The organism is Massilia arenae (genome assembly GCF_008014745.1).
Lineage (GTDB): Bacteria > Pseudomonadota > Gammaproteobacteria > Burkholderiales > Burkholderiaceae_D > Telluria > Telluria arenae.
Map to the genome: position 1 here is coordinate 1 of NZ_VPFD01000031.1, position 56922 is coordinate 56922.

52 protein-coding genes (1 of these 52 only partly in view) are annotated in these 56922 nt (G+C 63.6%); 20 read left to right on the forward strand and 32 right to left on the reverse strand.

All coding sequences use genetic code 11. From position 1 onward, the window contains the following. Positions 1 to 114 precede the first annotated feature (114 nt). Positions 115 to 648: an FKBP-type peptidyl-prolyl cis-trans isomerase gene (locus FVD38_RS22525; RefSeq protein ID WP_123069922.1), complete on the reverse strand. Its 534-nt coding sequence runs from the start codon at positions 646 to 648 to the stop codon at positions 115 to 117. 77 nt (positions 649 to 725) lie between these two features. Here FVD38_RS22525 and FVD38_RS22530 point away from each other — a divergent pair, with 77 nt between their 5' ends. The 3 genes from FVD38_RS22530 (at position 726) to FVD38_RS22540 (ending at position 2912) form a co-directional block, all read left to right on the forward strand. Then, positions 726 to 1847, forward strand: coding sequence for a cupin domain-containing protein (locus tag FVD38_RS22530; RefSeq protein WP_147936856.1), 1122 nt, complete (start codon positions 726 to 728; stop codon positions 1845 to 1847). A 14-nt stretch (positions 1848 to 1861) separates the two neighbouring features. Next, a complete protein-coding gene (locus FVD38_RS22535; RefSeq protein WP_147936857.1) occupies positions 1862 to 2341 on the forward strand; it encodes a DUF7931 domain-containing protein in 480 nt (159 codons plus the stop codon). Positions 2342 to 2633: 292 nt separating this feature from the next. Continuing rightward, positions 2634 to 2912: a hypothetical protein gene (locus FVD38_RS22540; RefSeq protein WP_123069919.1), complete on the forward strand. Its 279-nt coding sequence runs from the start codon at positions 2634 to 2636 to the stop codon at positions 2910 to 2912. Positions 2913 to 3135: 223 nt separating this feature from the next. Here FVD38_RS22540 and bamC read toward each other — a convergent pair whose 3' ends face one another. The 8 genes from bamC to FVD38_RS22580 form a co-directional block, all read right to left on the reverse strand. Then, positions 3136 to 4341: an NlpB/DapX family lipoprotein gene (gene bamC / locus FVD38_RS22545; protein ID WP_147936858.1), complete on the reverse strand. Its 1206-nt coding sequence runs from the start codon at positions 4339 to 4341 to the stop codon at positions 3136 to 3138. A 46-nt stretch (positions 4342 to 4387) separates the two neighbouring features. Beyond that, entirely contained in the window at positions 4388 to 5266 is an 879-nt protein-coding gene (dapA, locus tag FVD38_RS22550; protein ID WP_123069923.1) for a 4-hydroxy-tetrahydrodipicolinate synthase, read from the reverse strand. Positions 5267 to 5319: 53 nt separating this feature from the next. Beyond that, entirely contained in the window at positions 5320 to 5889 is a 570-nt protein-coding gene (locus tag FVD38_RS22555) for a class I SAM-dependent methyltransferase (protein WP_370660655.1), read from the reverse strand. A 28-nt stretch (positions 5890 to 5917) separates the two neighbouring features. After that, positions 5918 to 6571: a site-2 protease family protein gene (locus tag FVD38_RS22560; protein ID WP_147936860.1), complete on the reverse strand. Its 654-nt coding sequence runs from the start codon at positions 6569 to 6571 to the stop codon at positions 5918 to 5920. Positions 6572 to 6629: 58 nt separating this feature from the next. After that, on the reverse strand, positions 6630 to 7253 hold the full coding sequence (locus FVD38_RS22565) for an L-threonylcarbamoyladenylate synthase (RefSeq protein ID WP_147936861.1): 624 nt from the start codon (positions 7251 to 7253) through the stop codon (positions 6630 to 6632). Positions 7254 to 7271: 18 nt separating this feature from the next. Next, positions 7272 to 8147 carry a protease HtpX gene (gene htpX, locus FVD38_RS22570; protein WP_147936862.1) on the reverse strand — a complete coding sequence of 292 codons (876 nt, stop codon included), beginning with the start codon at positions 8145 to 8147 and terminating at the stop codon, positions 7272 to 7274. Positions 8148 to 8244: 97 nt separating this feature from the next. Then, a complete protein-coding gene (locus FVD38_RS22575) occupies positions 8245 to 9357 on the reverse strand; it encodes an extracellular catalytic domain type 1 short-chain-length polyhydroxyalkanoate depolymerase (protein ID WP_147936863.1) in 1113 nt (370 codons plus the stop codon). Between the two features lies 1 nt (position 9358). Next, a complete protein-coding gene (locus FVD38_RS22580) occupies positions 9359 to 9790 on the reverse strand; it encodes a ribbon-helix-helix domain-containing protein (protein ID WP_123069912.1) in 432 nt (143 codons plus the stop codon). A gap of 227 nt (positions 9791 to 10017) precedes the next feature. Between FVD38_RS22580 and FVD38_RS22585 the strand changes: the two genes are divergently transcribed. Both FVD38_RS22585 and FVD38_RS22590 read left to right on the forward strand, forming a co-directional pair. Beyond that, on the forward strand, positions 10018 to 10476 hold the full coding sequence (locus FVD38_RS22585) for a hypothetical protein (protein WP_147936864.1): 459 nt from the start codon (positions 10018 to 10020) through the stop codon (positions 10474 to 10476). 3 nt (positions 10477 to 10479) lie between these two features. Further along, positions 10480 to 12411 (forward strand): RiPP maturation radical SAM C-methyltransferase, encoded by a 1932-nt coding sequence (locus tag FVD38_RS22590; RefSeq protein WP_147936865.1) that lies wholly within the window; start codon positions 10480 to 10482, stop codon positions 12409 to 12411. A 58-nt stretch (positions 12412 to 12469) separates the two neighbouring features. Here FVD38_RS22590 and FVD38_RS22595 read toward each other — a convergent pair whose 3' ends face one another. The 5 genes from FVD38_RS22595 to FVD38_RS22615 form a co-directional block, all read right to left on the reverse strand. Further along, a complete protein-coding gene (locus FVD38_RS22595; protein WP_147936866.1) occupies positions 12470 to 14215 on the reverse strand; it encodes a serine hydrolase domain-containing protein in 1746 nt (581 codons plus the stop codon). A gap of 76 nt (positions 14216 to 14291) precedes the next feature. Continuing rightward, the gene (locus FVD38_RS22600) at positions 14292 to 15230 is read right to left on the reverse strand and encodes a type 1 glutamine amidotransferase domain-containing protein (RefSeq protein ID WP_147936867.1); all 939 of its coding nucleotides are present in this window, start codon (positions 15228 to 15230) and stop codon (positions 14292 to 14294) included. A gap of 63 nt (positions 15231 to 15293) precedes the next feature. Further along, positions 15294 to 16472, reverse strand: a complete 1179-nt coding sequence (locus FVD38_RS22605; protein ID WP_229493923.1) for a helix-turn-helix domain-containing protein — start codon at positions 16470 to 16472, stop codon at positions 15294 to 15296. A 40-nt stretch (positions 16473 to 16512) separates the two neighbouring features. After that, entirely contained in the window at positions 16513 to 17346 is an 834-nt protein-coding gene (locus tag FVD38_RS22610; RefSeq protein ID WP_147936869.1) for a 3',5'-nucleoside bisphosphate phosphatase, read from the reverse strand. A gap of 52 nt (positions 17347 to 17398) precedes the next feature. Continuing rightward, on the reverse strand, positions 17399 to 18271 hold the full coding sequence (locus tag FVD38_RS22615; RefSeq protein ID WP_187271679.1) for a LysR substrate-binding domain-containing protein: 873 nt from the start codon (positions 18269 to 18271) through the stop codon (positions 17399 to 17401). A 77-nt stretch (positions 18272 to 18348) separates the two neighbouring features. Between FVD38_RS22615 and FVD38_RS22620 the strand changes: the two genes are divergently transcribed. Next, the gene (locus tag FVD38_RS22620) at positions 18349 to 19416 is read left to right on the forward strand and encodes an NAD(P)H-dependent flavin oxidoreductase (RefSeq protein ID WP_147936871.1); all 1068 of its coding nucleotides are present in this window, start codon (positions 18349 to 18351) and stop codon (positions 19414 to 19416) included. Continuing rightward, positions 19385 to 19762, forward strand: coding sequence for a hypothetical protein (locus FVD38_RS22625; protein WP_147936872.1), 378 nt, complete (start codon positions 19385 to 19387; stop codon positions 19760 to 19762). The genes FVD38_RS22620 and FVD38_RS22625 overlap by 32 nt, the downstream gene beginning before the upstream one ends. Here the strand turns inward: FVD38_RS22625 and FVD38_RS22630 are convergent. The 4 genes from FVD38_RS22630 to FVD38_RS22645 all read right to left on the reverse strand — a co-directional run bounded on the left by FVD38_RS22630 (position 19665) and on the right by FVD38_RS22645 (position 22546). Then, the gene (locus FVD38_RS22630) at positions 19665 to 20207 is read right to left on the reverse strand and encodes a FlgO family outer membrane protein (RefSeq protein WP_123069906.1); all 543 of its coding nucleotides are present in this window, start codon (positions 20205 to 20207) and stop codon (positions 19665 to 19667) included. The genes FVD38_RS22625 and FVD38_RS22630 overlap by 98 nt on opposite strands. A 7-nt stretch (positions 20208 to 20214) precedes the next feature. Further along, positions 20215 to 20898: a hypothetical protein gene (locus FVD38_RS22635; RefSeq protein WP_147936873.1), complete on the reverse strand. Its 684-nt coding sequence runs from the start codon at positions 20896 to 20898 to the stop codon at positions 20215 to 20217. Positions 20899 to 21062: 164 nt separating this feature from the next. Further along, on the reverse strand, positions 21063 to 21629 hold the full coding sequence (locus tag FVD38_RS22640) for a hypothetical protein (RefSeq protein ID WP_147936874.1): 567 nt from the start codon (positions 21627 to 21629) through the stop codon (positions 21063 to 21065). A gap of 35 nt (positions 21630 to 21664) precedes the next feature. Beyond that, the gene (locus FVD38_RS22645) at positions 21665 to 22546 is read right to left on the reverse strand and encodes an alpha/beta fold hydrolase (RefSeq protein WP_147936875.1); all 882 of its coding nucleotides are present in this window, start codon (positions 22544 to 22546) and stop codon (positions 21665 to 21667) included. A 150-nt stretch (positions 22547 to 22696) separates the two neighbouring features. Here FVD38_RS22645 and FVD38_RS22650 point away from each other — a divergent pair, with 150 nt between their 5' ends. Continuing rightward, a complete protein-coding gene (locus FVD38_RS22650) occupies positions 22697 to 23221 on the forward strand; it encodes a gamma carbonic anhydrase family protein (protein WP_147936876.1) in 525 nt (174 codons plus the stop codon). Positions 23222 to 23224: 3 nt separating this feature from the next. Further along, positions 23225 to 24193, forward strand: coding sequence for an Hsp33 family molecular chaperone HslO (gene hslO / locus FVD38_RS22655; RefSeq protein WP_147936877.1), 969 nt, complete (start codon positions 23225 to 23227; stop codon positions 24191 to 24193). Between the two features lie 197 nt (positions 24194 to 24390). Here the strand turns inward: hslO and FVD38_RS22660 are convergent, their stop codons facing one another. Then, positions 24391 to 25521 carry an epoxide hydrolase family protein gene (locus tag FVD38_RS22660; RefSeq protein WP_147936878.1) on the reverse strand — a complete coding sequence of 377 codons (1131 nt, stop codon included), beginning with the start codon at positions 25519 to 25521 and terminating at the stop codon, positions 24391 to 24393. Next, positions 25518 to 26684, reverse strand: a complete 1167-nt coding sequence (locus FVD38_RS22665; RefSeq protein WP_308617203.1) for an ankyrin repeat domain-containing protein — start codon at positions 26682 to 26684, stop codon at positions 25518 to 25520. The genes FVD38_RS22660 and FVD38_RS22665 overlap by 4 nt, the downstream gene beginning before the upstream one ends. 99 nt (positions 26685 to 26783) lie before the next feature. Here FVD38_RS22665 and FVD38_RS22670 point away from each other — a divergent pair, with 99 nt between their 5' ends. Next, positions 26784 to 27299 (forward strand): Dps family protein, encoded by a 516-nt coding sequence (locus FVD38_RS22670; RefSeq protein ID WP_147936880.1) that lies wholly within the window; start codon positions 26784 to 26786, stop codon positions 27297 to 27299. Positions 27300 to 27460: 161 nt separating this feature from the next. On the opposite strand, the gene FVD38_RS22675 is transcribed toward FVD38_RS22670, so the two are convergent. From FVD38_RS22675 to pyrG, 5 genes are all read right to left on the reverse strand, one after another. After that, positions 27461 to 27745 carry a helix-turn-helix domain-containing protein gene (locus tag FVD38_RS22675; RefSeq protein WP_147936881.1) on the reverse strand — a complete coding sequence of 95 codons (285 nt, stop codon included), beginning with the start codon at positions 27743 to 27745 and terminating at the stop codon, positions 27461 to 27463. Positions 27746 to 27754: 9 nt separating this feature from the next. Beyond that, positions 27755 to 28108: a cell division protein FtsB gene (ftsB, locus tag FVD38_RS22680; protein ID WP_147936882.1), complete on the reverse strand. Its 354-nt coding sequence runs from the start codon at positions 28106 to 28108 to the stop codon at positions 27755 to 27757. 81 nt (positions 28109 to 28189) lie between these two features. Next, positions 28190 to 29476 (reverse strand): phosphopyruvate hydratase, encoded by a 1287-nt coding sequence (gene eno / locus FVD38_RS22685; RefSeq protein ID WP_147936883.1) that lies wholly within the window; start codon positions 29474 to 29476, stop codon positions 28190 to 28192. 70 nt (positions 29477 to 29546) lie between these two features. Next, positions 29547 to 30401: a 3-deoxy-8-phosphooctulonate synthase gene (kdsA, locus tag FVD38_RS22690; protein WP_123068324.1), complete on the reverse strand. Its 855-nt coding sequence runs from the start codon at positions 30399 to 30401 to the stop codon at positions 29547 to 29549. After that, complete coding sequence (pyrG, locus tag FVD38_RS22695; RefSeq protein WP_123068336.1) at positions 30398 to 32086, reverse strand: CTP synthase; 1689 nt, start codon at positions 32084 to 32086, stop codon at positions 30398 to 30400. Before pyrG ends, kdsA begins: the two co-directional genes overlap by 4 nt. Before the next feature lie 290 nt (positions 32087 to 32376). On the opposite strand from pyrG, the gene FVD38_RS22700 reads away from it, so the two are divergent. Further along, a complete protein-coding gene (locus tag FVD38_RS22700; RefSeq protein WP_147936884.1) occupies positions 32377 to 34110 on the forward strand; it encodes a methyl-accepting chemotaxis protein in 1734 nt (577 codons plus the stop codon). Positions 34111 to 34174: 64 nt separating this feature from the next. On the opposite strand, the gene FVD38_RS22705 is transcribed toward FVD38_RS22700, so the two are convergent. Then, positions 34175 to 34642, reverse strand: coding sequence for a hypothetical protein (locus FVD38_RS22705; protein ID WP_147936885.1), 468 nt, complete (start codon positions 34640 to 34642; stop codon positions 34175 to 34177). 108 nt (positions 34643 to 34750) lie between these two features. Here FVD38_RS22705 and FVD38_RS22710 point away from each other — a divergent pair, with 108 nt between their 5' ends. Both FVD38_RS22710 and FVD38_RS22715 read left to right on the forward strand, forming a co-directional pair. Next, on the forward strand, positions 34751 to 36127 hold the full coding sequence (locus FVD38_RS22710; RefSeq protein WP_147936886.1) for an MFS transporter: 1377 nt from the start codon (positions 34751 to 34753) through the stop codon (positions 36125 to 36127). Beyond that, positions 36124 to 38493 (forward strand): GH36-type glycosyl hydrolase domain-containing protein, encoded by a 2370-nt coding sequence (locus FVD38_RS22715; protein ID WP_229493921.1) that lies wholly within the window; start codon positions 36124 to 36126, stop codon positions 38491 to 38493. The genes FVD38_RS22710 and FVD38_RS22715 overlap by 4 nt, the downstream gene beginning before the upstream one ends. 2 nt (positions 38494 to 38495) lie before the next feature. Here FVD38_RS22715 and FVD38_RS22720 read toward each other — a convergent pair whose 3' ends face one another. Beyond that, on the reverse strand, positions 38496 to 40283 hold the full coding sequence (locus tag FVD38_RS22720) for a glycoside hydrolase family 16 protein (protein ID WP_147936887.1): 1788 nt from the start codon (positions 40281 to 40283) through the stop codon (positions 38496 to 38498). Between the two features lie 243 nt (positions 40284 to 40526). Further along, complete coding sequence (locus FVD38_RS22725) at positions 40527 to 41039, reverse strand: gluconokinase (protein WP_147936888.1); 513 nt, start codon at positions 41037 to 41039, stop codon at positions 40527 to 40529. Positions 41040 to 41329: 290 nt separating this feature from the next. Here FVD38_RS22725 and FVD38_RS22730 point away from each other — a divergent pair, with 290 nt between their 5' ends. Genes FVD38_RS22730 through cynS form a run of 4 tightly spaced genes read left to right on the forward strand, consistent with a single transcriptional unit; the run spans position 41330 to position 44983 of the window. After that, complete coding sequence (locus FVD38_RS22730) at positions 41330 to 42724, forward strand: CmpA/NrtA family ABC transporter substrate-binding protein (RefSeq protein WP_147936889.1); 1395 nt, start codon at positions 41330 to 41332, stop codon at positions 42722 to 42724. 14 nt (positions 42725 to 42738) lie between these two features. Further along, positions 42739 to 43617, forward strand: a complete 879-nt coding sequence (ntrB, locus tag FVD38_RS22735) for a nitrate ABC transporter permease (RefSeq protein WP_147936890.1) — start codon at positions 42739 to 42741, stop codon at positions 43615 to 43617. After that, entirely contained in the window at positions 43607 to 44494 is an 888-nt protein-coding gene (locus FVD38_RS22740; protein ID WP_147936891.1) for an ABC transporter ATP-binding protein, read from the forward strand. Before ntrB ends, FVD38_RS22740 begins: the two co-directional genes overlap by 11 nt. A 39-nt stretch (positions 44495 to 44533) precedes the next feature. Beyond that, complete coding sequence (gene cynS, locus FVD38_RS22745; protein ID WP_123068334.1) at positions 44534 to 44983, forward strand: cyanase; 450 nt, start codon at positions 44534 to 44536, stop codon at positions 44981 to 44983. Positions 44984 to 44994: 11 nt separating this feature from the next. On the opposite strand, the gene gntR is transcribed toward cynS, so the two are convergent. After that, positions 44995 to 46023 carry an HTH-type transcriptional regulator GntR gene (gene gntR / locus FVD38_RS22750; RefSeq protein WP_147936892.1) on the reverse strand — a complete coding sequence of 343 codons (1029 nt, stop codon included), beginning with the start codon at positions 46021 to 46023 and terminating at the stop codon, positions 44995 to 44997. Between the two features lie 224 nt (positions 46024 to 46247). Here gntR and FVD38_RS22755 point away from each other — a divergent pair, with 224 nt between their 5' ends. Beyond that, on the forward strand, positions 46248 to 47870 hold the full coding sequence (locus FVD38_RS22755) for a methyl-accepting chemotaxis protein (protein ID WP_147936893.1): 1623 nt from the start codon (positions 46248 to 46250) through the stop codon (positions 47868 to 47870). On the opposite strand, the gene FVD38_RS22760 is transcribed toward FVD38_RS22755, so the two are convergent. Together FVD38_RS22760 and FVD38_RS22765 are read right to left on the reverse strand one after the other, a co-directional pair. Then, positions 47871 to 51071, reverse strand: coding sequence for an error-prone DNA polymerase (locus tag FVD38_RS22760; protein WP_147936894.1), 3201 nt, complete (start codon positions 51069 to 51071; stop codon positions 47871 to 47873). A 127-nt stretch (positions 51072 to 51198) separates the two neighbouring features. Further along, complete coding sequence (locus tag FVD38_RS22765; RefSeq protein ID WP_147936895.1) at positions 51199 to 53340, reverse strand: hypothetical protein; 2142 nt, start codon at positions 53338 to 53340, stop codon at positions 51199 to 51201. A 317-nt stretch (positions 53341 to 53657) separates the two neighbouring features. Here FVD38_RS22765 and FVD38_RS22770 point away from each other — a divergent pair, with 317 nt between their 5' ends. Both FVD38_RS22770 and FVD38_RS22775 read left to right on the forward strand, forming a co-directional pair. Then, a complete protein-coding gene (locus FVD38_RS22770) occupies positions 53658 to 55829 on the forward strand; it encodes a serine/threonine-protein kinase (protein WP_147936896.1) in 2172 nt (723 codons plus the stop codon). After that, positions 55826 to 56416, forward strand: a complete 591-nt coding sequence (locus tag FVD38_RS22775; protein WP_147936897.1) for a hypothetical protein — start codon at positions 55826 to 55828, stop codon at positions 56414 to 56416. Before FVD38_RS22770 ends, FVD38_RS22775 begins: the two co-directional genes overlap by 4 nt. Here the strand turns inward: FVD38_RS22775 and FVD38_RS22780 are convergent. Beyond that, positions 56413 to 56922 carry the final stretch of a sigma 54-interacting transcriptional regulator gene (locus FVD38_RS22780; protein WP_187271680.1) on the reverse strand. It continues 1056 nt past the right edge of the window, so 510 of the gene's 1566 nt are visible here — the last part of the coding sequence; the start codon falls outside the window, past its right edge — the gene reads right to left on this strand; it ends in the stop codon at positions 56413 to 56415. The genes FVD38_RS22775 and FVD38_RS22780 overlap by 4 nt on opposite strands.

The window sequence follows — 56922 nt, forward strand, 5'->3', positions numbered from 1 at the left end:
GGCACGGACTCGAACGCTTCGGAAGCATAACGCAAGGCTGGAAGCTTGCACAGATGTGGGCTTAGCCTAGCGCGAAGGCGGGAACCCAAGTCACTCAGCCCACCACCAACCCAATTACTGCAGCGGCTGGCTACGGAAGTGGTCGCCTTCGTCGCTGTCGTCCATCTCATGATGATGACCGCCAGCGCCATGCACGTGGCCGTGCTGGATTTCCTCGGCGGTGGCCGCGCGCACGTCGATCACCGACAGATCGAAGCGCAGCGCCATGCCGGCCAGCGGGTGGTTGCCGTCCAGGACCACCTTGTCTTCGGCGATCTCGGTCACGGTGAAGATCACTGGCTCGTCGTCGCCGCCTTCAGCCACGCCTTCGAACTGCATGCCGACTTCGATCGGCTCAGGCAGGCGGGCGCGCTCTTCGACCTTGACCAGCTCTGGCTCGTAGTCGCCAAACGCGTCGTCCGGTTCTACCTGGATCGTTGACGAATAGCCGACTTCCTTGCCGTCGAGCTCTTCTTCGATCTTCGGCAGGGTATTTTCGTAGCCGCCGTGCAGGTAAACCATTGGCTGCACGCCTTCTTCGATGAGGTTGTTCTGGGCATCCGACAGCTTGTAGTTAACCGTCACGACTGTGTCTTTGGCAATCTTCATCGCACATCCTTTCGTAGTAAGGCTCGGATTATACCCCCGATGGGTTCCGTCACTTGTCCGGCTGGTTATAATGACGCATGAAAAAATTACCGCTTCTCGGGAATATCACTCCCGCCGAGTTTCTGCGCGATTATTGGCACAAGAAACCGCTCCTGATCCGTGGCGCGATCCCCGGCTTCAAACCCCTGCTCAAATTCGAGAAACTGGCCGAGATGGCGCGCCAGAATCACGTCGAAGCGCGCCTGGTCACCCAGAAGGACGGCAACTGGGACATGCAGCACGGCCCCCTGGCCGAACTCCCGGCCCGCACCGAACCTAACTGGACGATGCTGGTGCAGGGCGTGAACCTGTACGACGAGCGCGCCGACGAGCTGCTGCGCCAGTTCCGCTTCGTGCCCGATGCCCGCCTGGACGACTTGATGATCAGCTTCGCCACCGATGGCGCCGGCGTCGGTCCCCACTACGATTCCTATGACGTGTTCCTGTTGCAGGCCCACGGCAAGCGCCGCTGGAAGATCGGTTCGCAGCAAGACCTGACCCTGGTCGAAGGCTTGCCGCTCAAAATCCTGGCCAATTTCAAGCCCGAAGAAGAATTCGTGCTCGAACCGGGCGATATGCTGTACCTGCCGCCGCATTATGCCCACGACGGCATTGCCGAAGGCGAATGCATGACCTATTCGATCGGCTTCCGCTCCCCTTCGTTCCAGGAATTAGGAGAAGCCTTCCTGCAATTCATGGCCGACTCCATCGATTTGCCTGGCCGTTATGGCGATCCGGAACTGAAGCCGGCCAAGAACCCGGCCGAGATTCCACGCGATATGCTCGACACCGTCACCGAAGAATTGAACAAGGTGCGTTGGGACGAGGAAGACGTGACCGTGTTTCTGGGCGAGCATATGTCCGAGCCGAAGCACAATGTGTTCTTCACCGGTCCGGCGAAACCATTGACCGTGGGCCGCTTCATGGAGACCGCGGCCAAGCGCGGCATCAAGCTGTCGAGCAAGACCCTGATGCTGTACCGCGGCAAGCACGTCTTCATCAACGGCGAATCGTTCGCCGTCGGCCGCGCCGACAAGGCGGTGCTGGACGTGCTGGCCAACGAGCGCCGCATCGCTGGCGCCGTGCTCGACAAAGCCACCGACGACGTGCTCGAAGCCCTGTACACCTGGTACCAGGACGGCTGGGTCGAGCTGGGCTGAGGGACGGGGTGTCGATGAGCGAACCACGCACGATTGCCTTCGACACCCGCCTCGACTGCGAGGCGCACTTTCACGCGTGCATCGAAGCGGCGCAAAGCACCCTGGCCGTCTTCGATCCGGATGTCGCGGTCTTTCCACTCGGCAGCACCAGCATCGACACCGCGCTGCGGGCATTTCTTGCCCGTGACGGCCGGCTGCGCCTGGCGCTGCACGATCCGTCCCACGTCGAGCGCCACTATCCGCGCTTCCTGCGCCTGCTGCGCGACTACGGCCACCTGTGCGAATGCCGGCAAACCCCACGCAGCCTGCGCCAGCTTACCGATTCCTTCTGTATCGGCGACGACCGGCACATCGTGCGCCGCTTCCACAGCGACCACATGCGCGGTGAGGCGAGCTTCGACAATCCAGCCGCCTGCGAACTGTCGCAGCACCGTTTCGATGCAGTTTGGCAAGAGTCACATCTCGCATTGCAAATGTCCAGGACGGGTTTATGAGCGGGCGCAATAATTGCCTGAAAAACGCCAGATAGTTACATAGCGTGATGTTTCTTAGCCACGTTGCATCTTGTAACAATATGAAGCTTATTCATCCGCAAATTTCTTTCGTTACGGCATGTGTTCGCTATTGCGAAACTGTAAAATTGTCTATAATATCAATCAGGAAGGTTCCGTTGCGTCTATGGCGTTAACGCTATTTGTGAAAGCACGAGAATTCCACAGAGAAATAATTACCGGTAATTATTAATCGCAACAAGTGTTCGACTCTTGTAAATACTAAGGAAAAATCATGAAAAAAACCCTGCTGATCGCCTCCCTGTTCGCTGTTACCCTGGCTGCTTGCGCTAAGAAAGAAGAAGCTCCAGTCGCACCAGCTGCTACCGAAACCCCAGCAGCTGTCGCACCAGCTGACGCAACCGCTACCCCAGCTGCTGACGCAACCGCACCAGCTGCTGCTGACGCTGCTGCCGCTGACGCTGCTGCTGCTGCTACCACCGCAACCGACGCAGCTGCTGCTGCTCAAGGTTCGGCTGAGCAAGCTGCTGACGCTGCTGCTACCACCAAGTAATTCCTTACTTCGGTAAGAAAGACCGGCCTGCGGGCCGGTTTTTTTACGTCTGTACCTTTTATGGCGCGCGCAAACAGCTAGCTAATGCGCTACCGCTAGCCCAAAAAAAGTCGTCCCCGCGCAGGCGGGGACCCAAGTACTACCGGCGCTATCGAAACGCTGGCAAACTTAGGTCCCCGCCTGCGCGGGGACGACGTGTTGAAGCCGGTGGCCGGCTCCAGGATTACTTCAGCTCGGTATGCAGCAGGCTCAGGATCTTGCCCGCGGTCGGCGAGGTGTCCGCCTGGCCTTCGTTGTTCTGCACCGTGACCTTGCTGACGTTGGCTCCCTGCTCGGTCTTGACCAGCACGCGGTAGCGCTGGGCTTCCTTGAGCTCGTCTTCCGACTTGCCGCCCCACGAGAACAGGCGCTTGAAGAAGCCTTCCTTCTGGTCGGCCGCGTCCGGATCGACGTAGCGCACGAAGTAGACGCCCTGCACGCGGTCGCGGTCCTCGACGGTGAAGCCGACGCGGTCCAGCGCCAGGCCGACACGGCGCCAGGCGCGGTCGAAGCCTTCGTCGACCTCGACCGTGTCGCCCACCAGCTTGGCGTGCTGCGGCGCCACCGGTGCATTGGCGACCGTCGCTTCGGCCGTCGCCACTTCCTTGGTGCCGGTCAGCATCGCGACCATGCGGCCCAGGAATTGCGATTCCAGGCCAGGATCGTTGGGACGCGAGGTCCAGGTGGTGGTTTCGCTCTGCGGGCCGGTCAGGACTTCCTCGGCGCCGCGGTGGCTGACCCAGATCTCGGTCGAGCCGTCCGGCAGGCGCTCGAGGCGGGTGCGGAACTTGTCGCGCTCGCCGGTCGAGTAGGCGCGGTCGAACACGCGGCCAATCGCGTTGCGGATGAAGTCTTGCGGGATCTTCGAACGGTTCTCGACCCAGGCGGTTTCCATGGTGCCGGTCGTGGCCGACTCGGTCTCGACGGCGAAGCCCTGCTCTTCCCAGAACTGGCGCAGCTGCGGCCACAGTTGTTCCGGGGTCTGCTTGACCACCAGCCAGCGCTGGTCGCCGTTGCGCTGCACGCTGATCGCGTCGCTCGAGATCGGTCCGATCTGCTGGTTGCTCGCCGCGACGCCCGGGACGAAGCCGCCGCCCGTGCCGGCGGCAGCGGCCGCCGCCTGGCCCGACGCGGTGGCGACGCCACGGCCGTCAGGGATGGCGTAGCGATTGTCGCGCTGCAGCTTGGTCAGATCGGGCGGCACGTCCAGCGGCGCGGCTTTCTTGGCGCCCTTGTAATCGACCTTGTCGCCTTCAAAGATGGTGGTGCAGGCCGCCAGGCTGAAAGCGAGCGCGGTCAGCGTCAGCACGCGTGCGGCAGCAGGAGCAGAAGCCAGTGGCGAGAAATTGGAACGCGCGGAGTTGAATGCCGAGTACTTGCTTTTAGTCATGTCGTTCGATATCAGGTCAGGAACCCGAACCCTTGCGGGTCCGGGATTAGGAATGAACGCCGGCTTCCACCAGGGCGGCGCGCACGGTCTCGTGGTACTGGGCGGACAGCGGCGCGAGCGGAAGGCGCAGGCCGGCGGGCATCTTGCCCATTTCGGCCAGCGCCCACTTCACCGGCACCGGGTTCGGTTCGACGAACAGCTTGCCATGCAGGCCGAGCACGCGGTTGTTGATCTCGACCGCACGGGCGACGTCGCCTGCCATCGCGGCCACGCACAGTTCGTGCATCGCGCGCGGGGCGACGTTGGCCGTCACCGAGATATTGCCGGCGCCGCCGCAGAACATCAGGGTCATCGCGCTCGGATCGTCGCCCGAATAGACGGCGAACGATTTATCGACCATCTTGAGCAGTTCGATGCCGCGGCCGATATTGCCGGTGGCGTCCTTGATGCCCACGATATTCTCGATCGGCGCCAGGCGCGCGACGGTCTCGTTGGCCATGTCGGCCACGGTACGGCCCGGCACGTTATACAGGATGATCGGCAGGTCCACGCTTTCCGCGATGGTGCGGAAATGGCGGTACATGCCCTCTTGCGTCGGACGGTTGTAATAAGGAACAACCTGCAGCGAGGCGTCGGCGCCGCATTCCTTCGCGTGGCGGGTCAGCGCGATCGCTTCCGCGGTCGAGTTGCCGCCGGTGCCGGCGATGACCGGGATGCGGCCGGCGACGTGATCGACGGCCAGCTTGACGAGTTCGCAATGCTCTTCCGGCGACACGGTGGCGGATTCGCCCGTCGTGCCCACGATGACGATCGCGTCGGTGCCTTCCGCGACGTGCCAGTCGATCAGCTTGCGCAAGGAATCGCGGTCAAGGCTGCCGTCTTCGAACATCGGAGTGACGAGTGCTACGATACTGCCCTTAATCATAATCTTGGCCGTGCCATTCATTAAAAAATCTGATTGTAGCGGATAGCCCGCCGCTATGGTTCATTCCTGACCACAATATGGTCGAGCCGGGCCTCGGTTTTGGCAAATGCCGGACCGGCCGCGCACAGGCGCTGCACCTGGGCCGGATGCGGACGTTCCACATGGCCGTCCTCGTAGGCCAGCACCTGCAAGCCACCGTCTTGCGCCAGCCCCAGCAGTTCGCCAGGCGCCAGCAGGAAGGCAGGATTGGATGGTTTGCCGTAGATCTGGTTCCCCTGCGCGAAAGTTTCGTAGATCAGGATGCCGTCCGGCCGCAGGCTGGCCGCAAGAAAGGCGAACAGGGGCCGGTGCAGGTAATTGGTGACCACGATCGCCGAAAAACGCCCCGCCTCGAAGGGCCAGGGCGAACCGTCGGCCTCGAGGTCGTAAGCCATCGTCGTGACGTTCTCGCCCGCGCTGGCGGCCAGCGCCTCGGGTTTAAGGTCCAGCGCCAGCACCTGCAGGCCGCGCGCCGCCAGCAGGCGCGTGTGGCGGCCGTTGCCGCAAGCCAAGTCGAGCGCCTCGCCCGGCGGCGCCAGGGAAACGAAGCGTTCCACCCATGGCGACGGCGGCAGAGTCTGCATATTCACACGCGGCGCGTCTGGCATGGCGTCAGAACAGCACGGAGGTGAACGGCAGGACCATCAGGTCCACGATCCAGCGGCCCAGCTGCATTACCGGCACCACCCAGTAGCCCACCAGTTGCAGGAACACCAGGCCCAGCACGACGAAGAAGCCGTAGGGCTCGATGCGGGCGAATTTCCAGGCCAGGCTGTTGGGCAGCATGCTGGTCAAGACCCGGCCACCGTCCAGCGGCGGGATCGGCAGCAGGTTGAAGGCCATGATCAACAGGTTCGTCAGGATGCCGGCCTCGGCCATGCGGCGTGGGAAGGCCTCGTTGACGCCGAAGAACACCAGCAGCGCCGCGAACAGCAGCCAAAACGCAGCCATGATCAGGTTGGCGATGGGACCGGCCAGCGCGACCCAGGCCATGTCGCGTTTCGGATTGCGCAGGCGGCCGAAGTCGACCGGCACCGGCTTGGCGTAGCCGAACACGAAGGGCGTGAACAGATACATCATGATCGGAATCACGATGGTGCCCCAGATGTCGACGTGCACCAGCGGGTTCAGGCTCATGCGGCCCTGGGAATAAGCGGTGTTGTCACCGAAAAATTTGGCGGCGTGGGCGTGGGCGGCTTCGTGCAGGGTAATCGCAAAAAGGACGGGCAGCGCGTAGACGGCGATGTTGCGTATCGTTTCATCCATAAGAGGGATTCTATCAGAGGCCGGTACGCACTTGTCCTGTGGAATTCTTAAGGCGGCATCAGAGGCCGAAGGCTGCCGGATCGCCCCTGCCCTCGCGCACCAGTTCCGGTTCGGGGCCGGTGAGGTCGATGATGGTGGTCGCCTCCAGCAAGCCGGCGCCGCCGTCGATGATCAGCTCGATCTGTTTTTCCAGGCGCTCGCGCACTTCTTCCGGGTCGGACAGCATGTGGTCATCCCCCGGCAGTTGCAGGGTGGTGCCGATCAGCGGCTCGCCCAGTTCTTCGAGCAGCGCCAGCGTGATGCGGTTCTCGGGCACGCGCAGGCCGATCGTCTTGCGCGACGGGTGCGACAGGCGGCGCGGCAGTTCGCGCGTCGCCTCCAGGATCACCGTGTACGGGCCCGGCATCGTGGCCTTGAGCAGGCGATACTGCGTGTTATCGACGCGCGCGTATTGCGCGACCTCGGACAGGTCGCGCACGAGCAGCGTCAGGTGGTGCTTGTCGTCGATGCCGCGGATCCGGCGCAGCTTGTCGACCGCCGCCTTGTCGTCCAGGCGGCATACCAGCGCATACGCGGAATCGGTCGGCAAGGCGACGATGCCGCCGCTGCTGACGATCTGCGCCGCCTGCTTGATCAGGCGGGCCTGGGGATTCTCGGGGTGGATCTGGAAATATTGGCCCATCTAAACGTCCTTGATTGATTAACGCAGTTGCTGGAGCGCGGCGATGCGCTGTTCCATCGGCGGGTGGGTCGAGAACAGCGCGCCCCAGCCGCCGCCGCTACCGGAAATGCCCGACGCCGACATCGTCTTGGGCAGCGCGCCCGGCGCCAAACCGCCCAGGCGGGCCAGCGCATGCTGCATCGGTACCGGACTGCCCATCAGTTTCGCGGCGCCGGCGTCGGCGCGGAATTCGCGCTGGCGCGAGAACCAGGCAACGATGATCGAGGCCAGCAGGCCGAACAAAATTTCGAGCACAATCACGCTGGCAAAGTAGCCGATGCCGGGGCCCTCGCCCTCCTTACGGAACAATACCTTGTCGACGAAGAAACCGACCACACGCGCCAGGAACACGACGAAGGTATTCACCACGCCCTGGATCAGGGTCAGGGTGACCATGTCGCCATTGGCGATGTGCGCCACCTCATGGCCGAGGACGGCTTCGACCTCGTCCTGGTTCATGCTCTGCAGCAGGCCAGTCGAGACGGCGACCAGCGCCGAGTTCTTGAACGCGCCCGTAGCGAACGCGTTCGGCTCGCCCTCATACACGGCGACTTCGGGCATGCCGATGCCGGCGCGCTCGGACAGGCGGCGCACGGTCTGCACCAGCCATTGCTCGGTAGAGTTGGCCGGCTGCTCGATGACGCGCGCACCGGTCGACCACTTGGCCATCGGTTTACTCATCAGGAGCGAGATGATGGCGCCGGTGAAACCGATCACCACTGACAACACGGCCAGTTCGCCGACATTGATGCCCTGTGCCGAGACACCCCGGCCCAGGCCGAACAGATTCATCACCAGCGTCAGTACCAGCACGACGGCAAGGTTGGTGGCAAGGAACAGAACGACACGCTTCATGGCAGACATCTCCGCTAAGTTGATGGCAAGATGCCAAGATTGGGCTGGACCGCGCGAAATTCAAGGCCCAGCCATTATCGAACCGGGCCTTGACGCCTTACCTCTGCAGGAAAAAGCGCAGCATCTCGCGCGAGGCGTTGGGGCCGAGCGCATCGGTATGCGAACCGGCCGCATCACCGCCCGCCCAGGTGTGGCCCGCGCCGTGCACGATCCAGTGCTCCGCCATCGCCCGCCCTTCTTCGTCGCGCCAGGTGCGGTGAGTAGCGCGGCGCCCGCCCTGGGTGGATTCGGTCTCGCTCGCATGCAGCGGCGTGGCGCGCAAGCCGGCGTGGGCGCCGACAAATTGCTTCAGCACTGCCTCGCCATTGCCCTGATTGACCACGTGGTCGGCATCGCCATGGAAGACGATCACCGGCACCGCCTCGCGCAGGCTGCGCCCGCGGCCGGGCTTTTTCATGGCTTGCAGGCCCGTGATCATGTCGCGCGCGCTGCCCGCCGGCAAGCCGGAATGGACGCCGATCGCGGCGAACAGTTCCGGATACTCGGCGCCGAGCACCGCCGCCATCGCGCCGCCGGCCGACATGCCGGCCACGAACACCTGCGACGGCTCGGCATCGTATTCCCGCATCACCTCGCGTGTCATGCCCGCCAGGATTCCGGGTTCGCCCGCATCGCGCGCCTGGTGGCCCGGCTCGAACCAGTTCCAGCAATGTGAATGGTTGGCGCGGCCGTCCTGCTCGGGGTACAGCACCAGGAAGCCGAATTCTTCGGCCAGCGCGTTCATGCCGGTGCCGACCGCGAAATCGTCCGGGTTCTGGGTGCAGCCGTGCAGCATCACGACCAGCGGACGGCGGCCCTCGGCCGGTTTTGCGGGAATGTACAGCTTGTAGCGGCGGCTGCCCGCTTCGCCCGCGTGGCTACCGGCGATGAAGCGGCCGGGCGCTGCCTTCGCGGACGCCGATGGGCGCGCCGCAGGCCGGGGCGGGACGAAGCGCTTTCCCGCACTCCGGCTCCAGTCGGGCGCCGGGTTCAGGTCGACGAATTCCGGCTGGCGCGCAAACGCGCTGGCTGCGGGATGCGCCTGGGGAGTGGCCAGGCCGGCCTGCGCCAGTGCCTGCTGGATCACGGCGGTCGCGCCAGACATGTCCTTGCCGCGCACCATGCGCGCCGATTCCAGCATCTGGCCGATAAAACGATCGAGGTTTTTCATATCAATTCCCATAACGGGTGTAAATGCGGTCTGCCAGCGCCTGCCGGACCGCCGGGGCGGCAACGAAGGCGCCAAGCACATGGATCGAGGCGATCGCCTGCACGGCAAGCTCTACCGGCACGTCGTCTTCGATCACGGCCAGACCGAGCACATTAATTTCAAGCTGTTCCCCCTGAGCCACTACCTGCTCGAGTTCGCGCAGCGAATAACGGTGCAGGCCCATGACGTAGCGCTTGCGCACGACGGCCTGGCGGATCACGTCGGCATGCTGCTGCAACAGATTGCGAATCGCCGCACGGACGAGGTCGGTGCGATTGGAATAAAAGCCTTCGTCGACCAGAAGATCGACCTGGGCCAGGTCGACCAGGCCGACATTGACGGTGACCTTGTCGCTATCAGGCAGCCTTGCTTGGGACAATGCTCGCTTTACCATCTACTCATACTCCTATAATACTCCAATTGGAGTATATTATGCCGATAAGTGGTAACGCACAAGCTTTTCCAGCGGGATTGGAACCTATGGTCCATTTAGCAAAAGTTCCCGGAGCCGGCTGGCGCAGTGAGAGGTATCAAGCTCGCACCGTCTGCGCGCACGCGTGTATTGAAGTGCCTTGAACGCTCCATTAGGCTCTCCTTACCACGTCATTCCGGGGGCTCATCATGGACTGCAAGTCGACTGATCGCATTGCCTTCAAACAGCAGCTTTTTGCCCGTGAAGAACTCTCCCGGCGCTGGCCGGCACTGAACAAATACATCAGTTCCACGACCACGCTCGAAGCGGCCTATATCAATACGGAACAGCTGATTGGCAACCGCCTCGAGATCTCGCGTGGCACGGCCCAGGAGGCGCTCGACTTCTACAACAAGGTGGTGCAGGACGGCCGCTACATCGATCGCCTGCTGGAAGCGCCACAAGAAGTGGCGGAGAAACTGAAATTGCCGCTTTCCGAGGACGCCATCAAGCGGCTTGTCACGGTCAACGAATTACTTCCCCCTGGAGGCACGGTAATGAATATCGCCGTGGTGGCCATCGCAGTGGCCGTGACCGTCGTGATCGTCAAGGGCATCGATCCGCTGGAAGAACTCGTCATTGACCAGCGCGGCTTCGTGAGACTGTAGCGCATGGAGACATCGGCGCCGAACGTCGTGCTGGCCAGCCTGCCGTGGGCAACCTACGCCGAGCCCTCGCTGGGTCTGGCGACATTGAAGGCGGAACTGGACCGAGCGGGTATCGCTTGCCGGGTGCGCCACTTGAACCTGCGATTGCTGCGCTATGTCAGTGCGCAATCGTGTTCGATGCTGGCCACGTTCTGGGGCATCAATGAATTCCTGTTTACGGGACTACTCGACGGCGAACTGGACGACGAGCAAGCCGCATGTCTTGCCGAGCGCTGCGCCGTGCATGCGGCGACGGTCCAGCAAGACCGCTACCGCTCGACCGAAGCGCTGCTGCATCTTTGCCTCCACCTGCGCGACGACGTCATGCCGCGCTACCTGGCCGAGTGCGCCGACGACATCCTGGCCTTGCACCCCACGCTGGTGGGATTCACTTGCATGTTCGACCAGACCCTCGCGTCCGTTGCCCTGGCACGCCTGCTCAAGACCCGGCGCCCCGGCCTGCCCGTGGTCCTCGGTGGCTATGCGCTCGAAGGAATACCTGGCGATAACGTACTGCGCAGCTTCCCATGGATCGATGCCGTGGCGCGCGGGGACGGCGAACCGCAAATCGCCCGCCTGGCCTGGGCATCGGTGGGAAAGGACGACTTTGCCCGGATTCCCGGCATCCAGCTTCGCCCGGGGCCGGGAGCCATGCAAACGCCTGCCCCCAAGGGGCTGGCGGCTGAGCTTGACCGCAACCCGCCACCCGACTACACCGACTGGTTCGCCGACCTCGACGCCCTTCAGTCCGACGAAAGCATCACCGTCCACAGCAAGGTGCTGCCGGTGGAGGCGTCACGCGGTTGCTGGTGGGGCCAGCACAAGCACTGCGTTTTCTGCGGCATCGACGAAGACACCCTGCGTTATCGCGCCAAATCGCCGGGGCAGGTGCTGGCCATGCTGGACGCCATGCGCCAACGCCATGGCGATCGCATCTATCGCTTCTCGGACTATATCCTTCCGCGCCAGTACTACCACGACATGCTCGACCAGCTGGCGCAGACTTGCCCGCGGCTGCGCCTGATGGGCGAAATCAAGGCCAACCAGAGCGACGAGCGCCTGGGCCGTTTCGCGGCAGCGGGCTTCGTCGAACTCCAGCCTGGCATCGAATCGTTCTCGTCCGACGTGCTCAAGCTGATGGACAAGGGGGTGCGCGGCATTCATAACGTGCTGACCCTCAAATCCGGCTACCGGCACGGCATCCAGATCAATTACAACATCCTGTATGGTCTACCCGGCGAGCAGGCGACCTGGTATCGCGCCATGTTGCGTCAACTGCCCAAGCTATATCACCTGACGCCGCCAGTCAGCCGCACCGAAACCATCGTCACCCGCTTTGCCCCCTTGCAAGCTGACCCGACGCGCTTCGGCCTGTCGAGCAAGCCGCGCCATCATCGCTGCTACGACGTCATGTTTTCCCAAGCCTTCCAGGATGAACACGATTTTCGGCTGGACGACTATGCCTACTATTTCGCGCGCGGCTTCGACTACCCGCAAGACCTCGGGATTCTCTATCGGATGCTGGTGGAGCAGGTCGACCACTGGAAGGAGCAGCATCGGGAACGGGATGTCTATCTCTATTACGTCGATGACGGAGAAGCGCTGACCGTGCACGACAGCCGCTTCGGCGCCGAATGCATCAGGCGCTTCGACGGTCTCGAGCGGCGCCTGCTGCTCGCCTGCGATGACGCGACCCAGACGCTGGAGGCCATCGCGCTGGCATTGCCGGAATTTCACCGGAACGCCATCGCGCCTGCCGCCCAGCTGCTGGCAGACGAGTATCGCCTGCTTTGGCGCGAAGGCGAACACTATCTATCCCTGGCGCTGCCCCAGGAAGTCTGGCAGCGCCATCAGGCGAGCAACTGGCCAAAGAGCTGGACCGCGAACTACTGCTAGCCGTCGCTACCGATGCATGCCCGCGCCCGCGCCGTCGCAGCAGGCGAAGGCGCCCACCTCAGTTCCTGACGATGCGCGAGGATGCCGGGGTGTGGATCTTCTTGAACTGCAGCCCCCGGGCTTCGTCGCCAATGATCTGGAAGCCGGTCACCTCTTGATTACTGCCGCGCTCGAACCTGAGCCCGCCCATGAACGGCTTGTTGCCCGAAAACCTGTTGGCGTCGAGCGGCTTGAAGTCGACCTGGCCGACGCGCAGATTGCGTGCGCTGAGCCCCCCTTTGCTGACCGTGAAAACATAGGAAGCATTGAGCTCTTCGTTATGGAAGGTGCCTGCGAACTGCTCCAGTTCCCGATCGGTGTACGACACGGGCTTGTAGGATTCGAACACCACCGGGTCGCTCGCCCCCATGCTGTAGTGCATTTCCGGTCCCTGCTTGCCATCGACGAACTCGACGAAATAATGGTCGTCGCCCTCGATCTTCAGCTGGAATCTCGCGCCGCCCAGGGGAATCAGTTCACGCCCCGGCGCTCCGCCTGCCCGGCCGTAATACAGGACGTCGTCCTTGACGTAGATAACAGCAGGAACCGCCCGGACTGCGGTCCAGTAATTGCCCGCGTATTGCGCGAGCTGGGCCGGCGCGACCTTCACGCGCCCGATGCGCGAATAGTCGATCGTCAGAGGCTCGAGAAACTGTTTTTCGAGCAGGACGGACGCCAGCCGCATGCCATAACTTCCGCTGTAGTCCAGCCCCGAGCTCAGTACGACGACCGAAACATCGTGATCGGGAAAGCTGAACACCGAACTCGCGTAGCCGCCAACGCCGCCGATCTGGTATTTCTTCGAGATACCTCTCTCCTGGCCCGCATGCTGCTGGCCGTAGGTCGAGACCCTGGCGATATCGCGGATGACCACCCCGCTATCGAGCTTGATCGGCTGGTTCAGCTTGTCGGCCAGGGCCTGATTGCCGGGCGCGGGCGCTGCCAGGCTGGCGCGCCAGAGCGACAGATCGCGTATCGAGGAATACAGATTGACCAGGCCGGGGGTGTTGCGTCCGCCCACATCGTGTTTGTAGACGCCATCTCCCGCACTCCGGTAAGGAACCGCCCTGTTGGCCATGAACTGGGCGTCGTCAACCACGAACCGCGTGTTCGCCATGCCCAAGGGCGTAAAGATATTCTTCTTGCTAAAGACATCGAAGGACTCTCCGGAAACGACTTCGACGATCCTGGCCAACAGGATGAACCTGCTGTCACCGCCTGGCGAGAATTCTTCGCCTGGTTTGAAATTCAATGTCTTCTGGCTCTTGATCAGGTCAAGAACGGCTGCGTTCTGCCCGGGCCCGCTCGCCTCCCACCCTGCCAGGGCTTGCAAGACCTTGTAGCCGGCGACCCCGTCGGTCGAGCTCAGCAGGTGATTGACGGTGATTTTTTCGCCAAGGTCGGGCAGCTCGGGCAGATACTTTCTGATGTCGTCGCTCAGCTTGATCTTGCCCTGGCTTTCCAGCATCAGGGCAGAATAGGCAATGAATTCCCATGCGAGCGTATCGATCTGGAAGCTGGTATCGACAGTTGCCGGAATACCGTGCTCCAGATTGGCATGGCCATAGGCCTTCTGGTACACCAGCTCCCGGTTCTTGAACATGGCCACCGCGAGCGCCGGCCGGGGAACACTGAAGTCGCTGAACACCGCATCGAATTTCTGCATGGTGGCGGCGTCGATGCTGTTGCTGGCATGCGCCGGCAGCGACAGCGGTGCGAGACATGCCAGCACAAAACGCATTGCCATGAGACCGTGATTCTTCATATGGATCGATTCCTGTGTTTATTGTAGTGACCAGCCTGTTTCAGCTGGCTGCAAACGATGTGCGGGGATTCGCCGCTCAGGTTTTCCTCTGGATTGCCTTGATCACTTCCTGGGCGACCGACACGGTCGCCGAAGGGTCCTGTCCGGTAATGATGTTGCCGTCGACAATGTAGAAATTCGCCGCCCATTTTTTTGAATACTCAAAATTCCCGCCCTGCCGGCTGACTTCCTTGTCGATCGAAAATGGGAAGGTCTTGTAGTAATCGGCCTTTGTGTTTTCGAACAAATCGGGAAAGCCGGTGATGTTTCGGCCGGCCAGCAGCGAGCTGCCATCGATGTTTTTCAAGTTGACGATGCCCGCAGTGCCATGACAGATGGCCGACACCACGCCACCACTGCGGTAGATTGCAGTGGCAATTTCTTGAATGTCCTTGTTGTCGGCCACCCCGAACATGGCGGATCCGCCACCGCTGTAATAGACCGCCCTGTAGTCGCCGGCCCTGACTTGCCGTGGATGACGGGTATTCTTGAGAAGACTCATGAATTGCGCGTCATACAAGTGCGCTTTTTGGATTTCATTTGCCGTGTCAATATAATTTAGTGGAATAGCCCCTCCTTCCGGACTCACCACATCCACCACATAGCCGTTCTTCCGAAACACATCATAGGCAATCACAATTTCTTCGAAATGATTGGCGGCGCTGATACTGGTATTTCCATACGTATGCTGGTTTGACGTGACGATCAGGATTTTCTGCCCTTGCCCGGACGCAGCGTTAGTGTCCGGGGATACCGGCGATGCGAATGCGCACTCAGGCTGGAATAGCAGGAGATAAAGCGCCATTAATATCTGAAAGAAGAAAGGTCGACACATACATTCACCTGAAAATGTAGAAATACCTGTTACCGAAGGTAGATACGGTTGCCCGGCCGCGCACCCGCCCGGATCGGTTGTCCGGGAGCGATACGCGGCGTCGGTAGCCAATATAGGATTGCCGCCTGGCGCCGAGTTCATGAACCATGATTTCGGACTCCGGATACATGATTCCGCAGCCGCAGGCACGCGCAGCGCCGCGGCTCACCCGGGGCGGGAGCAAGAAACGATCGGGGGGAGAGGTTGCCGCAGCTTGGGCTGGGTGGCGTATTTCCAGGGCCCGGACAGCGGCCCGGAAAGGCTACGACGCGGCGTACCCACGGTGCGATCCGTACAGGATGGAAGTGAAGCAGATGCACGGGCGGCGCGATAGCTCGCCGGCGTCTGTCCGGTGGTCTTTTTGAATGCAGCGAAGAAGGTGGAGGTCGAATTAAAACCGCTGCACTCGGCAACGAGTCCCATATTCATGCGAGATTCACTGATCAACAAGTCCTGGGCATGCTGGATGCGGAACTCATTGATATACAGATTAAAACTTTTACCCAGATTCTCGTTGATTACCTGGGACACCGTGGTTTGCAGATTCCCGACCTTTTTTGCCAGCAACGCCAGGCTCAGATTGGGATTCAGGTAGAGCTGCTGTTCACGCATCACCCGGTTCAGCGATTCGATCAGCTCGCCAGCATCCTGGCCAGTCAATTTGCGATTCTGGTATTTTTCTTTCTTGGCGACCTCGGCCTTCGCTCCATGGTGCACGATCCAGGACAAGATCGCGACGTGTACCGAGAAGGTGAATGACAAGGCGCCGACAATATACGAGGTCAGTGGCGTAGTCACATACGCGGCCAGCAGCAGGAAACTACCGGAATATACGCTCAACAACAATATATTGCCGCGGATAAGCTTGCCGTCCGCATCGCGCAACACCGCACGCGATTGCCACAGCTTCTTCCCCGCCAATAGCAGATACGCAAACCAATACCCATGGATGCCGCAGACATAGTAAAACCATGCGTTTGGATACTGGGAATACGGGAAATTCACCGCGATCAGGATGATGCAGGATGCCGACAGGAGATGCCAGCGCCAGCGATCGTTTGCGGCGCTGGCCTTCAGATCGGCCAGGTGACTATCTACGTAAAGATAGGTCAAGGGCCCGATCAGCAGGCAGGCCGCCAGTCCGATCTGCAGAAACTCGATGGCGAGATCGGGATTGAAGTAATAGAACGTCGATTTGACTGTGCGAAAACCGACCGAGATCAACAAGGCGCCCAGCATGGCATGCGTGAGGCGGTTGCTGCGGCGAGTAAAAAAATACAGCGCCAGGAATACGCCATTGACCCCACCAAGGACGCTGAACAAAAAGAGTAACTGGCTCGACATCACTCAGGTCGCCCGTGGATTTATCGACGGTGGAGCAGGATCAGAACCAGTCATGCCACACCGGCGTCACGTTCGACGGCAGCGGCGGCAATTCAGCGAACTCGACCCTCGCCTCTCCCGGCGCGTGGAAATCGGTGCCGCGCGAGGCCAAGAAGCCATAACGCCGCGCCAGCTCGGCATAGATCCCGTACTGGTCGGGCGTATGGCTGCCGGTGACGACCTCGATGGTCTTGCCGCCCAGCTGGCGGAACTCATCGAACAGGACGCCTTGCGCCGTGTCGCTGAAACGGTAGCGGCCCGGATGGGCAATGACGGGGATGCCGCCCGCGCCGCGGATCCAGCCCATCGCCTCGGCCAGCGTGGCCCAGCGGTGCGGCACATAGCCGGGCCGGCCTTCGGTGAGGAAACGGCGGAATACTTCGGAGGTGGTGTCGCACACGCCGATCTCGCACAGGAAGCGCGCGAAATGGGTGCGCGACATCAGGTCGGGATTGGCGACGTAGCGCAGTGCGCCCTCATAGGCGCCGGGAATGCCGGCCTGCTCCAGTTGGGCCGCCATTTCGCGCGCGCGCTGCTCGCGGCCGTTGCGGGTCGCGGCCAGGCCGGCGATCAGGGCCGGATTGTCTTCGTCGACCTGCAGGCCGACCACGTGCACGGTCTCGTTGGCCCAGGTGACCGAGATCTCGACCCCGGCCACGAAGCGCATGCCCAGTTCTCCCGCCGCCTTGCGCGCGGCCTTGATGCCGCCGACCTCGTCGTGGTCAGTGAGCGCCCACACGTCGACCCCGCCCTTGCGTGCGTAGGCAGCCACGTCGGAAGGAGCGAGTACGCCGTCGGAGACGGTGGAATGGCAGTGCAGGTCGACTTTCAGCATGGGGCGAATGTGGTATCTGGAACGACACATTGTACGCGCATTTAGCTGCCCGCTATCGCGGTTCGAGCCCCACTCCCAGCCGCTCGGCGAACGCACGGAATGCCGGCGTCGCGAAGCCATCCCGCCACACCAGGCAGGTATCGAGACGGCCCAATGGCAGGGTCTTCAACGAAGCCGGCGCACCGCCCAGCGCCAGCACGCTGGCCGGCAACACCGTCAAGCAGGCGCCGGCGGCCACGCAGGCGATCATCGCGTGATAGGAGTTCATTTCCTGCACCCGCCAGGCCGGGTCGCCGGCGATGCCCAGTCGGTCTTCCGCCAGGCTGCGATAGGTGCAGCCCGGCGGGAATGCGGCCAGCGAGCGCGCCCTCACCTGCCGCGCGTCCTCGACTTCAGATTCGCCGGGCGGCAGCAGCAATAGCAGCTCTTCGACCCAGACCGGCATCGATTGCAGCCCCATCTCGATGAGCTCAGCACCATCGTCCGGCCAGGCGGCAAAGGCGCAGTCGAGCGCACCGGTCCTCACCTGCTCGACGATCTGACGCGACGGGCCGGTGCGCAAGACCAGCCGCGTGGCCGGATGGTCGACGTGGAAAGCCGCCAGCACGCCCGGCAGCCGGCTGGCCGCCGTACTCTCCATGCTGCCGATCCGCAGCACGCCGCCCGAGGCGCCATTCGACACGACTTGCCGCGCCTCGTCTTCCAGCGCCAGCAGCCGTTCAGCGTAGACGAGGAACTGCTCGCCCGTCGGCGACAACGCGATGCGCTTGGCCGTCCGCACGAATAGTCCAGCGCCAAGGTCCGCCTCGAGTTGCTGGATGCGGGTCGTCACATTCGACGGCGCCCGCCCCAGCCGCGCCGCGGCCTGCGTGATGCTCAGCTCCGCCGCCACGGCGCAAAAAATGCGCAAAGATTCAGTTTCCATATATCTTTTGTCAAAACAGAATGATACCATCACTTGATTCTCAAATTGAGAATAAAAGTCAAACGAAAGGAGCCGCCATGCAACCGTCCCATCCATTCTTTTCTCAGCTGTCCGTCGCGCATCCGATCATCCAGGCGCCGATGGCTGGCGTAGGCACGCCGCGCTTGGCGGCGGCGGTATCCAATGCCGGCGCGCTGGGTTCGCTGGGGATCGGTGCGAGCACGGCCGCGCAGGCGCGCGCGACGATCGAGGAAACGCGGGCGCTGACGGGGAAGGCGATCAATGTGAACGTGTTCTGCCACGCGCCGGCCCAGCGCGATGCCGCGCGCGAGTCGGCCTGGCTGGGCCACCTGGCGCCGCTGTTCGCGGACGCCGGCGCGGCGCCGCCCTCCTCGCTCGATGAAATCTACCGCAGCTTCAACGATGACGAAGAGTCGTTCCGGATGCTGCTCGACCTGCGCCCGCAAGTCGTCAGCTTCCACTTCGGCCTGCCCTCGGGCGAACGCCTGGCGGCGCTGCGCGCAGCCGGCATCCGCACCATGGCCACCGCCACCAACCTGGATGAAGCGCTGACCATAGAACGGGCGGGAATCGACGCGATCGTGGCGCAAGGCATCGAAGCCGGAGGCCACCGAGGCATGTTCGACCTCGATGCGACCGACGAACGGCTGAGCATGGCGGTGCTGGTGCGCCTGCTGGTCAAACGGACGGGGCTGCCGGTGATCGCCGCCGGCGGCATCATGGACGGCGCCGGCATCAAGGCGGCGCTGGACCTCGGCGCGGCGGGAGCGCAGCTCGGCACCGCCTTCATCCTGACGCCCGAATCGGCGGCCAACGACGCCTATCGCGCCAACCTCCAAAGCGAACGCGCAGCCACCACCGCCCTGACCGCGGCGATCTCGGGACGGCCGGCGCGCGGCATCGTCAATCGCCTGGTGCGCCATGGCGCGTCCGGCGTCCCGGCCGCCTACCCGGTGGCCTATGACGCGGCCAAGCAGTTGCACGCGGCGGCGGCGAAGGCGGGCAACCATGAATATGCGGCGCACTGGGCCGGGCAAGGGGCGCCGCTCGCGCGGGCCATGCCGGCGGCGGAACTGGTGGAGACGCTGGTGCGTGAACTCAATGCCAGCGGCGACGCCGCCTGATGCCGGCCAGCCTGCCCTCGCCCTTCACCTGATGGGCGAGCTGCAGCGCTACCGCGCGCAAGGCGGGCCGGTCGGCCCGGTGGCGCAGCGCTTCGTGCTGGCGATCGACGCGGCGGACGACGTCGGGATCGCCCCGGACGTCATGGCCCGGCTCGCGATGCTGGCGCAGGCGCCGGAAGCGCTGGACGACGCCGAGCTGCGCTGGGTGCGCAATCAGCTGCCGGAAATCGTGCGCCAGGTTGCCCTGGTCAGTCCGGCACCAGCATGGAACGGATCGTCCCCTGCTTCGCCAGCACGTAGTCATGCCCCGCCAGCACCAGGTTCGTGGTCGGCTGGATCACCTTGACGTTGATGAAGATGGTATCGCGCGTCTCGGCATACGAACCCACGACCACCGCCTGCGCGTTGTGCGTGCCGGCCACTTCGCCCAGCTCGCGGGTGAGCATCAGCTCGCCCTGGTTGCGCTTCAGGTAGACGCTGTTGCGCAGCTTCATTTCCAGCACCGGCAGGCCGCCCTGGGCCAGGCGGGTGGCGATCTGCTCGGACACCACGCGGCCCAGCATCGAGCTATGTTCGAGGGCGTCGATATTGACGAGGGTGGCCATGATCAGTGGCTGGTCGCCGGTCAGCTTGCCAGCCAGCTGGGCCTGCAAGGCGTCGGCCGCACGGTAGTTGGCGGCGACGAAATCGTTCGCGCTCACCGACGTGTAGTTGGGTTGCTCGACCAGCGCGCAGCCGCCCAGCAGCAAGGACAGGCCCAGCGCGGCCGCCGATAGTTTCAATGTGCGCATGTTCAGCTCAATGGTCCTTGACCGCGAAGGTCTTCGATGTCGGCACCGGCGCGGCCAGGGCGGCGTCGTACAGCGCCAGGTCCTCGTCGCTGGTGTAGTAGACCGAGGTGTTGCGCGCGTAATAGCGCTGCTCGTCGGCGACCGAGACGGTCACGATCATTTCGGTCTTCGGCGTATCGCCCGGCGCGAACTGGGCGGTGAACCAGCGATGCGCGTCGAAGCCATAGACGCCGGCCGTGAGCAGCCACTCGGGGCTGTGCTGGATGCTGGTCAGGACCCAGGCGCCGCTGGCCAGCGCCGTCGGCAGCCCGGCATAGCGGTACTGCGGACGGTCGGCCGAGAAGGCGACCACTTGCGTGTCGAGCTCGATCTTGAGCGCTCCCGGCACCGGATTCTTGACGATCACGAAACCATCGTTGACCAGGGCCGTGACCAGGTGCGACTTCACGCCCGTGCTGAAGATCGACGGTTGCAGCGGATCCACGTACAGGGAGCGGCTCGGCGCCGTCTTCAGGGTTGGGCCCAGCTCGGTCGCCATATGGCGCGCGATCACGCCCCAATGGGCCGCGGCCTGGAGCTTGGGCTGCTGCGTGCTGGCGAAATTGGTGGCCACGGGGGCCGGGCTGTAGGGCATGGCGCAGCCTGCGAGCAGCAGGCCGGCGGCGAGCGCGCTGGCGCCTCGATAAGCCATCGTGAATCCTGTCGGTCTGTGGTGCGACCGGACTGGCGCACGCTCGGGGGCGACTGTATCACAGCAGTTTCCCTCAGGCAATTTATCTGTTAAGGATGAGGTGTGGATACAACGACAATGGCGCCCGCGGCGCCATGGATGACACGCCGTCGATGCAATGGCAGTTAGTTGGTGACCACGACGTCGGCCTCGAGCCAGACCGGTGGTTTGGCATTCAGGATGGCCCCCGGGTTCGGCGTCAATCCGAACGCCAATGTTGCGGGTATGCCGCTCACCCTGACCTCTCCGCTGGAATCGGCCAGCGGTTGCGGCCCGCACAGGTCGGGACACAGTGGCGCGGCGCCTGGCGGCACGACACTGACGAATGCGCTGGCAAAGGTCACGGGGCCGCGCGCAACAGCCACCGTTCCCCGCACCTCCACCGGTAAATATCCGCCTTTCCACGGCATCCGGCAACCGGCGATCTCCCGGCCATATGCGCGAGCGGCAGTGCCGTCGTCGGCATAGACAGGGACTTTCCCGCTGACCTCGCAGAGCCTGGTCCGCTTGCTGACACGTCCATTCCTTGTTTCGAGCAGGTGAACGCTCACCTTCATGCTGGCCTCGCGCACCTGCTTTGGTTCCGGTGGCGGAGGCGGCGTGGCGTATGCGGTCGAAGCGCTCAACAAAAGGAGCGCCAGCAGGCGCTGACGGCGCGCCCTGCGCATATGGGCCGATCCGGGCATATTCATGGGCGATCAGTGTGAAGATGGTTTATCGGACGTTCTCAACCTGCAACCAGGAATTCCTCGACCATGGCGGCCAGCAGTTCTGGCTGGTCATGGTGCAGCATATGGCCGGCCTGCGGCACCATGCGCGGCGTGACATTCCGCAAGTAAGCCATCCTGCGGTCGACTTCGGCACGCGCCTGGTCCTTCGCCCCCATCCAGCGCCACATATCGGTGTCCTCGGCCTCGACCCACAGCACCGGCGCCGTGATCGCGCTCCAGCAGGCCATGATTTCGTCGACGTGGTACAGCAGCGGCGAACTCATTTTATGCGCTGGATCGCCCAGGATCTTCCACAGGCCGTCGCGGTCTTGTTCCGCCCAGTGGGCGGCCAGGAAGGCGGCGCGGTCCTGCGCCAGGCGCGGATTGGTCTTGCGCAGGCGTGCCGCCACCTCGTCCAGGCTGGCGTAGCCGCGCATCTCGGGCGGCTCGCGCAACTCGTCGAGCCACTTGGCCACGCGGCCCGGGTACTGTTTCGGGTGCGTGGTCGGCAAGCCGAAGCCTTCCAGGTTGATCAATTTCGCGATGCGCTGCGGCCGCACGCCGGCGTAGATGCCGGCGATATTCCCGCCCATGCTGTGGCCGAGCATATTCACCGCCTCGCCCGGGGCATAATGGTCGAGCAACACGTCGAGGTCAGCTACATAGTCGGGGAACCAGTAGGTGTCTGCACCCGAACGCGCGCTCTGGCCGAAGCCGCGCCAGTCGGGCGCGATCACGTGCCAGTCCCCTTTCAGGCAATCGACCATGAACTGGAACGAGGCCGACACGTCCATCCAACCGTGCAGCATGAACAGCTTGGGCGCGCCGGGCGAGCCCCAGTGGCGCACGTGCATGCGCAGGCCGCGAACGGTAAGGAATTCGGAACGGGAAGGTTTCATGCTATTCCTGAAATTAGTACGGTCGTTCGGATGTGGTTCGGATGATTATACGGGCCGGCGGTTGAATTCGCGCATCGCGGCCCCATCTGCCGGACTTCGGGACAGGTCGGGCGGTAAAATAGCGCCATTTCCACCTACGCGAGCACATCCATGGCTATTTACCAGCTGGGCGAGCATGCGCCCGAGATCGATCCGTCGGCGTTTGTCGCCGACACGGCCACCCTGGTGGGCAGGGTCAGGCTCGCAGCGAATGCATCGGTATGGTTCGGCACCACGCTGCGCGGCGACAACGAGCCCATCACGATCGGCGAGAACAGCAATGTTCAGGAAGGCACCGTGATGCACACCGATCCGGGCTATCCGCTCGACATCGGCAAGAACGTGACGATCGGCCACCAGGCCATGCTGCACGGCTGCACGGTGGGCGACGGCTCGCTGATCGGGATCCAGGCCGTGGTGCTCAACGGCGCGCGGATCGGCAAGGGATGCCTGGTCGGCGCCGGCGCCCTGGTCACGGAAGGCAAGGAATTTCCCGATCACTCGCTGATCCTGGGTTCGCCCGCGAAGGTGGTGCGGACACTGACACAAGAAGACCTGCTGCGCCTGGAAGGCAATGCCGCGAACTATGTTGCGCGCGGCCAGCTGTTCAAGGCGCAGCTCAAGAAAATCGGATAAAGAATGACGACTACGGATACTGGCACCACCAACAGGGACACCCTGCAAAAATTCATCTTCGACAATGCGGCCGTGCGCGGCGAGCTGGTCGAGATTTCGGACACCTGGCGCGAGATCCAGGCCCGTCACGCTTACCCGAAGGCGGTGCGTTCGGTGCTGGGCGAGATGGTGGCGGCCGGCGCCCTGCTGTCGGCCAACCTCAAGTTCAACGGTTCGATCGTGATGCAGATCCACGGCGACGGCCCGGTGCGCCTGCTGGTGGTCGAATGCGACGCCGACCTGCGCATGCGCGCCACGGCGAAACTGGCGCCCGACGTCGAGATCGCGGACGACGTCACCCTGGGCGATATGTTCAATGCCAACGGCAAGGGCCGTTTCGTGATCACGCTCGACCCGGCCGACAAGGTCCCGGGCCAGCAGCCCTACCAGGGCGTGGTGCCGCTCGACGGCGACGACATGGCGACCGTGATCGAGAACTACATGCTGCGCTCGGAGCAGATGGACACGCGCCTGTGGCTGGCGGCCGACGACAAGGTCGCGCGCGGGCTGCTGCTGCAAAAGCTGCCGCGCCACAGCGGCAAGGACGACCAGGTCAAGCAGGCCTCCGAGGCCGAAGACCTGGAAACCTGGAACCGCGCCGCCATGCTGGGCCAGACCGTCAAGCGCGAAGAGCTGCTGTCGACCGATATCTCGACGCTGCTGCATCGCCTGTTCTGGGAAGAGACCATCCGCGTGTTCGACCCGGTGCACCCGCAATTCCATTGCAGCTGCAACCGCGAGAAGGTCGGCAATATGCTCAAGATGCTGGGCCAGGACGAAGTCGAATCGGCGCTGGCCGAGCTGGGCGAACTGGGCATCAACTGCGATTTCTGCGGCAAGCACTACGCCTTCGACAAGGTCGACTGCGCGCAACTGTTCGCCAGCGACAGCCCGGTGCAGACCTTGATTCCGCCGAGCGGTAGTACGCATTAAGCTATCGACGTCGTTCTTCTACTGACGCCAGCACGTCGTTACTGCCACTGGCAGTAACGACTCCCCGCGCAGGCGGGGACCCAAGCTCGCATGCACGCTGCCTGCCTCGAACGCAAGTGGCAACGCAAATGCCTTGGGTCCCCGCCTTCGCGGGGACGACGTTTACAGGCTGACAAAGGAACGCTTCATTCAGCGCATCAACGCACGCTGCGAAAACCCTTGCGCAGCTCGTCGGCGAACATTTCCGGCTGCTCCATTGCGGGATAGTGGCCGCCCTTCTCTACCTCGTTGTAGTACATCAGCGTCGGATAACGCTCTTGCACCCAGCGCCGACTAGCCATGTGCAGGTCGCACGGGAACTGGCTGAAGGCCACCGGCACGGCAAGCTCGCGCTCCTTGAAGGTGCGCATGCTCTCCCAGTAGATGCGGGCCGACGACCCTGCGGTGCCGGTCAGCCAGTACCAGTCGACGGTGTCGAGGATGTCGTCCATGCTCACCGCGTCGGTCGGATCGCCGTCGTGGTCCATCCAGCGCCAGTACAGGTCGAGCAGCCACGCCGCCTGGCCAACCGGCGAGTCGGTCAGCGCATAGGCGATCGTCTGCGGGGTCTGGATCTGCATCAGCTGGTAGCCGGACTGGTTTTCCTTGAAGTCGCGCACGCGCCGTAGCCCTTCTTCTTCCTGCGCGTCGCGCGCTTCCATCCCCTCGACCACCGGCAGCATATTGAAGTGCACGGCCTTGACCGCCGGTAGCCCGATGCCGCCCAGTTCATTCGTGATCGAATATCCCCAGTCGCCGCCCTGGGCCACGAACTGCTCGTAGCCGAGGCGGCGCATCAACTCGACCCAGGCGTGCGCAATGCGTTCCGGCGTCCAGCCGGGTTCGCGCGGCTTGCCCGTCAGGCCGAAGCCCGGCATCGACGGCAGGACGACGTGGAAGGCGTCAGCCGGGTCATGCCCATGCGCCCGCGGATCGGCCAGCATCCTGGCGGCCCTCACGTTCTCCACCACCGATCCCGACCATCCGTGCGTGATCACCAGCGGCAGCGCATCGGGTTCCGGCGAGCGGATGTGGAGGAAGTGGATATCGAGGCCGTCGATAGTCGTCGACGACGGCTCGAGCGCGTTCAGCCGCGTCTCGGTCGCGCGCCAGTCGTGCCGGTCGCGCCAGTAGTCGGCCAGTGCCCGCAGCCTGGCCAGCGGTACGCCCTGGCTCCAGTCGTCGACGGTTTCCTTGTCTGGCCAGCGCGTGCGCGCCAGGCGCTGGCGCAAGTCATCGAGGTCGGCCTCGGGAATGGCGAAGGGATGCGGTCGAATGGCGTTGCTCACGGCTGGTCTCCTCGTTGATCGTCGGTTGGGCTTTGTGCACGCTTGCGCTCTCTCTCGGCCAGCAGGTCGGCGATAGCGTCGTCACCGTAGTGCAGCGCCAGCTCGCGCGGCGTCAGGCCTGTATGCCCCCTCAGATCGTGACGGGAGCCCGCTTCGCACAAGGCCCGTACCGCATCGACCTGCTGTTGCCACACCGCGTCGTGGAGCGCGCACAGGCCGTTGTAGGGCCCCTGCGCATTCAGCTCGGGCAAGGGCCGGGCGCCACGCCGCGGCTCGGCCAGCAGGCGGACGATGTCGGCGTGGCCGAAATAGGTGGCGTCGTGCAGGGCGGTGCCGCCCATCAGGCCGATCATGCGGGTCGGATCGGCGCCGGCCTCCAGCAGCAGGTGCGCGATGTCGAGATGTCCCTCGCGCGCGGCGATGCCCAGCGGCGTGTAGTTGTCATCGAGGCTGCCGACCATCGGCACCTGTTCGTCGAGATTCGCGCCGGCGGCGATCAGCCGCTCGACCTCGGCCCGGTCGCCGGCCTTGACCGCCGCGACGAGGGTCAGCGCGGCGACGCGCCCGGCGTCGGCGTCGATCCTGGCCTCGATCAGGCGCGCGATGGCGTCAAGGCCATCGCCGCGTGCGATGTCGAGCGCCGTCTGCGCCCAGTGGTTGCGGATGTTCGGCCTGGCGCCGCGCTCCAGCAGCCGCGCCACGGCGCCGGGATGCTTGTGGAGCACCGCGTCCATCAACGCCGTATTGCCGAGCACGGGCGACTGCTGGTCGATGAAGGCGCCATGGTCGAGCAGGAAGCCGATGACGTCGGCATTGCCGGACTGCGCCGCCTTGTGGAGCGCACTCGCCCCCATGCGGGGATCGAGCGCCAGCACGTCGGCGCCGGCGGCGAGCAGCATCGACACCATGTACGACTGCCCCAGGCCGGCCGCGATCATCAGGGGCGTGAAGCCCTCGGGGTCACGGCGATCCGGGTCAGCGCCGGTGCGGAGCAGTGCGTTCGCGGTGGGAAGGTCTCCCGCGCGAACGGCAGCATGAAGGGGCATACCATCCTCCCGTATGATTGCTATCGAAAGCCACAGTTGATAAGTTACCGATAGTAGGGAGGAATCGACAGGTCTGCCGTTAGATAGAACACAGATGCGGCCACAGATGGCGTCCATCGCGTTTTTGCCCGAAATGGTAAGCTCATGCTGTTATGACACTGTTGCATTTTCAGACATCAGCACCACGTACCCATTACTGACATACGGAGGAAGCACATGAATATCGATATTGGCATCAGCACCGAAGACCGCGCAAAAATCGTCGACTCGCTGTCGGGCGTCCTGGCTGACAGCTATATGCTGTACCTGAAGACCCACAACTTCCACTGGAACGTGACCGGCCCGATGTTCCAGACCCTGCACGTGATGTTCCAGGAGCAGTACACCGAGCTGTGGAACGCACTGGACGATATCGCCGAGCGCATCCGCGCCCTGGGCCATTTCGCACCGGGCACCTACCAGCGCTACGCCGAGCTGTCGACCATCAAGGAAGAAGCGAACGTGCCGGGCGCGCAAGAGATGATCCGCCAGCTGGTCGCAGGCCAGGAAGCGGTGGCGCGCACCGCCCGTGCGGCCTTCCGCATCGCCGACGCCGCCGACGACCAGCCGACCGCCGGCATGCTGGCGACCCGCATGGAAATCCATGAAAAGAATGCGTGGATGCTGCGCGCCTTCCTGGAGCAAGGCGCGGGCCATACCCAGGGTGAAGCGTCGTCGGATTCGAAGAACTGATGATCTGAACCAGCGTCAGCACGTCGTTCCCGCGGAGGCGGGAACCTAAGCCCTTCGCTTTATTGACAACGTCGAGCGCAGCCTCGGTGCTGGCAAACTTAGGTTCCCGCCTTCGCGGGAAAGACGTTGTTCAAGGGTGGTGGTGACACCACTGCTGCGGCTCAATCGCCGCTGCGCCCACCACTCATATGCAAATCGACCACCTTCATGATCTCGAGCGTGAGATCGAGGTCGAACTCGCCCGACGCCAGGGCGGCGCCCAGCTGCTCGCGCGGTACGCCGACCGCGGCGGCCAATGCGCCCAGCCCCGGCGCCTGCGACACCGCCTTCAAGGCGGCGCCAATGATGGCGCCATCGCCATCTTCGAAAGCATCGGCCAGGCAGTCCGCAATCGCATCGAGCGAATCGAGGCTGGCGGGATCGATCGGGGAATTCTGTTCACTCATAAGGTTTGACTAGTGTGTCGGCGCGGGCTTGGCGCCGTCCTTCGGGGGCGGCGGCGGAGGCGGCACGGTCATCGACTCGACCGGCTGCTCGTTCTTGCGCAGCACCTGCACGAAGATCTCGCCCTGCTTGATCATGCCCAGGTCGTAGCGCGCGCGCTCTTCGACCGCGCCGGTGCCATCCCTCAGGTCAACCACCTCCGAGGCCAGCTTGGCGTTCCTCGCGGTGAGCTGCTCGGTCTTGAGCCGCGTGGCCTCGACCTGGCCCTGCATGTCGGCCACGGACAGCCAGCCTCCCTTGCCGAGCCAGAGTGGGTACTGGATCAGCACGAGCAGGACGGCAAGGGCGATCGTGATCAGGCGCATGGCAAAAAGAGAAACGAAAACGGCCGGTGGACCGACGGTGGGTGGCTATGCCCACCACCGCCGGTCCACCGGCCTGATGGATTACTTCAGGTTGTAGAACGCGTCGCGGCCAGGATAGCTGGCGATGTCGCCCAGGTCTTCCTCGATGCGCAGCAGCTGGTTGTACTTGGCCATGCGGTCCGAACGCGACAGCGAGCCGGTCTTGATCTGCAGGGCGTTGGTGCCAACCGCGATGTCGGCGATGGTCGAGTCTTCGGTTTCGCCCGAGCGGTGCGAGATCACGGCGGTGTAGCCGGCGCGCTTGGCCATCTCGATGGCGGCGAAGGTCTCGGTCAGGGTGCCGATCTGGTTGATCTTGATGAGGATCGAGTTGGCGATGCCCTTCTGGATGCCCTCTTTGAGGATCTTGGTGTTGGTGACGAACAGGTCGTCGCCCACCAGCTGCACCTTCTTGCCCAGCGCGGCGGTCAGGGTAGCCCAGCCTTCCCAGTCGCCTTCGTGCATCGCGTCCTCGATCGAGATGATCGGGTACTTGTCGCACCAGGTGGCCAGCATGTTCGTGAAGTCGGCTGCCGACAGCGACAGGCCGCCTTCGCCCGCCAAGACGTACTTGCCGTCCTTGTAGAATTCGCTGGCCGCGCAGTCCAGGCCCAGGGCGATGTCCTGGCCCGCCACGTAGCCGGCCTGCTCGATCGCCTGCATGATCAGCTTGATGGCTTCTTCATGGTTCGCGACCGATGGGGCGAAGCCGCCTTCGTCGCCGACGGCGGTATTCAGGCCCTTCGAGTGCAGGATCTTCTTTAGGGTGTGGAAGACCTCGGCGCCGTAGCGGATCGCTTCCTTGAACGAAGGCGCGCCGACCGGGATGATCATGAATTCCTGGATGTCCAGATTGTTGTCGGCGTGCGCGCCGCCGTTGATGACGTTCATCATCGGCACCGGCATCTGCATCGCACCCGAACCGCCGAAGTAGCGGTACAGCGGCAGGCCGGCTTCTTCGGCGGCGGCCTTGGCGACAGCCATCGACACTGCCAGCATGGCGTTGGCGCCCAGGCGGCTCTTGTTTTCGGTGCCGTCGAGATCGATCAGGGTGCGGTCCAGGAAGGCTTGCTCATTGGCGTCCAGGCCCATGATCGCTTCGGAGATCTCGGTGTTGATATTCTCGCAGGCCTGCAGCACGCCCTTGCCGAAGTAGCGCTTCGGGTCGCCGTCGCGCAGTTCGATCGCTTCGCGCGAACCGGTCGAGGCGCCCGACGGCACCGCGGCGCGGCCCATCACGCCCGATTCCAGCAGCACGTCGCATTCGACGGTCGGGTTACCGCGCGAGTCGAGGACTTCACGGCCGATAATATCAACGATAGCACTCATGTTTCTCAGTCTCCAGGGGTGGGGAAATCGGGTGGAGACATCCTGCCGCAGGACGCCTCCAGGATGCTTTTTACTTGAACTTGGTTTCCATGAAACCGGTCTTCTTGACGATGCGGTCGATCTCGACGAGCGTGGTCAGAAGTTCCTTCATGTGGGCCAGTGGCACGGCGTTCGGACCGTCCGACATCGCATTGGCCGGATCGGGGTGCGTTTCCATGAACAGGCCGGCGATGCCCGCCGCCACGGCGGCGCGCGACAGGACCGGCACGTGCTCGCGCTGGCCGCCGGACGAGGTGCCCTGGCCGCCCGGCAGCTGCACCGAGTGGGTCGCGTCGAACACCACCGGGCAGTTCGATTCGCGCATGATGGCCAGGCCGCGCATGTCCGACACCAGGTTGTTGTAGCCGAACGAGGCGCCGCGTTCGCAGGCCATGAAGTTATCTTCCGGCAGGCCGGCTTCGCGCGCGGCGGCGCGTGCCTTGTCGATCACGTTCTTCATGTCGCCAGGCGCCAGGAACTGGCCCTTCTTGATGTTGACCGGCTTGCCCGAACGCGCACAGGCGTTGATGAAGTCGGTCTGGCGGCACAGGAAGGCCGGGGTCTGCAGCACGTCGACGATGCTCGCCACTTCGGGGATCATCTCTTCGTCGTGCACGTCGGTCAGGACCGGCACACCGATTTCGCGGCGCACGTCGGCCAGGATCTCCAGGCCCTTCTCGCGGCCAGGGCCGCGGAACGACTTGCCCGACGAGCGGTTAGCCTTGTCGAACGACGATTTATAGATGAACGGGATGCCCAGCGCCGAAGTGATCTCTTTCAGCGTGCCGGCGGTGTCCATCGCCATCTGGCGCGATTCGATCACGCAGGTGCCGGCGATCAGGAAAATCGGGTGCTCGAGGCCGACGTCGAATCCAGCGAGTTTCATGCTGCATCTCCTTGCAAGGCCGGGGCCGCATTTGCTGCGCCGGCCGCGGTATTGGTGTTGGAAGCCTGGTGCGCCAGCGCCGCCTGGATGAACGACGTGAACAGCGGATGGCCATTGCGTGGCGTCGACTTGAACTCGGGGTGGAACTGCACGCCCATATACCAGGGGTGCACGTCACGTGGAAGTTCCATGATCTCGCACAGGTCTTCGTTCGGGGTGCGCGCAGACACGGTCAGGCCAGCAGCTTCGACCTTCGGCAGGTAGTAGTTGTTGCCTTCGTAGCGGTGGCGGTGACGCTCGGTCACGACGTTGCCGTAGATCTCGGCCGCCAGCGTGCCCGGATTGACGGCGCAGGTCTGGGCGCCCAGGCGCATGGTGCCGCCCAGGTTCGAGTTGGTGTCGCGCTTCTCGACCTTGCCATCGTGGTTCTGCCACTCGGTGATCAGGGCGACCACCGGCTGGTCGGTTTCCGGGTCGAACTCGGTCGAGTTCGCGTTCGGCAGGCCTGCCATATTGCGGGCGTACTCGATCAGCGCGACCTGCATGCCCAGGCAGATGCCCAGGTAAGGGATCTTGTTTTCGCGGGCGTAGCGCGCGGCCATGATCTTGCCTTCCACGCCGCGCTTGCCGAAGCCGCCCGGTACCAGGATGGCGTCGTACTTGGCCAGGTGCTCGCAGCCGCGGGTTTCGATTTCCTCGGAGTCGAGGTACTCGATATTGACGCGGCTCTCGGTGTGGATGCCGGCGTGGCGCAGCGCCTCGGTCAGCGATTTATACGATTCGATCAGGTCGACGTATTTGCCGACCATGCCGATGGTGATCTCGTGCTTGGGATTCTCGAGCGTGTGAATCAGCTTGGTCCACATCGACAGGTCGGCCTTCGGCGCTTCCAGGCCCAAGGCTTCGAGGATGATGTCGTCCAGGCCCTGGTCGCACAGCACCTGCGGCACCTTGTAGATGGTGTCCACGTCCCACACCGAGATCACGGCCTGCTCTTCGACGTTGGCGAACAGCGAGATCTTGGCGCGCTCGTCGTCCGGGATGCGGCGGTCGGCGCGGCACAGCAGCGCGTTCGGCGAGATGCCGATCTCGCGCAGCTTCTGCACACTGTGCTGGGTCGGCTTGGTCTTGAGTTCGCCGGCCGAGGCGATGAACGGCACCAGGGTCAGGTGCACGAAAGCGGCGCCCTTGCGGCCCGAGCGCAGCGACAGCTGGCGCGCGGCTTCCAGGAACGGCAGCGATTCGATGTCGCCCACGGTGCCGCCGATCTCGACCAGCGCGACGTCGACGCCTTCGGCGCCGCGACGGATGTAGTCCTGGATCTCGTTGGTGATGTGCGGGATGACCTGCACGGTCTTGCCGAGATACTCGCCACGACGCTCCTTGCGGATCACCGATTCATAGATCTGGCCGGTGGTGAAGTTATTCACCTTCTTCATGCGGGTGCTGATGAAGCGCTCGTAGTGGCCGAGGTCCAGGTCGGTCTCGGCGCCGTCGTCGGTGACGAACACTTCGCCGTGCTGGGTAGGACTCATGGTGCCCGGATCGACGTTGATGTACGGATCGAGCTTGAGCATGGTGACTTTGAGTCCGCGGCTCTCGAGGATCGCGGCGAGGGAAGCGGCCGCGATCCCTTTGCCCAGGGAAGACACGACGCCGCCAGTGACGAATACGAATTTGGTCATTGTGCTGATGGTGCCGAATGGCACGCGCGGGAAATTGAAATTATACCTTAATCCTGCAAATACTTCTTGATATCAAGGCAGCAACACCCTCCGATGGACTGTCGTCGCCCGATCACAAACCGACTATTCTGGGTGCATTTTCGTTTCGGTTGGGCAATAATTGTAACCGGTCGGAAGAGACAATATTTTGCCGATAACAGTCGTAATGACAGTTCTGGTGCCATAAGCACAATAAAGCCGCACGGATGCCACCAATCCGGCGGAAAACCCCTATCTAGATTACATAAAACATGGGCAATTTCATCAAACTCAACATCGGTACGCGCCTGGCCGCCGGCTTCGCGCTGACGCTACTGATGACCGTCATCATCGCCACCGTCGGCGTCTGGCGCCTGAACCAGGTCGCGCACGAGACAGAAGCGATTCTGGCAGAACCGCTGGCGAAGGAGCGCATGATCGCCGAGTGGTACACCCAGATCTTCGCCGCCGTGCGCCGCACCGCCGCCATCGTCAAGAGCAGCGACCCGTCGCTGACCGACTTCTTCAAGGAAGACGCGGCCGCCACCGGCAAGCTGTCGGCCGACCTGGTCAAGCAGATCGAACCCCTGATCAGCGGCGACGACGAGACCGCCCTGTTCAAGTCGGTGATGGAGCACCGCACCGCCTACAGCAAGGCGCGCGACGGCGCGGTCAAGGCCAAGGCCGAAGGCAACGTCGAACTGGCGGAACAGATCCTGACCCAGCAATTCAACCCGGCCGCCAAGGCCTACCAGGAGCGCGTCAAGGAACTTGTCGACCTGCAGCACAAGCGCATCGCCGCCAGCGCCGAGCTGATCGCCAGCACCGCCAGCCGCGGCAACTTCGTGATCGGTTCGCTGGCCGCCGGCGCCCTGCTGCTGGGCGGCGTGTTCGCCTGGCTGCTGACCCGCTCGATCACCCGTCCGCTGCGCCAGGCGGTGCACGCCGCCGAGCAGGTGGCGGCCGGCGACCTGACGGTCGAAATCGACAGCAAAGCGACCGATGAAACCGGCGCCCTGCTGCGCGCGCTGGGCCATATGAATACCTCGCTGTCGAAGATCGTCGACGAAGTACGCAGCGGCACGCAGACCATCAGCGGCGCCTCGAGCGAAATCGCGGCCGGCAGTTTCGACCTGTCCAGCCGCACCGAACAGCAGGCCGCGGCACTGGAAGAAACCGCCGCCTCGATGGAAGAACTGACCGGCACCGTGCGCCAGAACGCGGACAACGCGCGCCAGGCCAACCAGCTGGCGATCGCCGCCTCGAGCGTCGCCACCCAGGCTGGCCAGGCGGTTGACCAGGTGGTCGCCACCATGGGCTCGATCAACGATTCGTCGCGCAAGATCGTCGACATCATTTCGGTCATCGACGGCATCGCCTTCCAGACCAATATCCTGGCGCTGAACGCGGCCGTCGAAGCGGCGCGTGCCGGTGAACAGGGCCGCGGCTTCGCGGTCGTGGCATCGGAAGTGCGCACGCTGGCGCAGCGCTCGGCCGCTGCCGCCAAGGAAATCAAGCAGCTGATCGGCGACTCGGTCGAGAAGGTCGACACCGGCACCAAGCTGGTCGACCACACCGGCGCGACGATGCGCGAAGTGGTCGACTCGATCCAGCGCGTGACCGACATCATGGGAGAGATCTCGTCGGCGAGCCAGGAACAGATCACCGGCATCGACCAGGTCAACCAGGCCATGGGCCAGATGGACAATGCGACCCAGCAGAACGCGGCGCTGGTCGAGGAAGCCACCGCCGCCACCGCGGCGCTGCAGGACCAGGCGCAGCGCCTGGCGCAGGTGGTCGACGTGTTCAAGCTCGATCCGCGCCATGTGACCCCGGCGGCGCCGGTGACGCCGGTGAAGCGTCCGCCGGCACGTCCGGCGCTGGCCAAGCCGGTGGCGAAAGCCGCGGCAAAGCCTGCACCAAAGGCCACGCCTGCTGCTACCAAGGCAGCCGGCAAGCCCGCCGCACCAGCCAAGGTCAATGAAGCGGAATGGGAAGAGTTCTAAGCTTCTGTCGCGCCTGAACAAAAGCCGCCGTCGCCGCCCTGGCCACGGCGGCTTTTTCATTGGTTCACTCGAGTACGAGTTTGCCCCGGGCTAGCCCTCCCTGCCCCTCGCCATCACGCAGCGACCGGAACACCGCACGGTCCCGCGAAAGAGGTTGCCCTGCCGGCACAGGCGTGAAGTCCCCGTTCGCGCGCGAATGCCGGGCGTAATACACCAGGCGTCCCTCCGCCAGGAACGCGATCGACATGTCGCCGTCGTCCTGGGACTCGAAAGGAATCTGGCGTTCACAATGTTCTTCCTGGATGCCCAGCGTCGTGCACACGTGCCGGCGCGCCGTGTAGGGGCCGAACAGATAAACCTGATCCCACGCGAATGACGTGGCCTCGGCAAGGCGGATGGTCTCCGACTCGCGCTCGTCGACGAGCTTGCCGATCGCCTTGCTCACCCTGGCGTCGTCACTGCAGCCGGCGGCCATGATCGACACTGCGCCAAGCGTCAAGGCGGACAGGGTAATAGCGGAAAATCGTTTCATCGTGGCTCGCTGCAGATATCAATTCGGTATTTGACATGTAGTCTACTCGACGGCATACTTACAGCAGATGTTAGCGCTCACATAATTAGACAAGATCTGGAGACAAGCATGTTCAAGCGCGGGCCCGAGACACCTGCAGCAGCGAACGCCCCCCTCGGCTGGCGCGAAAAGCTCAGCTATGGCGTGGCCGATATGGGCTTCAATTTTTACTGGGCCAATATCGCGACCTTCCTGCTGATCTTCTACACCGACACCTTCGGCATCTCGGCGGCGCAGGCCGCCACCCTGCTGGCCTCGATCAAGCTGATCAACGCCTTCACCGACCCGCTGATCGGCGCCGCCGCCGACCGCACCAGCACCCGCTTCGGCAAGTTCCGCCCCTACCTGGTCTGGATGTCGATCCCGCTCGGCGCCGCCGCCGTGCTCACCTACACCACGCCCGATCTCGACGCCGACGGTAAGCTCATCTGGGCCTACGCCAGCTACCTGGCGATGATGGTGTTCTACACCTGCGTCAACATCCCGTATAACGCGCTGTCCGGCGTGATGTCGGCTGACCCGCAGGAGCGCTCGACCATCAACGGCCTGCGCTTCATCTTCGCCTTCGCCGGCTCCACCCTGGTGACGGCCGCCACGCCGGCCATGGTGGGGTGGCTGGGCGCCGGCGACGACGAACGCGGCTGGCAGCTGACCATGGTCGCCTGGAGCATCGCCGCCGCGCTGATGTTCCTGATCACCTTCGCCAACACCCGCGAGCGGATCGCGCCGCCGCCCGGCCAGAAGAGCGACGTGCTGCGCGACATCCGCGACCTGGCCGCCAACCGTCCCTGGGTGGTGCTGTTCGTGCTGGCCCTGGTGATCATGGTGACCATCACCCTGCGCACCACCACCTCGGCCTATTACTTCAAGTACGTGGTCGAACGCCCCGAGCTGATGGCCAGCTTCGTGCCGACCTATATGATCTTCGCCGCCATCGGCGCGGCCTGTACGCCGCTCATGACCCGCTACGTCGACAAGAAGCTGCTCATGATCGTCCTGATGAGCGCGACCGCCGTGTTGTCGGCCTCATTCTTCCTGATCCCCGGCGACCGCATCGACCTGATGTTCGCGCTGCAGGCGGCTACCGGCTTCGTGCTCGGGCCCAAGTCGCCGCTGGCGTTCTCGATGTACGCCGACACCGCCGACTACAACGAATGGACCACTGGCCGCCGCGCCACCGCCATGACCTTCGCCGCCGCCACCTTCTCGCAAAAGCTGGGCACCGCGGTCGCGGTGAGCGTGATCGGCGCCGTCTTCACCGCCCTTGGCTACGTGCCGAATGCGGCGCAGACCACCGGCTCGCAAGCCGGCATCGTGTGGCTGATGTCCTTCGTGCCGGCCTCCTTTGCCCTGCTGGCGGTGCTGGTCATGTGCTTCTATAACCTCGACAGCAAACTACTGGCGCGCATCCAGGCCGACCTGACAGCGCGCAAGGCTGCGCCATGAACACACAGGAGATTCCATCCATGCTGCACCCGCAAGACGACCGCTACGTGCTCACCAGCCCCACCGCGATGCCGCAGGCCGGCGGCTTCCTGTGGAACCGCAGGATGATGATCCAGTCGACCTGCCGCGGTTACGCCACCGCCCAGTTCATGCAGCCGGAACCGAGCAAGTATTCGCACGCGCCGAACATCCAGGCCAAGTCCTTCATGCAGCCGGAGCAGCATTACTACGCCCACCATCCGGGCCGCTTCTTCTACGTGAAGGACGAAGACACGGGCGAGCTGTTCTCGGCGCCCTATGAGCCGGTACGCGGCGGCGTTGACCGCTTCGAATTCTCGGTCGGCCGCCACGACCTGCGCTGGACCGTCGAGAAGTTCGGCATCCGCATCGAACTTGTGCTCGGCCTGCCGGTGGACGACGTCGCCGAGCTGTGGTCGATGGAAGTGACGAACCTGTCGGACCGCCCGCGCCGCATCAGCGTCTATCCCTATTTCACGATCGGCTACATGTCGTGGATGAACCAGTCGGCCGAGTACCGCCACGACCTGGGAGGCATTGTCGCTTCCAGCGTCACGCCCTACCAGAAGCTGGAAGACTACTTTAAAAACCGCCTGTTCAAGGACCGCACGGTGCTGCTATGCGAGCAGGCGCCGGACGCCTGGGAGGTTGGCCAGATCGCCTTCGAAGGCGAAGGCGGCCTGCATGCGCCGTCCGCGATCGCGGGCGAACGCCTGGGCTGCGGCGACGCGCGCTACGAGACGCCGGCCGCCGTGGTCCAGTACCGGCTGGCGCTGGCGCCGCACGAAGCGGCCACACGCCGCTTCCTGTTCGGCCCCGCCTTCGACGATGCCGAGATCGCATCCCTACGCGAAAAATACCTGAGCGAACAAGGCTTCGCCGCCGCGGCGCGTAACTACGCGGCCTATATCGCCGAAGGCGAAGGCGTGCTCCGGATCGCGACCCCGGACCGGGAGCTCGACAACTTCGTCAACACCTGGCTCGCGCGCCAGGTCTACTACCACGGCGACGTCAACCGCCTCTCCACCGACCCGCAGACCCGCAACTACCTGCAGGACAATATGGGCATGGCCTTCGTCAAGCCGGCGGTGGCGCGCACCGCCTTCCTGCAAGCGCTGAGCCAGCAGGAAGCCAATGGCGCGATGCCGGACGGGATCCTGCTGTTCGAAGGTGCTGAGCTGAAATACATCAACCAGATCCCGCACACCGACCACTGCGTGTGGCTGCCGGTATGCCTGCGCGCCTATCTCGACGAGACGGGCGACGACGCCATCCTCGATGTGCCGGTCGCCACCCACGACGGCGCAGTGAAAACCGCGTTCGAACGCATCTCGCTGGCGATGGACTGGCTGCTACAGCGACGCGACGCGCGCGGCCTGTCCTATATCGAGCAGGGTGACTGGTGCGATCCGATGAATATGGTGGGCTACAAGGGCCGCGGCGTCTCGGGCTGGCTGACGGTGGCGGCGGCCTACGCGCTGAACCTGTGGGCCGACGTGTGCGCGGCGCGCGGCGACGCCGCTTCGTTGACGCGCTACCGCGCTGGCGCCGAAGCGATGAACGGCGCCGCCGAAGCCCACCTGTGGGACGGCGCCTGGTTCGCACGCGGCATCACCGACGACAACGTCAAGTTCGGCGTCGCCAGCGATACCGAAGGCCGCATCTACCTCAACCCGCAAAGCTGGGCCTTCCTGTCGGGCGCCGCCAGCGCCGAACAGCGCGCACTGATGCTGGACGCGATCGACGAGCAGCTGCGCACGCCCTATGGCGTGCAGATGTTCGCGCCGCCCTATAGCGGCATGCGCGAGGACGTCGGCCGCGTCACGCAAAAGCATCCCGGCTCGGCCGAGAACGGCGCCGTGTACAACCACGCCTCGGTGTTCTACATCTACAGCCTGTACACGATCGGCGAAGCCGACCGCGCCTTCGACGCGCTGCGCAAGATGATCCCCGGCCCCGGCCTGGACGACTACCTGCAGCGCGGCCAGTTGCCGGTGTTCATCCCCAATTACTACCGCGGCGCCTACAAGGAGTATCCGCGCACCGCCGGGCGCTCGAGCCAGCTGTTCAACACCGGCACCGTGGCCTGGGTCTACCGCTGCCTGATCGAGGGCCTGTGCGGCCTGAAAGGCGACCTGCAAGGGCTGACGGTGGCGCCGCAACTGCCGTCGGGCTGGGACGGCATGACGGTGACGCGGCGCTTCCGCGGCGCGACCTTCGAGGTCGACATCAAGCGTGGTGCGGTCGACCGGGTCGAGGTGATATGCGACGGTGTCGCCCTGCCTGCAGCCCGCATCGACAGGATCGAAGCGGGCCGCACGTATCGGCTTGAGGTAAGCGTGCCGTAGGGTTACTGCATCGTGTGCGCCTGCTGCTGCGTATCCACCGCGAACCCGCGCTGCGCGTCCCAGTAGGTGAACCAGTAGCGCACCACGTCCCCGATCTTCAGCCCGCCCGCCGTGTAGGTGTTGTTGGCGCCGCTGAGCTGCATCCGCACGTTCTGCTGCGGCCCGTTGTTGACGGTGTAGTGCACGTCGGCCCAGCCGCCGGTGGTGGTGCGGAACTGCAGCATCGTCGATGAAGTCTGGCTGACCGAGGTCGGGCCGCTCGGCTCCGGCTGCGGCGGCGGCGTGGTGCCGCCGCCGCCCGACTCCCACACGATGTCGTCGATCGCGAACTGGAAGCTCGATGATGGCAGCGCGCCGTCGATGCTCGAGATCATGAAGATATCGTGGAGCGACTGCGCCGCGACCAGGGGCCCGAGCAGGGTCGAGACGGGAATCGAGGCCTGGCCCCACTGGCCGTTGCGCGTCAATCCAAATGCCGTGGTGTTGGCCGGGAAGTTCACCCAGTTCTGGTTGGTATAGGTGTCGCCGATGCCGATGCGGAAGCCCACGTTGGCCGGGATCCGGATGCGAAACTTCACGGTGCCATTGGCGCGGTAGTTACTCAGGTTGCGCGCCTGGCGCGCCTGGATGCCGCCGCCGAACCACTGGCCCGGCGTCGTGTAGTTCCAGGCGATGACGTTATTGCCCTCGAACGGCGCGGTGTTGCCGGTGCCGGTGGAGGCGGCGTTCCACATGAAGATGTCGGAACTCGTCCCCGCCACCAGCTTGTCGTTGACCGCCGTGGTGTCGGTGAACACGCCGAACTTGCCGGCGACTTCGGGCACGGTCTGGTCGCCCAGCTTCACCTGGCCCTTGCCGTCCATCTGGTAGACGCGCACATAGTCGACGTACATGGTGCCGGGCAGCGGCGCCGTGACCTGGCCCGGATTGGCGGCGTCGGTGAAGTTGCCGCCCACGGCCATGTTCAGCAGCAGGTAGAACGGCGCCTGCAGCGCGCTCGAATTGACCGGCAGCGGCGCGTTGTACATATTGTGCTCGACGCCGTTGTCGACCGTCGTGAAGCGCATCTGGCTCTCGTCCCAGTAGAAGCGGTAGGTGACGAAGCGGTTCGCGAGCGAATTCTGGGGCACGTACCAGTTCTTGGTCTGCCACGCGGTCGAGGCGGCGCAGCTTTCGTTGCCGGGCACGCAGGCGGCCTGCTGCCAGGTGATCACGTTCGAGCCGACGAAGTGGTTCGACGACGGCGCGTTGCCGTGCGCCCGCTCGGACGCCCGGTGGCCAGCCTCCATGATGTCGATCTCGCCGTTGCGCGGCCAGGTCTGCGGGCTCACGCCCAGCATCCAAGCGGCCGGCCACAAGCCGGTGCCGAGATTCGGCGCGGCCATGCGCACCTCGATCATCCCGTACTGCACCTGCACCTTGTTCTTGGTGTCGAGCCGGGCCGAGGTGAAGACATTGCTGCCGATCGTCTGGCTGCGCGCCTGGATCGCCAGCGCGCGCGTGCCCGATTCGAAGGGCACGTTGACGATGCTGGCGTTGTTGGGGCTGTAGTACTGCAGCTCGGCGTTGCCGTAGCCGCACAGGCCGATCTGGCAGCCGTTACCGTCCTGCAGGTTCCACACGCCGGTGTTGACATTGTTGCCGTTGAATTCCTCCGACCACAGCAGCTGGCCGATCACCGGGTTGGTGACGCTGGCCGCGGCGTGTGCCCCACAGGCCAGCAGGATGCCGGCGGCAAGCGCGTGGAAAGGTTTCCATCTCGAGCGATGATTCTGGTTCTGCTTATTCACGTCGACTCCTCCTATTTCACTACAAGAAATGCGGTCGTGCCGTACGGCCGTGCCGCGGCTTGTTAACTTGCTCGTTGGTCTCGAATGCTGTCGTGCGGATTTGTGCGGAATGCGTGATTGGAAACCTTTCCAAACAGGAAAGGAAAATATAGTCTGATTTTCGGGACGTGTCTATCCGATGTGAATGGCGTGCGCGATTACCCCGCCGGCATATGCATGCGGCGGGGAATTGGAGGCGCTGGATTAAACGCTGGCGAGGATCTGCGCGACAAGTTGCTCCTGGCTGTCGCGAATGTCGAGGGTGATGCCGGCTTCGTCCGGCTGCAGCGGTTCGAGCGTGCTCAACTGGCTGTCGAGCAGCGACGGCGGCATGTAGTGGCCGGGACGATTGCTGACGCGCTCGAGTAGTACCTCACGCGGGCCGGCCAGGTGCGCAAAGCGCACGTCGCCGCCCCCGCTACGCAGCAGGTCGCGATAGGCGCGCTTGAGCGAGGAACATGACAGCACCGCCCCTCCCTCGCGTGCGGCGAGCTTGTCGCGCAGGTTCAGGAGCCAGTCGCGACGATCGTCGTCGGTCAGCGGGACACCGGCCGACATCTTGGCGACATTGGCCTCCGAATGGAAGGCATCCCCTTCGATGAACGGAACGCCGAGTTCAAATGCCAGCTTCGCGCCGATGCTGCTCTTGCCGCAGCCGCTCACACCCATGACTATCCAGGCCGTTCCCTTGTTGTCGTCTCGCGCTTGTGTCGTCATTTCTATATGTTAACGCTAACATCGATAAGGGGATTGTAGCGTCTGCGCACGAAGGATGTAAAGCGGTCATGCACCACGGTTGGGCAGATGCGCGGCGCCGGTGCCTGCTGATGCAAATCGCAGGCGCCGGCTGCCAATGAAAAAAACTGGTTTCGGCTTTGAAATGAATGACTTGGCCGCGTGCGATTCCAGATGGCACAGGTCTTGCTGTCGACAATGATCAAGCATCGTCATGCCCGCCTCGCCGTTTCATTTTTTTGCGTCATCACCACTACCAGGGATCTTCGCCAATGAAAGATGAGAATCTGTACCGCCCCTATTCGACCGAGTCTTCACTGAACGGCTGCGCCTGCGGCAAGCACGGCTCCCAGGACGAGCACGACCGCCAGACGCAAGCCGCCCGGTTGCGGCGCGCGGGCGACGCCGAAGCGCTGTCGGGCGACTTCGTCGAGGCGGCCGCGGTACGCGCCCTGTTTCCCCATGAAGCCACGCGCCGCAACCTGATCAAGGCGGTGGGCGGACCGACACTGATGGCGGCGATCGGTTCGCTGCTGCCGCTGGCCAGCCTGCAGGCCAATGCGATGGAAAAATCGGGCGCGCTCGAGAAGAAGGACCTCAAGATCGGCTTCATCCCCATTAACTGCGCCACGCCCTTGATCATGGCCGACCCGATGGGCATGTACAAGGCGCAGGGCCTGAACGTCACCCTGAGCAAGACCGCCGGCTGGGCGCTGGTGCGCGACCAGATGATCAACCGCGAGCTCGATGCCTCGCACTTCCTGGCGCCGATGCCGCTGGCGATGTCGATCGGCCAGGGCGGCACGCCGCAGCCGATGCGCGTCGCCACCATCCAGAACATCAACGGGCAAGCGATCACGCTCGCGCTCAAGCACAAGGACAACCGCGATCCGCGCAACTGGAAGGGCTTCAAGTTCGCGATCCCCTTCGAGTATTCGGTCCACAACTTCCTGCTGCGCTACTACCTGGCCGAGCATGGACTGGACCCGGACCGCGACGTCCAGCTGCGCGTGACGCCGCCGCCCGAGATGGTCGCCAACCTGCGCGCCGGGAATATCGACGGTTTCCTCGGCCCCGATCCGTTCAACCAGCGCGCCGTGTTCGACCAGGTGGGCTTCATCCACATTCTCACCAAGGACATCTGGAACGGCCATCCCTGCTGCGCCTTCGGCGCCTCGCAGGCCTTCATCGACCAGAACCCGAACACTTTCGCCGCGCTGTACCGCGCCATCCTGAACGCCACCGCGATGGCGCACAAGCACGAGAACCGGGCCGAGATCGCCAAGGCCATCTGCAAGCCGGCCTACCTGAACCAGCCCGAGACGGTAGTGCTGCAGGCGCTCTCGGGCCGCTTCGCCGATGGCCTGGGCAAGGTGCGCAATGAGCCGGACCGCGCCGACTTCGACGCCCTGCCCTGGTATTCGATGGCGACCTGGATGCTGACGCAGATGAAGCGCTGGGGCTACCTGAAGGACGACGTCAACTACAAGGCGCTGGCCGAACAGGTGTTCCTGCTGACCGATGCGCGCAAGCAGATGGCGGCCCTCGGCATGCCGGCGCCGGCCGCCGCGGCGAACGGCTACCGCCCGTTCACGATCATGGGCAAGACCTATGACCCGGCCAAGCCGCAGGCCTACCTGGACAGCTTCGCGATCAAGCGCGCCTGACACCGGAGAAGCCCATGCACAAGCAACTGAGGTTCAGGGCCGCGCTGTTGTCGCTGGCGCTGCTGCTGGTCGTGGTCGGCGTGTGGCACATCGCCACCGCGCCGCGCGCCGCGGCGCCAGTGGCGGCGATGAGCGCCGAGGAAGCCGAATACGCGGCCCTGATGGGACAGGCGCCGGCCGCTGCCGATGCTGCCCCGGCGCCCGATGCCGGCAGCGGCTTTCCCACGCCGGCCCAGTTCGCGCGGCTGGCGGCCGGCCACCTGGGCGATCCGTTCTACGACAACGGCCCCAACGACCGCGGCATCGGCATCCAGCTGGGGCATTCGCTGGTGCGCGTCGGCCTGGGCTATCTGCTGGCGATGCTGGTGGCGATCCCGCTGGGCTTCGTGATCGGCATGTCGCCCCTGCTGTACCGCGCGATCGACCCGTTCATCCAGGTGCTCAAGCCGATCTCGCCGCTGGCCTGGATGCCGATCGCCCTCTACACGATCAAGGATTCGTCGATCTCGGGCATCTTCGTGATCTTCATCTGCTCGATCTGGCCCATGCTGATCAACACCGCCTTCGGCGTGGCCGGCGTGCGCAAGGACTGGCTCAACGTCGCGCGCACGCTCGAAGTGTCACCGCTGCGCAAGGCCTTCCTGGTGATCCTGCCGGCAGCGGCGCCGACCATTATCACCGGCATGCGCATCTCGATGGGCATCGCCTGGCTGGTGATCGTCGCGGCCGAAATGCTGATCGGCGGGAACGGCATCGGTTACTTCTTGTGGAACGAGTGGAACAACCTGTCGCTGGCGAACGTGCTCTTCGCCGTGCTCATGATCGGCATCGTGGGCATGGCGCTGGACCTGATGTTCGCCGCGCTGCAAAAGAAGGTGACCTATGCCGAATGACCGCTTCGTCCAGGTCGACGGCCTGGCCAAGACCTACCGCGCCGGCCAGCCGCCGGTATTCGAGGGGGTGAGTTTCGCGATCGAGCGCGGAGAGTTCATCTGCATCATCGGCCATTCGGGCTGCGGCAAGAGCACCATCCTGAACGTGCTGGCGGGGCTCGAAGCGGCCAGCGCCGGCACCGTGATCATGGACGGCCGCGAAGTCACCGGCCCCGGGCTAGACCGCGGCGTGGTGTTCCAGAACCATGCCCTGCTGCCGTGGCTGAGCGTGGAAGACAATATCGGCTTCGCCGTGCGTTCGCGCCACCGCGACTGGCCGCGCGACAAGGTGCGCGAACACGGCGCGCGCTTCATCGAGATGGTGGGCCTCTGCGCCGCGGCGCGCAAGAAGCCGTCCGAACTCTCGGGCGGCATGAAGCAGCGGGTGGGCATCGCGCGCGCCTTCGCGGTCGAACCCAAGATGCTGCTGCTGGACGAACCGTTCGGCGCGCTCGACGCGCTCACCCGCGGCACGATCCAGGACGAGCTGCTGGGCATCTGCGCGGCGACGCGCCAGACCGTCTTCATGATCACCCACGACGTCGACGAAGCGATCCTGTTGGCCGACCGCATTTTCTTGATGAGCAACGGGCCTCAGGCGCGGATCGCCGAGATCGTCGTCAACACGCTGCCGGCCGACCGCAGCCGCGCCACGATCCACCGCGATCCCCAGTTCTACAAGATCCGCAACCACCTGGTCGATTTCCTGGTGCGCCGCTCGAAGATGCTGCAGCAGTCCGGCGCCGACGATGCAGAACTGCTCGAGACCCGCATCGTGCATCCCGGCCTGGAGGACGATGCAGCGCCAGACCACTACCCCGCCCGGGCTTCGGCCTGAGCGTCCGCCCTTACTACCACCACATCGATGGAGCCAAACATGATTTCATGCCGTGAAGACGTCACCAAAATGATCTTGTCCGCCAAGGTCCGCAAGGGCATCAAATGGCGCGACGTGACCGAGGCCACCGGCCTGTCGAAGGAATGGACCACCGCCGCCTGCCTGGGCCAGATGACCTTGACCAAACCGCAGGCCGAGGCGGTCGGCAAGATCTTTGAACTCTCTGACGAAGCCATCGCCTGGCTGCAGATCGTGCCCTACAAGGGATCGCTGCCCACGGCGGTGCCGACCGATCCGCTGATCTACCGCTGGTACGAGCTGGTGAACGTGTACGGCACCACGATCAAGGAACTGATTCATGAGGAATTCGGCGACGGCATCATGAGCGCCATCGATTTTTCGATGGACATCCAGCGCACCGAAGACCCGAAGGGCGACCGCGTCAACGTGGTCTTGTCCGGTAAATTCCTGCCTTATAAGAGCTACTAAGCTTCGTCAGGTCAGGCGCTCTCGCGCTCGCGCAAGGTAAATCCCAGGTCGATGCGCTTGCGTTCGGGCTCCTGGCCCTTGATCACCTGCAGCAGCAGGCTGGCGGCCTCGAAGCCGATCTGGTAACGCGGCGTGTCGATGGTGGTGAGCGATGGCATCATCCACGCCGATGCCGGCAAGTCGTTGAAGCCGCAGACGGCGATGTCCTGCGGGATGCGGATGCCGTGGCGCTGGCAGTGGTAGACGGCGCCGTGGGCCAGGTCGTCGTTGCAGCAGAAGACGGCGTCGCAGTCGGGCATGTTCGCCATCATCTGCCCCATCAACTCGGCGCCGAGCGCGATCGTGGAACGCTCCGGCACCATCAGCTCGAGCCGTGGATCCGCCAGGCCCGCCTCGACCATCGCGGCCCGATAACCGTCGGCGCGGCGCAGGGTGCGCTCATCCAGCTGGGCGCCGATGAAACCGATGCGGCGGTAACCCTTCCTGAGCAGGTGGCGCGCCATCTCCATGCCGGCCTCGAATTGCGAGAAGCCGACCGACAGCGCGCCGGCCTCGTCGGACAGGTCCATCATCGACACCGACGGCACCTGCGACGCCTCCATCATCTTCGCCACGGCCGGGCTGTGGGCCTGGCTCGAGAACAGGATGCCGTCCGGGCTCGATTGCAGGTAGGTGCGCAGCAGCTTTTCTTCCTCGGCCTGCGAATAATAGGTATTGCCGATCAAGAGCTGGTACTGGCCCGGCGCGACGGCGTCGTGGATGCCTTCGAGGACGGCGGTGAACACGGCGTTGGAAAACGACGGCACCAGCACCACGATCACGTGCGATTGCGACGAGGCCAGCGCGCGCGCGGCGCGGTTGGGCACGTAGCCGAGTTCCGCGACCGCACGCTCCACCTTGACCCGGGTGACCTCGGAGACCATCTGCGGCTGGCTGAGCGCGCGCGAGGCGGTCATGATCGACACGCCGGCCATGCCCGCCACCTGCTCGAGCGTGGCCCGTCCCGTTCCCCTGCCCTTGCTGCGGCTCGTTTTATCCATGGTCATCCTGTTGTGGCGTTCTTCATTCCTGGTTCCATTCTATCAACAACGGGCAAGCCTTTTGTGACCACCTTGGCCAGCATGGAAACCGGACCGAAAGTCAGTTAGTGATTTTACTGATTTTATCGTTGTATTTTTGCTGAATTTGGGGTCGAAGCCGCAGACGGCCTCATCAGCTGTCGCTATACTTTTTCATGCCCTGTTGCCTTGTTGAAAGAACCTATATGCGCCTGAACACGCCGATCACCAATAACGAATACCAGCTGGCCGACAGCAAGACCATCGTCTCGACCACCGATTTGCAGGGCAATATCCGCTATGCGAACCCGTATTTCGTGCAGGTGAGCGGCTTCACCGAGGATGAGCTGATCGGCGCGCCGCAGAACATCCTGCGCCATCCGGACATGCCGGTGGAGGCCTTCGCCGACATGTGGCAGGCGATCCGCGCCGGGCGGCCGTGGAGCGGCATGGTCAAGAACCGCTGCAAGAACGGCGACTATTACTGGGTGTATGCGAACGTGACGCCGGTGCTCGAGAACGGCCAGGCGGCCGGCTATATGTCGGTGCGCACCAAGCCGACCCGCGAGCAGGTACGCGAGGCGGCAACGCTGTACGCCGAATTCAAGGCCGGCAACCCGCGCGGCCTGGTATTGCGCAACGGCCGCGTCGAACACGGCGGCCTGCGCGGCCGCGTCGCGACGCTGGGACGGCTGCCGCTGCGCACCCAGGTCAACGGCGGCATGGGTCTGTTGACGCTGCTGCTGGCGGCGATCACGCTCGAATGCTGGCGCGACGGCCTGCCGGCGTGGACCTTGCTGTCGCTGGCCGCCTCGCTGGCCATGGTGCTGGGCCTGTGGGCCAGCCTGCACCGCAACGTGCTGGCGCCGCTGGCCGAGGCCTCCGGCTTCGCGCGCCGCCTTGCCGGCGGCGACCTCACCTGCCGCCTGGCGCCGCGCCGCGACGACGAGATGGGCCAGCTGGTGGCGGCCCTGCGCCAGTCGGCCGTCAACCTGTTCAGCGTGATCGGCGACGTGCGCGCCAACTTCGACGAGATCCGCCACGCCACCGGCGAAATCGCAACCGGCAACCTGGACCTGTCGAGCCGCACCGAGACGCAATCGTCAAGCCTGCAGGAGACGGCGGCCAGCATGGAGCAGCTGACCCACAACGTGGCGCAGAGCGCCGACAGCGTCAACGCGGCCAGCGACCTGGCGCGCCGCGCCGCCGCGACGGCCGGCAATGGCCAGCGCACCGTCGTCGAGGTGGTGAGCACGATGGAGGCGATCAGCGCCTCGTCGCACAAGGTGCTCGACATCGTCGGCATGATCGACGGCATCGCCTTCCAGACCAATATCCTGGCCCTGAACGCCGCCGTGGAAGCGGCGCGCGCGGGCGAACAGGGCCGCGGCTTCGCGGTGGTGGCGGGCGAAGTGCGCACGCTGGCCCAGCGCAGCGCGGTGGCGGCCAAGGAGATCAAGGCGCTGATCGACGCCTCGATCGCCAATGTCGACAACGGCAACCGCCTGAGTGTGGCGGCCGGCGCGGCGATCCAGGAAGTGGTGGGCGCGGTCGACCAGGTGACGCGCGTGATGGACGAGATCGCAGGTGCGACGCGCGAACAGTCGAGCGGCATCGGCCAGGTGAACCAGGCGGTGACGCAGCTCGACGCGATCACGCAGCAGAACGCGGCCCTGGTGGAAGAAGCCGCCGCCGCGACGGCGACCCTGGCGCGGCAGACCGACGAGGTGTCGCAGGCCTTGCAGGTGTTCCAGTTGCAGGCGGGTGCGCCGGGACGCAGCGCCCGCACGGCCGCCGGCAAACACGCCATGAAACTGGCCGCGGCGTAATCAGCAAAAATCCCTGCTGCGCGCATCCAGCCCGCCCAGCAGGTGCGACAAGTCCACCAGCCGCTTGGCCACCAGGTGGCGCACTTCTCCCTGGCGCTGCCAGATGCCGTACACCCCGAGCAGCGGCGCATTGAGCACTTCGCGCCGCTGCTGCTCGACCAGGGTCGGCCACACGATCACATTGATGTTGCCGGTCTCGTCTTCCAGAGTCATGAACAGCACGCCCTTGGCCGTGCCGGGGCGCTGGCGCACCGTGACCAGGCCGCAGGCGCGCGCCAGCTGGCCATCCTGGAAATCCATCAGGCTCGAAGCCGGTATGAAGCGCTGCTTGAGCAGACGCTCGCGCAGCAGCGCCAGCGGATGGCGACCGAGCGTCAATCCCTGCGCGCGGTAGTCGCCGACGATCTCCTCTCCTTCGCTCGGCGCGGCCAGCGTGGGCGTCGCTTCGCGCGGCACGGTCGGGCGCAACAGATCCTTGTCGGGCGCGGCGCCCGAGGCCTGCCATAAGGCTTCGCGCCGGTGCCCGGCCAGCGAGCGCAGGGCGTTGGACGCGGCCAGCACCTGCAGGTCGCCCCGGTCGAGATGCGCGCGCCGCGCCAGGTCGGCCACGCTGTCGAAAGGCCGCAAGGCGCGCGCCTGCTCGATGCGCTCGGCCGACTCCTGGCTCATCCCGCGCTGTAGCGAGAAGCCCAGCCGCACCGCCGGCTGGCGCGCGCGGTCGACGGGATCGTACTCTTCCAGCGCCGAATCCCAGCCGCTGACGGCGACGTCGACCGGCCGCACCTCGATGCCGTGACGGCGCGCATCCTGCACCAGTTGCGAGGGACTATAAAAACCCATCGGCTGGCTGTTGAGCAGGGCGCACAAAAACGCGGCCGGCTCGTGGCATTTGAGCCATGAACTCGCATAAGCCAGCAGCGCGAAGCTGGCCGCGTGCGATTCGGGGAAGCCGTATTCGCCGAAGCCCTGGATCTGGCTGAAGATCGCTTCGGCGAATTCCAGCTTGTAGCCGCGTTCGAGCATGCCGCCCACGATGCGCTCGTAGTATTTTTCGAGGCCGCCCTTGCGCTTCCAGGCCGCCATCGCCCGCCGCAGCTGATCCGCCTCGCCCGGCGTGAAGCCGGCGCCCAGGATCGCCACCTGCATCACCTGCTCCTGGAAGATCGGCACACCCAGGGTGCGGCCGAGCGCGACCTTCATCTCGGGGCTCGGATAGTCGACCGGCTCGAGTCCCTGGCGCCGGCGCAGGTAGGGATGGACCATGCCGCCCTGGATCGGGCCGGGGCGCACCACCGCCACCTCGATCACCAGGTCATAGAAGCGGCGCGGCAGCATGCGCGGCAACATGCTCATCTGCGCGCGCGATTCGATCTGGAACACGCCGATGGTATCGGCCTGGCAGATCATGTCGTAGGTGGCGCTGTCCTCGAGCGGGATGTCCTGCATCTCGAACACGTCGCCATAGCGCTGGCCCACCAGCTCCAGGCCGCGCCGCATCATCGACAGCATGCCCAGCGCCAGCACGTCGACCTTCATCAGGCCCAGCTCTTCGAGGTCGTTCTTGTCCCACTGGATGACGCTGCGGTCGGCCATCGTCGCGTTCTCGATCGGCACCAGGCGCGAGAGTTTCCCTTTCGCGATCACGAAGCCGCCCGGATGCTGGGACAGGTGGCGCGGGAAGTTCAACAGCGACTGCGCCAGCGTGGCCCACTGGCGCGACAGCGGCGCCTCGGGATCGAGGCCGCTTTCGGCCAGGCGGCCCAGCAGATCGGCGCGGCTGTCGAACCAGTGATGGGTCTTGGCCACCTTCTCGACGATGGCAAGGTCGATGCCGAGCGCCCGCCCGCTGTCGCGCAGCGCGCTCTTGGGCCGGTAGCTGATCACCACCGCGGCCAGCGCCGCCCGCTGGCGGCCGTACTTGTTGTAGATGTACTGGATGACTTCTTCGCGCCGCTGGTGTTCGAAGTCGACGTCGATGTCGGGCGGCTCGTTGCGCTCGCGCGAAATGAAACGCTCGAACAGCAGGCTGGCGCGGGCCGGGTCGACCTCGGTGATGCCGAGGCAGTAGCACACCGCCGAGTTGGCGGCCGAGCCGCGGCCCTGGCACAGGATGTGCTGCGAGCGCGCGAAGCGCACGATGTCGTACACCGTCAGGAAGTAGTGTTCGTAACCCATCTCGGCGATCAGTTCGAGCTCGTACTCGATCTGGGCCTGCACCTTGGCCGGCACGCCGTCGCGGAAGCGCCGGTGCGCGCCGATCCAGGTTTCGCTGCGCAGGTAGCTGCTGGCATCGTGGCCGTCAGGGACCACCTCATCGGGGTATTCGTAGCGCAGCTCGTCGAGCGAGAAGGTGCACAGGCGCGCGATGCGCACCGTCTCGGCCAGCGCCTCGCGCGAATAGATATTGGCCAGGCGCAGGCGCGCACGCAAGTGCTGCTCGGCGTTCTGCGCCAGGCCGTAGCCGCAGGCGCCCACCGGTTTGCCCAGGCGCGTTGCGCTCAGGGTGTCCTGCAAGGGTTTGCGCGAACGGACGTGCATGCACACGTGGCCCAGCGCGACGATCGGCAGGCCATGCTGCCAGCCCACCTCTTCCACCGTGGCGCGGTGGGCGTCGTCGAAAGCGCGGTGCAGCTGGGTGAGGCCGAGCCAGGCGCGGCCCGGGAAGGTGGTGGCCATCCATGCGGCCTGGGCGTGCAGGCGGTCGACGTCCTGGGCTTCGTGGCCAGGATATGGCGGCAGCAGGATCGCCAGGCAGTCGGGCATGTGCTGCAGGTGCGCGTATTCGGGGATGGGATTGGCCAGGTCGTCGGGCGTGAGCAGATAGGTGCCCTTCTCGCTGCGGGTGCGGCCGATCGTGATCAGTTCGGACAGGTTGCCGTAGCCGTTGCGGTTTTGGGCCAGCAGGATCAGCGAGGGGGCCGGGGTGCCGTCGGGGTTCTTGAGGTGGAAGTGGGCGCCGATGATCAGGGGAAGTCCGGCGTTCTTCGCTTCGGCGTGGGCGCGCACGACGCCGGCCAGTGAGCATTCATCGGTGAGGGCCAGCGCGAAGTAACCCAGCTGCACCGCGCGCGCGACCAGCTCCTCGGCGTGCGAGGCCCCTTGCAGGAACGAGAAGTTCGAGAGACAGAACAACTCGGCGTAGGGGGGCAGCGCCTGGGCCTGGGATGCCGGGGGCTGCGCGGTGGGGGTGGGCTTGGTCACGCTGGGGGCTGTTAAACAGCTAATACTGTATAAAAACACAGTATAACCGAGCTCACTACGCCAGCGACTCAAATGTGGCGTTGAACGCGTGGGCGGCGAAGCCTCCCACCCTACCAGCATCGACTATTCAGGCATGGGTGGGAAAGGGGCGCGGCATAGGGCCGAGGGACGAGCTGGAAGGATCTTGTGCCGCCATCCGCGCGCGCAGGCTGGACACGCCACCACCGTGTGCACGGCGCATGATCGGCTGATCGACGCCGATCATGCGCTCATACGCCAGCATCAACGCCGTGCCGCCCGTGGAATTGACGTAGTCGAGCATATCCATCGTGGTCTCGTAAGCCCAGTCGGAGAAGCTCTCACCCGCCTCGGCCCCTGCCGTCGCACCGGCACTCGTGACGCCGCCCTGCACTTTCGTCAGGATCGTGACGATGGCCCACGAAATCCCCATCCATCCAGTCGTCGCAAGCGTCATGCGCAGCACCGGCATGAGGATGCCCGCCTCGTGGATCGCCTTGAGCACGCCGAGCAAGGCGCTCGCCGGCATCGCGCGGTTGCAGTCAATGGTCGCGATCAGGATCGCGATCTTGTTCATCACTGCCGGATAACGCCGCAGAAAGCGGTACAAGGCGAGACCGATCTGCTGCTCGTCGCCGAGCAGCCGCCCAAGGCCGGCCGCCAGAAAGCAGCCGCCAGTGAGCTTCCACACCACTTTCACCAGCTTCATATCGACCGGTCCGTCCAGCATCGTCGCGCTGGCGAAGGCTTGCAAATGGCTGGCATTGCCGGCCCGCGTGGGGTTCAGCAGCAAGTTGAAGCAGGTGGAAAAATTGGTGTCGTAGCTGCCGTCCACCGCGATGGCGCCGCTTGCGGTCACCGCAATGAACGGCGCTCCCGCGCCACCGACGACGCCGATATTGATGGCGCCATTGGCCTGGAGCGATGCCATCAACTGGATTGCATCCTGCGCGCTGCCGCCGGCGCGCAAGATGCCGTCGCTATCCGCGCTCAGGTAGCTGCCGTCACGGCATTGCAGGGCGATGGCGGGCGCATCCTGGGCCTCGGGTACGCCGATGGTGAACACCTCGGCCGCGTCGCTCGATGTCCCGAGCGCCGTGATCTGGCCGTCGGCAGCGATCGACCAGTAACCGCCTGCCGCGGTCTGGAGCTTGATCTCGTCGCCGGCGGCGAGCGCTCCGGCCAGCGAGACGAAGTTTCTGTCGGAGGTAAACGTTGGCTCGGGCTGGGTGATCGAGACCGACGTATCTTCAGGCACGTTGACGCTCGATACCCCCGCCACGCCCCAGCTGTAGACCATCGAGAACGACTTGACGGCGGCTGGCCAGGTGTCGCCGAAGGTCAGGCTGTCGGCCGTGAACGACAGGCTTCCATTCTCCACCAGCGCTGCGACCTTTTCCGTGACGTCGACCGGTCCGTAGGCGGCGGCGATGATGTTCAGGGCGCGCGGGTCGAGCGACGCTTGCCCGGTGGGAGCGGCCGGGTCGTAGTCGATGTGCAGGGTCTGGTTCTCGGTCGTCGCGGCCATTTGCGGCTTGCGGTCGGCGTACTGGTAGACCACGTGCAGGGTCTTGCGCATCGCCGGCCAGCCATCGCCGAATACGCTGCTGGATGCGGCGACGGACAGCCTGCGCCGGCTCACGCTGGCGCGGACGATGTCGGTGACGTCCTTCAAACCATAGAAGGCGCTCAGGATGTGCAGCGGCGGACGGTAGCTGAGCGCATAGGGATTGCCTTCGACGACGATGTCGATGAATGGAATCTGGCCGCAATAGCTGGCCACGATGACGAAGGTGTTGCGCTTGCCGTTGCCGTCTTCGCCGAGCGTGGCGCTGTCGGCGACCAGGGACAAGGTTCCAGCCGAGTGGTCGGCCAGGTTGCGTACCGTCGCACTCACGTCGGAGCAGCCGAAGCTGGCGCCCCACACGGTCAGTACCGGCTGGGCGGCGTTGTCTTGCGGCGCTGGAGCAGGAGCCCGGATAGATTGCTCGAACTGCTGGGCGCCGATGTTCAGCGTCTGGCCTTCCGAAGCAGTAGCCACGAACGTCGGGCCGCCGTCATAGCGATAGACGACGGTCAGCGTCTTTTCGTGACCAACCCAGGTGTCGCCGAACGTCTGGTTACTTGCCAAAACAGACAGGGTCTCTGGAAAAGCCTGACGGTTGACTTGCTTGATGACCTGCGCGGTGACCTGCTTGAGTCCATAAGCCGCGCCAACAATCTGCAGAACGCCTGTGCTTTGGGTAGCCATACTTGAATCTTCTTTCCGGAATGAATAACATGCTTTGCGACAATTGCGATGGCAGGCGCGACGATCTTCGTTACGTCTTCCCTCGTGGTACGCAATAGTTTGCAAGCTCCGTGCCACCCTGAAACATGGCGTCAAAGCAACAAAATCAAGGATTTAGTCGACTATTTATGCCTGTTGGGTGTAAAACAACGGGTGTTTTTACATGTCAACGAGTAAGTTGACACGCTGGTTGCCTGAATCGAAGTTAAGAATGTGTATTCGGCAAGTTTCTTTTCCTGTAGTATTTACGGCGCCTGCGCCGACCAAACGAGCCGCAAATGACTTCATCGCCTGACCTGATTGCCACTCCCAGTAACGAGCGATATCGCCTCGGTAAGCTGCTTGGCAATGGCGGTTTCGGCGACGTGCATGAGGCGTGGGATCCGGCGCTGCAGCGCACCGTTGCCATCAAGCGCCTGAAGCCTGACCTGGTGCGCGACCAGCCGGATAATCTGCTGCAAGAGGCGCGCCTGGCGGCATCGCTGCGGCATCCTGCCTTCATCCAGATTTACGCACTCGAAGACGACGGCCATAGCAAGTCGATCGTGATGGAGCTGGTTGGAGGGCAAACCCTGCATCAGCTGCTGTCCACGACCAAGCTGTCGCGGGATCAGATACTCGATATCGTTTGCCAGTTGGCGGATGCGATGGCGCAGGCACATGCTGCGGGCTTGATTCATGGTGACTTGAAGCCGGCTAATCTGATGATCGAGCCGTCGGGACAGTTGCGCATCATGGACTTTGGACTGGCGCGCAAGATTGATCCGCTGGCGACCGAGTCGGGGGATGTGCTGCAGACCCAAGGCACTATCGCTTACCTAGCGCCGGAAATTCTGAATGGTAAGCATCCGAGCACGCTCAGCGATATCTATGCTGTCGGCGTAATGATGTACGAGATGATGCGTGGAGAACGGCCATTCGCACATTTACATGGGTTGGCTTTGGCTGCCGCCCAAGTGCAATCATCCTGTGCTCAGTGGAACTTTTCAGCGGATGACGAACAAGATATGGTAACGCTGGTACGCGCAATGTGCGCGCCAGACCCTACTATGCGCATACCAACAATGCAGTCCCTCAAAGACGCTGCGCAGAAGATGGGTGAGCTTGGATCGACAGCGCCCACCTCACACACGCTGTCCTCATTCCCGTCGATTCCAGTGATGTCTCGCCGTGCTTGGCACAGGTTCTTATCCTACGCCGCGGGAGGATTGTTACTACTATGCGGCACAGTGTATCTGTCTAAATCCGTGGGCTTGCCTCACCAGTGGTCACCTCCAATCTCCGATGCTGCGCGAATGTCAAATGGCATAGCTGCATTACGTCATTTTGATCGGGATGGCAGCCTAGATAGCTCTATCGAAAACTTTGGTGCCATATTAGAAAAAAATCCGAGGCACGCAGCTGCAGCTGCCGGCATGGCGCTGGCTTATACTTTGCGCTATGCAGGTGATCGCAGCGACGCAAGCTGGTTACAACGAGCTGATGCTAGTGCTCAAGCAGCGCTAGAACTGGATGACCAATTATCACTCGGCTATGCCGCAAAATCTTTTGTACGTTATCAGCAGGGAAAGGATGACGAAAGCCTGCGGTTTGCAGAGCGAGCCCTGCAACTAGATCCATCAAACCTATTTGCGCTCAATACAAAAAATGGGGCTCTGATGTACCTGCAACGCTATCAAGAGGCTGAACGCAGCATCGTAGTCGCACGTGAAGCCCACCCGACAGAACGTTTATTCATCGACCAATTGGGCGAACTGCGTTTCCGCCAAGGAGATTACGCCAGTGCTGAAAAGATTTTTAGAAAAAGTATCCAACTTGAGCCAGACGCAGTATATGCCTACGCAAATCTGAGCGCTGTGCTACAGAAGCAAGGAAGAGACGATGAGGCATTAGAGGTACTACAACAAGGACTGCAGGTCCGCCCTAGCGGAGTACTTTACACAAACCTCGGAAATGCCCTGTTTAACCGGGGTGACTATATTGCATCCGCTAGGGCATTCGAGCATGCTGTTTCCGCCACGAAGGGCAACAGCATCGCACATCTCAGATGGGCAAATCTGGCCGACACTCTACGCTGGATCCCAGGTCGCGAACGAGATTCTCAACAAGCCTATCGAAACGCAGCGGCCCTTACAAAATCACTGCTCGAGCGCGCGCCAAACGATACTACATTAATTTCCCGTATGGGTTTGTATAGCGCTAAGCTTGGCGATAAAATGACCGCCGCGCAACTTAGCCAGCGAGCCGTAGCTGCCAGTCCTTCCAATCCGGATATCCGCTTCCGGGCTGCCGTTGCCTATGAAATCACAGGTCAACGCAAGGCTGCGTTAGCCGAACTGACCAAAGCACAGCAGCTTGGTTATCCTACTAAACTAATCGGTACCGAACCCGATTTATTGGCGCTGCGGGGCGATCCGCGGTTTGATTTACTTCGTATGGAAAGGGAATGATGACACAACCTTTAATGACATTGACAGCACGCCTTGACGTTAACCAAGTAGACGACGGCGTTAATTGGGTATTCACCGATCTTGACTTAGCCGGAAATTCCGATCACAACTCGAAAGAAGTTCAATGGAACCGAGATATTGATTTCTCGGCTGGCCAACAGTTTCGGATCGCAATTGTCGCGAGCGATAAAGAAAAAACCGGATTCGAATCGCTCGAAGTAGTCGACTGCTGCATAATTACTCGCCCTCAAATTCTTTGCTGCGGGCAAGATATACGTACGTATTATGCTCCTCCATCTATCTTTATTGGCAAAGACGGCGAGCAACTTGGCGCTCTATACCAGATTGATCCATCAGCATTTTCAGTGCATAGCACAGGTATAGATCCCAAGAAAGGCCGACAAATTACGTTGCTGTGGAACGATCAATTGACCGTTGGCCAATACAATGGCTTTTGGGAACTGTCTTTTTACCTTACGGTTCGCATCAAACGCACTGGTGAAGAAACGCAGCAGCTGAGGGTTTTCTATTTCGATCCAGAAACGGAAGTCGGAAACGGGACAAACCCTCCAAGAGCTCCAATTTAAATTTCATACTCGGAATCCAAATTTAAGAACCCGATATGTCGTCTTAATGCCTCTGCCGGTGTCATCAGGTGCGAGGCACACCGCTGGAGATCGCCCTTACAAGCCGTCCAGGCCGCACGAATTTCGTCCTCCGATATATTCGAAGGAAAACGGATCCGCGGGTGAGCCTCCAGCAATTTATAAACCGTAGGCCGCGAAACCCCCAACGCCTTGGAAGCCGCCAGGATCTGCCACTGACTTTTCTCCATCGCCTCCACGAGATCGTCATCGCTCAACTCCGACACCTTGCGCCGCGCCGGTCGCGAAGCAGAAGCAGAAGCAGAAGCAGAAGCAGACGAAGAAGCCACAGTAGCATTAGGAAGAGCAACTACCTCCGCCACAACAGGCACCACCACCGCCTGCTCCAACACCGGCACATTCCCCGCCTGCAAATCCAGCGCCACCCTCCGCATCGCATGCCCCAACTGCCGCACATTCCCCGGCCAGTCCCCATTAAACACTTGACT

Bases quoted from the DNA above. Each gene is read 5' to 3' on its own strand.
- FVD38_RS22525 (WP_123069922.1), bottom strand. From the start codon at position 648: ATGAAGATTGCCAAAGACACAGTCGTGACGGTTAACTACAAGCTGTCG.
- FVD38_RS22530 (WP_147936856.1), top strand. From the start codon at position 726: ATGAAAAAATTACCGCTTCTCGGGAATATCACTCCCGCCGAGTTTCTG.
- FVD38_RS22535 (WP_147936857.1), top strand. From the start codon at position 1,862: ATGAGCGAACCACGCACGATTGCCTTCGACACCCGCCTCGACTGCGAG.
- FVD38_RS22540 (WP_123069919.1), top strand. From the start codon at position 2,634: ATGAAAAAAACCCTGCTGATCGCCTCCCTGTTCGCTGTTACCCTGGCT.
- bamC (WP_147936858.1), bottom strand. From the start codon at position 4,341: ATGACTAAAAGCAAGTACTCGGCATTCAACTCCGCGCGTTCCAATTTC.
- dapA (WP_123069923.1), bottom strand. From the start codon at position 5,266: ATGATTAAGGGCAGTATCGTAGCACTCGTCACTCCGATGTTCGAAGAC.
- FVD38_RS22555 (WP_370660655.1), bottom strand. From the start codon at position 5,889: ATGCAGACTCTGCCGCCGTCGCCATGGGTGGAACGCTTCGTTTCCCTG.
- FVD38_RS22560 (WP_147936860.1), bottom strand. From the start codon at position 6,571: ATGGATGAAACGATACGCAACATCGCCGTCTACGCGCTGCCCGTCCTT.
- FVD38_RS22565 (WP_147936861.1), bottom strand. From the start codon at position 7,253: ATGGGCCAATATTTCCAGATCCACCCCGAGAATCCCCAGGCCCGCCTG.
- htpX (WP_147936862.1), bottom strand. From the start codon at position 8,147: ATGAAGCGTGTCGTTCTGTTCCTTGCCACCAACCTTGCCGTCGTGCTG.
- FVD38_RS22575 (WP_147936863.1), bottom strand. From the start codon at position 9,357: ATGAAAAACCTCGATCGTTTTATCGGCCAGATGCTGGAATCGGCGCGC.
- FVD38_RS22580 (WP_123069912.1), bottom strand. From the start codon at position 9,790: ATGGTAAAGCGAGCATTGTCCCAAGCAAGGCTGCCTGATAGCGACAAG.
- FVD38_RS22585 (WP_147936864.1), top strand. From the start codon at position 10,018: ATGGACTGCAAGTCGACTGATCGCATTGCCTTCAAACAGCAGCTTTTT.
- FVD38_RS22590 (WP_147936865.1), top strand. From the start codon at position 10,480: ATGGAGACATCGGCGCCGAACGTCGTGCTGGCCAGCCTGCCGTGGGCA.
- FVD38_RS22595 (WP_147936866.1), bottom strand. From the start codon at position 14,215: ATGAAGAATCACGGTCTCATGGCAATGCGTTTTGTGCTGGCATGTCTC.
- FVD38_RS22600 (WP_147936867.1), bottom strand. From the start codon at position 15,230: ATGAACTCGGCGCCAGGCGGCAATCCTATATTGGCTACCGACGCCGCG.
- FVD38_RS22605 (WP_229493923.1), bottom strand. From the start codon at position 16,472: ATGTCGAGCCAGTTACTCTTTTTGTTCAGCGTCCTTGGTGGGGTCAAT.
- FVD38_RS22610 (WP_147936869.1), bottom strand. From the start codon at position 17,346: ATGCTGAAAGTCGACCTGCACTGCCATTCCACCGTCTCCGACGGCGTA.
- FVD38_RS22615 (WP_187271679.1), bottom strand. From the start codon at position 18,271: ATGGAAACTGAATCTTTGCGCATTTTTTGCGCCGTGGCGGCGGAGCTG.
- FVD38_RS22620 (WP_147936871.1), top strand. From the start codon at position 18,349: ATGCAACCGTCCCATCCATTCTTTTCTCAGCTGTCCGTCGCGCATCCG.
- FVD38_RS22630 (WP_123069906.1), bottom strand. From the start codon at position 20,207: ATGCGCACATTGAAACTATCGGCGGCCGCGCTGGGCCTGTCCTTGCTG.
- FVD38_RS22635 (WP_147936873.1), bottom strand. From the start codon at position 20,898: ATGGCTTATCGAGGCGCCAGCGCGCTCGCCGCCGGCCTGCTGCTCGCA.
- FVD38_RS22640 (WP_147936874.1), bottom strand. From the start codon at position 21,629: ATGAATATGCCCGGATCGGCCCATATGCGCAGGGCGCGCCGTCAGCGC.
- FVD38_RS22645 (WP_147936875.1), bottom strand. From the start codon at position 22,546: ATGAAACCTTCCCGTTCCGAATTCCTTACCGTTCGCGGCCTGCGCATG.
- FVD38_RS22650 (WP_147936876.1), top strand. From the start codon at position 22,697: ATGGCTATTTACCAGCTGGGCGAGCATGCGCCCGAGATCGATCCGTCG.
- hslO (WP_147936877.1), top strand. From the start codon at position 23,225: ATGACGACTACGGATACTGGCACCACCAACAGGGACACCCTGCAAAAA.
- FVD38_RS22665 (WP_308617203.1), bottom strand. From the start codon at position 26,684: ATGGACGCCATCTGTGGCCGCATCTGTGTTCTATCTAACGGCAGACCT.
- FVD38_RS22670 (WP_147936880.1), top strand. From the start codon at position 26,784: ATGAATATCGATATTGGCATCAGCACCGAAGACCGCGCAAAAATCGTC.
- FVD38_RS22675 (WP_147936881.1), bottom strand. From the start codon at position 27,745: ATGAGTGAACAGAATTCCCCGATCGATCCCGCCAGCCTCGATTCGCTC.
- ftsB (WP_147936882.1), bottom strand. From the start codon at position 28,108: ATGCGCCTGATCACGATCGCCCTTGCCGTCCTGCTCGTGCTGATCCAG.
- eno (WP_147936883.1), bottom strand. From the start codon at position 29,476: ATGAGTGCTATCGTTGATATTATCGGCCGTGAAGTCCTCGACTCGCGC.
- kdsA (WP_123068324.1), bottom strand. From the start codon at position 30,401: ATGAAACTCGCTGGATTCGACGTCGGCCTCGAGCACCCGATTTTCCTG.
- pyrG (WP_123068336.1), bottom strand. From the start codon at position 32,086: ATGACCAAATTCGTATTCGTCACTGGCGGCGTCGTGTCTTCCCTGGGC.
- FVD38_RS22700 (WP_147936884.1), top strand. From the start codon at position 32,377: ATGGGCAATTTCATCAAACTCAACATCGGTACGCGCCTGGCCGCCGGC.
- FVD38_RS22705 (WP_147936885.1), bottom strand. From the start codon at position 34,642: ATGAAACGATTTTCCGCTATTACCCTGTCCGCCTTGACGCTTGGCGCA.
- FVD38_RS22710 (WP_147936886.1), top strand. From the start codon at position 34,751: ATGTTCAAGCGCGGGCCCGAGACACCTGCAGCAGCGAACGCCCCCCTC.
- FVD38_RS22715 (WP_229493921.1), top strand. From the start codon at position 36,124: ATGAACACACAGGAGATTCCATCCATGCTGCACCCGCAAGACGACCGC.
- FVD38_RS22725 (WP_147936888.1), bottom strand. From the start codon at position 41,039: ATGACGACACAAGCGCGAGACGACAACAAGGGAACGGCCTGGATAGTC.
- FVD38_RS22730 (WP_147936889.1), top strand. From the start codon at position 41,330: ATGAAAGATGAGAATCTGTACCGCCCCTATTCGACCGAGTCTTCACTG.
- ntrB (WP_147936890.1), top strand. From the start codon at position 42,739: ATGCACAAGCAACTGAGGTTCAGGGCCGCGCTGTTGTCGCTGGCGCTG.
- FVD38_RS22740 (WP_147936891.1), top strand. From the start codon at position 43,607: ATGCCGAATGACCGCTTCGTCCAGGTCGACGGCCTGGCCAAGACCTAC.
- cynS (WP_123068334.1), top strand. From the start codon at position 44,534: ATGATTTCATGCCGTGAAGACGTCACCAAAATGATCTTGTCCGCCAAG.
- gntR (WP_147936892.1), bottom strand. From the start codon at position 46,023: ATGGATAAAACGAGCCGCAGCAAGGGCAGGGGAACGGGACGGGCCACG.
- FVD38_RS22755 (WP_147936893.1), top strand. From the start codon at position 46,248: ATGCGCCTGAACACGCCGATCACCAATAACGAATACCAGCTGGCCGAC.
- FVD38_RS22765 (WP_147936895.1), bottom strand. From the start codon at position 53,340: ATGGCTACCCAAAGCACAGGCGTTCTGCAGATTGTTGGCGCGGCTTAT.
- FVD38_RS22770 (WP_147936896.1), top strand. From the start codon at position 53,658: ATGACTTCATCGCCTGACCTGATTGCCACTCCCAGTAACGAGCGATAT.
- FVD38_RS22775 (WP_147936897.1), top strand. From the start codon at position 55,826: ATGATGACACAACCTTTAATGACATTGACAGCACGCCTTGACGTTAAC.